This window comes from Actinacidiphila acidipaludis, from assembly GCF_019890725.1.
Lineage (GTDB): Bacteria > Actinomycetota > Actinomycetes > Streptomycetales > Streptomycetaceae > Actinacidiphila > Actinacidiphila acidipaludis.
Map to the genome: position 1 here is coordinate 230380 of NZ_JAINZZ010000003.1, position 56542 is coordinate 286921.

Annotated in this window: 52 protein-coding genes and 1 tRNA gene (2 of these 53 running past the window's edge); 38 read left to right on the forward strand and 15 right to left on the reverse strand. The window is 73.3% G+C overall.

The genetic code is table 11. The features are described 5' to 3' along the window. The 3 genes from K7862_RS04275 to K7862_RS04285 form a co-directional block, all read left to right on the forward strand. On the forward strand, window positions 1-93 hold the 3' portion of the coding sequence (locus K7862_RS04275) for an Imm1 family immunity protein (protein WP_222960723.1). Its footprint begins 375 nt before the window's first position; the window shows 93 of its 468 coding nt (coding positions 376-468); its start codon lies beyond the left edge, outside the window; its stop codon occupies window positions 91-93. A gap of 890 nt (window positions 94-983) precedes the next feature. Continuing rightward, the gene (locus K7862_RS04280; RefSeq protein ID WP_222960928.1) at window positions 984-1691 is read left to right on the forward strand and encodes a hypothetical protein; all 708 of its coding nucleotides are present in this window, start codon (window positions 984-986) and stop codon (window positions 1689-1691) included. A gap of 176 nt (window positions 1692-1867) precedes the next feature. After that, window positions 1868-2650 carry an HNH endonuclease family protein gene (locus K7862_RS04285; protein WP_262412626.1) on the forward strand — a complete coding sequence of 261 codons (783 nt, stop codon included), beginning with the start codon at window positions 1868-1870 and terminating at the stop codon, window positions 2648-2650. A gap of 66 nt (window positions 2651-2716) precedes the next feature. Here the strand turns inward: K7862_RS04285 and K7862_RS04290 are convergent, their stop codons facing one another. After that, window positions 2717-3478, reverse strand: coding sequence for a class I SAM-dependent methyltransferase (locus K7862_RS04290; protein ID WP_222960724.1), 762 nt, complete (start codon window positions 3476-3478; stop codon window positions 2717-2719). 194 nt (window positions 3479-3672) lie between these two features. On the opposite strand from K7862_RS04290, the gene K7862_RS04295 reads away from it, so the two are divergent. The 14 genes from K7862_RS04295 (at window position 3673) to K7862_RS04360 (ending at window position 19204) form a co-directional block, all read left to right on the forward strand. Further along, a complete protein-coding gene (locus K7862_RS04295) occupies window positions 3673-4752 on the forward strand; it encodes a glycoside hydrolase domain-containing protein (RefSeq protein WP_308011833.1) in 1080 nt (359 codons plus the stop codon). Between the two features lie 192 nt (window positions 4753-4944). After that, the gene (locus tag K7862_RS04300; RefSeq protein WP_222960726.1) at window positions 4945-5598 is read left to right on the forward strand and encodes a SurA N-terminal domain-containing protein; all 654 of its coding nucleotides are present in this window, start codon (window positions 4945-4947) and stop codon (window positions 5596-5598) included. Window positions 5599-5632: 34 nt separating this feature from the next. Next, complete coding sequence (locus K7862_RS04305) at window positions 5633-6805, forward strand: nucleoside triphosphate pyrophosphohydrolase (protein ID WP_222960728.1); 1173 nt, start codon at window positions 5633-5635, stop codon at window positions 6803-6805. Beyond that, window positions 6802-7539, forward strand: a complete 738-nt coding sequence (locus K7862_RS04310; RefSeq protein WP_262412665.1) for an endonuclease V — start codon at window positions 6802-6804, stop codon at window positions 7537-7539. The genes K7862_RS04305 and K7862_RS04310 overlap by 4 nt, the downstream gene beginning before the upstream one ends. Window positions 7540-7718: 179 nt before the next feature. Continuing rightward, window positions 7719-8984: a cytochrome P450 family protein gene (locus tag K7862_RS04315; RefSeq protein WP_222960907.1), complete on the forward strand. Its 1266-nt coding sequence runs from the start codon at window positions 7719-7721 to the stop codon at window positions 8982-8984. Window positions 8985-9177: 193 nt separating this feature from the next. Next, window positions 9178-10287 carry a LysM peptidoglycan-binding domain-containing protein gene (locus tag K7862_RS04320; protein WP_222960732.1) on the forward strand — a complete coding sequence of 370 codons (1110 nt, stop codon included), beginning with the start codon at window positions 9178-9180 and terminating at the stop codon, window positions 10285-10287. Between the two features lie 505 nt (window positions 10288-10792). Continuing rightward, window positions 10793-11488, forward strand: coding sequence for a transglycosylase family protein (locus K7862_RS04325; RefSeq protein WP_222960734.1), 696 nt, complete (start codon window positions 10793-10795; stop codon window positions 11486-11488). Between the two features lie 332 nt (window positions 11489-11820). Next, window positions 11821-13101: a phosphopyruvate hydratase gene (eno, locus tag K7862_RS04330; RefSeq protein ID WP_222960736.1), complete on the forward strand. Its 1281-nt coding sequence runs from the start codon at window positions 11821-11823 to the stop codon at window positions 13099-13101. A gap of 131 nt (window positions 13102-13232) precedes the next feature. Further along, a complete protein-coding gene (locus K7862_RS04335; protein WP_222960737.1) occupies window positions 13233-13730 on the forward strand; it encodes an FtsB family cell division protein in 498 nt (165 codons plus the stop codon). 158 nt (window positions 13731-13888) lie between these two features. After that, entirely contained in the window at window positions 13889-14491 is a 603-nt protein-coding gene (locus tag K7862_RS04340) for a DUF501 domain-containing protein (protein ID WP_222960909.1), read from the forward strand. After that, the gene (locus K7862_RS04345) at window positions 14488-15441 is read left to right on the forward strand and encodes a Ppx/GppA phosphatase family protein (RefSeq protein ID WP_222960739.1); all 954 of its coding nucleotides are present in this window, start codon (window positions 14488-14490) and stop codon (window positions 15439-15441) included. Before K7862_RS04340 ends, K7862_RS04345 begins: the two co-directional genes overlap by 4 nt. Window positions 15442-15802: 361 nt before the next feature. Then, window positions 15803-17191 carry an NAD(P)/FAD-dependent oxidoreductase gene (locus K7862_RS04350; protein ID WP_222960741.1) on the forward strand — a complete coding sequence of 463 codons (1389 nt, stop codon included), beginning with the start codon at window positions 15803-15805 and terminating at the stop codon, window positions 17189-17191. A gap of 284 nt (window positions 17192-17475) precedes the next feature. Further along, window positions 17476-18825: a class I SAM-dependent methyltransferase gene (locus K7862_RS04355; protein ID WP_222960742.1), complete on the forward strand. Its 1350-nt coding sequence runs from the start codon at window positions 17476-17478 to the stop codon at window positions 18823-18825. A 295-nt stretch (window positions 18826-19120) separates the two neighbouring features. Further along, window positions 19121-19204, forward strand: a tRNA-Leu gene (locus K7862_RS04360). 15 nt (window positions 19205-19219) lie between these two features. Here the strand turns inward: K7862_RS04360 and K7862_RS04365 are convergent. Further along, window positions 19220-20089 carry a bifunctional DNA primase/polymerase gene (locus K7862_RS04365; RefSeq protein WP_222960743.1) on the reverse strand — a complete coding sequence of 290 codons (870 nt, stop codon included), beginning with the start codon at window positions 20087-20089 and terminating at the stop codon, window positions 19220-19222. A gap of 254 nt (window positions 20090-20343) precedes the next feature. On the opposite strand from K7862_RS04365, the gene K7862_RS04370 reads away from it, so the two are divergent. Further along, window positions 20344-21231, forward strand: coding sequence for a Bax inhibitor-1/YccA family protein (locus K7862_RS04370; RefSeq protein WP_222960744.1), 888 nt, complete (start codon window positions 20344-20346; stop codon window positions 21229-21231). 143 nt (window positions 21232-21374) lie between these two features. Here the strand turns inward: K7862_RS04370 and K7862_RS04375 are convergent, their stop codons facing one another. After that, window positions 21375-21608 (reverse strand): DUF4287 domain-containing protein, encoded by a 234-nt coding sequence (locus K7862_RS04375; RefSeq protein ID WP_222960745.1) that lies wholly within the window; start codon window positions 21606-21608, stop codon window positions 21375-21377. A gap of 121 nt (window positions 21609-21729) precedes the next feature. Here K7862_RS04375 and K7862_RS04380 point away from each other — a divergent pair, with 121 nt between their 5' ends. Next, a complete protein-coding gene (locus K7862_RS04380; protein WP_222960746.1) occupies window positions 21730-22053 on the forward strand; it encodes a hypothetical protein in 324 nt (107 codons plus the stop codon). 64 nt (window positions 22054-22117) lie between these two features. Here the strand turns inward: K7862_RS04380 and K7862_RS04385 are convergent, their stop codons facing one another. The 3 genes from K7862_RS04385 to K7862_RS04395 form a co-directional block, all read right to left on the reverse strand. Beyond that, entirely contained in the window at window positions 22118-22939 is an 822-nt protein-coding gene (locus tag K7862_RS04385) for a hypothetical protein (protein ID WP_222960747.1), read from the reverse strand. Between the two features lie 672 nt (window positions 22940-23611). Beyond that, window positions 23612-24832, reverse strand: coding sequence for an acetyl-CoA C-acetyltransferase (locus K7862_RS04390; protein WP_222960750.1), 1221 nt, complete (start codon window positions 24830-24832; stop codon window positions 23612-23614). Window positions 24833-24965: 133 nt separating this feature from the next. After that, window positions 24966-26054 (reverse strand): SGNH/GDSL hydrolase family protein, encoded by a 1089-nt coding sequence (locus K7862_RS04395; protein WP_222960751.1) that lies wholly within the window; start codon window positions 26052-26054, stop codon window positions 24966-24968. A gap of 181 nt (window positions 26055-26235) precedes the next feature. On the opposite strand from K7862_RS04395, the gene K7862_RS04400 reads away from it, so the two are divergent. Then, on the forward strand, window positions 26236-27624 hold the full coding sequence (locus K7862_RS04400; RefSeq protein WP_222960753.1) for a cystathionine beta-synthase: 1389 nt from the start codon (window positions 26236-26238) through the stop codon (window positions 27622-27624). Window positions 27625-27957: 333 nt separating this feature from the next. On the opposite strand, the gene K7862_RS04405 is transcribed toward K7862_RS04400, so the two are convergent. Further along, complete coding sequence (locus tag K7862_RS04405) at window positions 27958-28389, reverse strand: hypothetical protein (protein ID WP_222960757.1); 432 nt, start codon at window positions 28387-28389, stop codon at window positions 27958-27960. Window positions 28390-28479: 90 nt separating this feature from the next. Between K7862_RS04405 and K7862_RS04410 the strand changes: the two genes are divergently transcribed. From K7862_RS04410 to K7862_RS04430, 5 genes are all read left to right on the forward strand, one after another. Continuing rightward, window positions 28480-29820 (forward strand): AMP-binding protein, encoded by a 1341-nt coding sequence (locus K7862_RS04410; protein ID WP_222960758.1) that lies wholly within the window; start codon window positions 28480-28482, stop codon window positions 29818-29820. A gap of 174 nt (window positions 29821-29994) precedes the next feature. Next, window positions 29995-32166 (forward strand): MMPL family transporter, encoded by a 2172-nt coding sequence (locus K7862_RS04415; protein WP_222960760.1) that lies wholly within the window; start codon window positions 29995-29997, stop codon window positions 32164-32166. A gap of 332 nt (window positions 32167-32498) precedes the next feature. After that, window positions 32499-33011: a hypothetical protein gene (locus K7862_RS04420; RefSeq protein WP_222960762.1), complete on the forward strand. Its 513-nt coding sequence runs from the start codon at window positions 32499-32501 to the stop codon at window positions 33009-33011. A 121-nt stretch (window positions 33012-33132) separates the two neighbouring features. After that, a complete protein-coding gene (locus tag K7862_RS04425) occupies window positions 33133-34014 on the forward strand; it encodes a MurR/RpiR family transcriptional regulator (protein ID WP_222960763.1) in 882 nt (293 codons plus the stop codon). Between the two features lie 154 nt (window positions 34015-34168). Next, window positions 34169-34678 carry a hypothetical protein gene (locus K7862_RS04430; RefSeq protein WP_308011835.1) on the forward strand — a complete coding sequence of 170 codons (510 nt, stop codon included), beginning with the start codon at window positions 34169-34171 and terminating at the stop codon, window positions 34676-34678. 16 nt (window positions 34679-34694) lie between these two features. Here the strand turns inward: K7862_RS04430 and K7862_RS04435 are convergent, their stop codons facing one another. Beyond that, on the reverse strand, window positions 34695-36023 hold the full coding sequence (locus tag K7862_RS04435) for a type III PLP-dependent enzyme domain-containing protein (RefSeq protein ID WP_262412628.1): 1329 nt from the start codon (window positions 36021-36023) through the stop codon (window positions 34695-34697). A 125-nt stretch (window positions 36024-36148) separates the two neighbouring features. Here K7862_RS04435 and hutU point away from each other — a divergent pair, with 125 nt between their 5' ends. The 4 genes from hutU (at window position 36149) to hutI (ending at window position 41757) form a co-directional block, all read left to right on the forward strand. Beyond that, a complete protein-coding gene (gene hutU / locus K7862_RS04440) occupies window positions 36149-37813 on the forward strand; it encodes a urocanate hydratase (protein WP_222960766.1) in 1665 nt (554 codons plus the stop codon). Between the two features lie 137 nt (window positions 37814-37950). After that, a complete protein-coding gene (locus K7862_RS04445; protein ID WP_222960911.1) occupies window positions 37951-39147 on the forward strand; it encodes an allantoate amidohydrolase in 1197 nt (398 codons plus the stop codon). Beyond that, a complete protein-coding gene (locus tag K7862_RS04450) occupies window positions 39138-40496 on the forward strand; it encodes a formimidoylglutamate deiminase (RefSeq protein WP_222960767.1) in 1359 nt (452 codons plus the stop codon). The genes K7862_RS04445 and K7862_RS04450 overlap by 10 nt, the downstream gene beginning before the upstream one ends. Before the next feature lie 52 nt (window positions 40497-40548). Further along, window positions 40549-41757 carry an imidazolonepropionase gene (gene hutI / locus K7862_RS04455; protein ID WP_222960768.1) on the forward strand — a complete coding sequence of 403 codons (1209 nt, stop codon included), beginning with the start codon at window positions 40549-40551 and terminating at the stop codon, window positions 41755-41757. Between the two features lie 76 nt (window positions 41758-41833). On the opposite strand, the gene K7862_RS04460 is transcribed toward hutI, so the two are convergent. Next, a complete protein-coding gene (locus tag K7862_RS04460; protein WP_222960769.1) occupies window positions 41834-42745 on the reverse strand; it encodes an RNA polymerase sigma factor SigF in 912 nt (303 codons plus the stop codon). Window positions 42746-42965: 220 nt separating this feature from the next. Here K7862_RS04460 and K7862_RS04465 point away from each other — a divergent pair, with 220 nt between their 5' ends. Beyond that, window positions 42966-43334, forward strand: a complete 369-nt coding sequence (locus K7862_RS04465) for an STAS domain-containing protein (protein ID WP_222960770.1) — start codon at window positions 42966-42968, stop codon at window positions 43332-43334. Window positions 43335-43479: 145 nt separating this feature from the next. Further along, window positions 43480-43986, forward strand: a complete 507-nt coding sequence (locus K7862_RS04470) for an ATP-binding protein (protein WP_222960771.1) — start codon at window positions 43480-43482, stop codon at window positions 43984-43986. A gap of 261 nt (window positions 43987-44247) precedes the next feature. Here the strand turns inward: K7862_RS04470 and pdxR are convergent, their stop codons facing one another. Then, on the reverse strand, window positions 44248-45645 hold the full coding sequence (gene pdxR, locus K7862_RS04475; RefSeq protein WP_222960772.1) for a MocR-like pyridoxine biosynthesis transcription factor PdxR: 1398 nt from the start codon (window positions 45643-45645) through the stop codon (window positions 44248-44250). A 47-nt stretch (window positions 45646-45692) separates the two neighbouring features. Here pdxR and K7862_RS04480 point away from each other — a divergent pair, with 47 nt between their 5' ends. Then, window positions 45693-46214, forward strand: a complete 522-nt coding sequence (locus K7862_RS04480) for a carboxymuconolactone decarboxylase family protein (RefSeq protein ID WP_222960773.1) — start codon at window positions 45693-45695, stop codon at window positions 46212-46214. A gap of 111 nt (window positions 46215-46325) precedes the next feature. On the opposite strand, the gene K7862_RS04485 is transcribed toward K7862_RS04480, so the two are convergent. Beyond that, window positions 46326-47855, reverse strand: coding sequence for a peptide MFS transporter (locus K7862_RS04485; RefSeq protein ID WP_222960774.1), 1530 nt, complete (start codon window positions 47853-47855; stop codon window positions 46326-46328). A gap of 422 nt (window positions 47856-48277) precedes the next feature. Between K7862_RS04485 and K7862_RS04490 the strand changes: the two genes are divergently transcribed. Both K7862_RS04490 and K7862_RS04495 read left to right on the forward strand, forming a co-directional pair. Continuing rightward, the gene (locus K7862_RS04490; RefSeq protein ID WP_222960775.1) at window positions 48278-48952 is read left to right on the forward strand and encodes a response regulator transcription factor; all 675 of its coding nucleotides are present in this window, start codon (window positions 48278-48280) and stop codon (window positions 48950-48952) included. A gap of 12 nt (window positions 48953-48964) precedes the next feature. Continuing rightward, window positions 48965-50233 carry a sensor histidine kinase gene (locus tag K7862_RS04495; RefSeq protein ID WP_222960776.1) on the forward strand — a complete coding sequence of 423 codons (1269 nt, stop codon included), beginning with the start codon at window positions 48965-48967 and terminating at the stop codon, window positions 50231-50233. 67 nt (window positions 50234-50300) lie between these two features. Here K7862_RS04495 and K7862_RS04500 read toward each other — a convergent pair whose 3' ends face one another. Continuing rightward, window positions 50301-50828, reverse strand: a complete 528-nt coding sequence (locus K7862_RS04500) for a GtrA family protein (RefSeq protein WP_222960778.1) — start codon at window positions 50826-50828, stop codon at window positions 50301-50303. A 285-nt stretch (window positions 50829-51113) separates the two neighbouring features. On the opposite strand from K7862_RS04500, the gene K7862_RS04505 reads away from it, so the two are divergent. The 3 genes from K7862_RS04505 to K7862_RS04515 are packed head-to-tail and all read left to right on the forward strand — an operon-like array spanning window position 51114 to window position 54013. Next, window positions 51114-52265: a 5-(carboxyamino)imidazole ribonucleotide synthase gene (locus K7862_RS04505; protein ID WP_222960780.1), complete on the forward strand. Its 1152-nt coding sequence runs from the start codon at window positions 51114-51116 to the stop codon at window positions 52263-52265. Further along, on the forward strand, window positions 52258-52809 hold the full coding sequence (purE, locus tag K7862_RS04510) for a 5-(carboxyamino)imidazole ribonucleotide mutase (RefSeq protein WP_222960783.1): 552 nt from the start codon (window positions 52258-52260) through the stop codon (window positions 52807-52809). The genes K7862_RS04505 and purE overlap by 8 nt, the downstream gene beginning before the upstream one ends. A gap of 10 nt (window positions 52810-52819) precedes the next feature. Next, window positions 52820-54013, forward strand: coding sequence for a dipeptidase (locus tag K7862_RS04515; RefSeq protein WP_222960793.1), 1194 nt, complete (start codon window positions 52820-52822; stop codon window positions 54011-54013). Between the two features lie 92 nt (window positions 54014-54105). Here K7862_RS04515 and K7862_RS04520 read toward each other — a convergent pair whose 3' ends face one another. Both K7862_RS04520 and K7862_RS04525 read right to left on the reverse strand, forming a co-directional pair. Further along, window positions 54106-55077 (reverse strand): lysylphosphatidylglycerol synthase transmembrane domain-containing protein, encoded by a 972-nt coding sequence (locus K7862_RS04520; RefSeq protein ID WP_308011836.1) that lies wholly within the window; start codon window positions 55075-55077, stop codon window positions 54106-54108. Window positions 55078-55238: 161 nt separating this feature from the next. Beyond that, window positions 55239-55610: a VOC family protein gene (locus K7862_RS04525; protein ID WP_222960796.1), complete on the reverse strand. Its 372-nt coding sequence runs from the start codon at window positions 55608-55610 to the stop codon at window positions 55239-55241. Between the two features lie 199 nt (window positions 55611-55809). Between K7862_RS04525 and K7862_RS04530 the strand changes: the two genes are divergently transcribed. Next, the gene (locus K7862_RS04530) at window positions 55810-56370 is read left to right on the forward strand and encodes a CGNR zinc finger domain-containing protein (protein ID WP_222960797.1); all 561 of its coding nucleotides are present in this window, start codon (window positions 55810-55812) and stop codon (window positions 56368-56370) included. A 33-nt stretch (window positions 56371-56403) separates the two neighbouring features. Here the strand turns inward: K7862_RS04530 and K7862_RS04535 are convergent, their stop codons facing one another. Further along, window positions 56404-56542: the 3' portion of a COG4705 family protein gene (locus tag K7862_RS04535; protein ID WP_222960798.1), read on the reverse strand. It continues 674 nt past the right edge of the window; only the last 139 of its 813 coding nucleotides appear in the window; its start codon lies off the right edge, out of view; the stop codon is at window positions 56404-56406.

Below are 56542 nucleotides of genomic sequence, written 5' to 3' on the forward strand. Positions count from 1 at the left end.
TCCATCGAACTGGTTCGCCAGGTCACGAAAGAGTTCGTTCTCTCCGGCGGTCTTCGACCCACGTGCATTGAGTGGCAGGAAGAGCCGTACTGAGATCAAGCAATGTCGCCGGGAGCATGCGGATGTGGCTGGTGCCGTCCACCGGCTGGCTCAGGTTCACCGTCGGCCACGTCGAACGGAGTTCCCCCGGGGAACTGCCTGCCGCGGTCGGCGAGGCCTCAGCGCTTCCGGCGTGAGCCGCGGGTGGAACGGAGAGCGGGACGTGGTGGTCGGCAGCGGGAATCCGGAAGAGTTCGTGCGTGGCGCGTCCCCCGCCCAGGCAGTCGCGTTCGCTGCGGCCTGCGCGGAACGGGCGGCCCCCATCCTGTTCTGGGTGGTATCCGCCGACGATCGTACGGGCGATCTGGAGGCCTACATCGGCGCGTTGGACGCGCTGTGGGCACCGGACGGCCGCACGGCCGGGCAGTTCCAGGAGACGCGGGACACGCTTGCCGTGGTGCAGGAGCTGGCCGTCGGCGATGACGTCGTCGGGGCTCGTGCGTTCGCTTGTGCGGCAGCCGTGGCCCTGCCCGGCTCTGGGTGTCCCCGCGGGGCTGGGGGCCGGCGCTCTGCGGGACTGCTCGTCGACGCTCCGCACCTTCGCCTTCCGGCTCGAACGGCGTCGCGCCACGCCCCTGCCGGCGGCAGAGGCAGAGCTCCAGCGGCGGGACATCGCCGACCTGTCAGCGAGGGGCGACGGCGGGGAGGTGCCGGTGACCGAACTGCGGCAGAGGTCGGCAGCGGCCGGGCGGAATCGGCTTGCCCTCGCGGTCGAGCGCCTCGGTCCGCCCCGCTGAGCCCGCCCACCGGATCTCGCCGCCTCGGCAGCGGCTAGGCCGCGCAGTGCCGACGGCCGGGCACCCTGCGAGAATCCCGCCCATGGAACCTTCGAGGCCGGTCCCGACGAGGATGCCGGGCAGGTTCGGCGGCACCGGCTCGAGGCGGTGAGCGCCGTGGGGGAGGGCCGGCCGGAGTGGCGTGACGACGAGGCGCTCTGGGCGCGGATCCGCGCGATGACCCCGGGGCAGCGTCGTCGGTCCGCGTACTTCGCTCTGCGACGCGTCCAGGGGCCGCTGGTCGACATCGCCGTCCCGGACGAGTGGGGCATCGACTCTGGGGCGCTCGCCTCCCTGCTGCGTGCGGGGGCCGGGCTGCCGGTCGCCCGGGCCGGCGCGGAGCTGAGGGCGGCGAGAGCCGCGCTGATGGCCGCGCCGCTGTTCACGGCGGAGGTCGAACCGGAGTTGGTCGAGAGCTTCCAGTTGGAGGCGCTCAACGGGTGGCTGATGTTCGTCGACGCACTGGGGGAGATGAGCGAGGCGGACACCGAGCGGATCGTGCGGCTGGCCCGTGAACTGGCCGTCTACCTCGACGACGTCCTGGAAGGCTCGCTCACGGTGGTCCCCGGGGAGGAGGCCCGCGCTCGCTGGGTGGCGGACGCCGACGAGGAACCGCGTGCCTACGGTCTGGGCTACTTCGGCACCAGGAACCTGGAGGTCGAGGCCGCCTGCCACGAGGCCCTCGGCGACCTTCCCGCCGACGCCGACCCGCTCGGATCCGCGGCGGACTTGAGCCTCGAGGCGGCCTGCGACGCGTACGGAACCGAACTGAGCGCGGTGCTGGCGACGTTCACGGACGCCGGTGCCGGGCACTGAGACGGACCCGGGCGCACCGCGACGCGTACCGGCACCCCCGCGCACTCCCGCGCACCCCTGCACCCCCCCGTCCCCCTCAGGCGGAGCCGTAAAATCTTCGGAGCCGGGCAGGTGAGCTGCAGGGCCCGGCGCTCAACGCCCGGGCAGGGCACGAGCGTTCGGGAAAGGACGCCCGCATGGACAGACGGATATCGGGGAGCCTCGCCTGTGCCATGGCGCTGACCGCGGCCCTCGGTGTGGCCGGGTGCAAGCCCACGGTCGGGGCGGCGGACCCCACGAGCAGTGGCCAGGCGGCGGACGGCAACGGGCCGGTGGTGAGCGACGGCCGGGCCGTCAGCCCGCTGGACAACCCGGACGGCACCAAGGACGGGCTGAAGGCCATCACCTCCGCCGCGGACGAGGCGAAGGCCCGGGCGCTGATCCAGAAGGTGGCGACCAAGGGCCGCGGCCCGAAGACGGGTTACTCGCGGGCCGAGTTCGGCCAGGCGTGGATGGACTCGGCGAACGGCGTCGCGTTCGCGCACAACGGCTGCGACACCCGCAACGACCTCCTCAAGCGGGACGGCCTGGACCTCCACTACCGGTCGGGCTCCAAGTGCGTCCTGATCTCGCTCACCCTGGACGACCCCTACACCGGCAAGGCGATCCACTGGACGAAGTCCAAGGCGACGACCATCCAGATCGACCATGTGATGCCGCTGTCGTACGACTGGCAGATGGGCGCGGCCCACTGGTCGAAGGACAAGCGCGAGCAGATCGCCAACGACCCGCTCAACCTCATCCCGGTGGACGGCCCGTCCAACGGCGCCAAGAGCGACTCGGGACCGGCGTCCTGGCTGCCGCCGAACAAGCAGATCCGCTGCTCGTACGCGGTCCGGATCGCCCAGGTCTCGCTGAAGTACGCGCTGCCCGTCACCACCGCCGACAAGCAGGCGATGCTCGCGCAGTGCGGCGGCTGAGGGACCCGCGTCCCGCGGGCCGGGCACCCGCCGGCCCGCGTGCCCGACGGGTGCCCGGGGGCCGTCTCACACCGGCAGCGCCCGCGCCCAGGTCCCGTCCTCGGTGAGGTAGGTGTCGAGGGCGAGCCCGGCGCCGGCCAGCGCGGCGGTGAACTCCGCGGCGTCCAGCGGCCGGGACAGGAACGTCTGCGTCCAGCGTGCGTCGGGGAAGACGTACTCCACGTGCACCGAGCGCACGCCGGGCGCGACGGGCTCGGAGGACAGGACCCGGGAGACGCCGTCGCCGAGGGACGCCTCACGCGGCAGCCCGGTGTGCCAGCCGTCGCCCTCGCGCTGGACGAGGACGCAGCCGCCGTCGGCGACATGGCGTCGGCAGGCGCGCAGCAGGGCCTGCCGCTTCTCAGGGTCCGGGGCGTGCACGAGGAAGGACGCCAGCAGCACCGCGTCGAAGCGCTCCTCGCCGAGGTCGAGGGTCTCGATCGGGGAGTGGACGGTGCGCACGCCCGGGACGCGGGCCTCGACGCGGTCCAGCATGGCGCGGGACTCGTCGACGGCCGTCACGGCGAAGCCGCGGGCGGCGAGCGGTCCGGTCACGCGGCCGGCGCCGGAGCCGAGTTCCAGGAGGGTGGCCCCGGCGGGCACGGCCTGCTGGACGACGTCGGGTTCGTTGCGCACGGGCAGCCGTACATAGAGGTCGACGGCGCACCCGTCCGGCGTGATCGCGCCCGGTCCCGTGCCCTGATGTCCTTCGCGCGGTGCCTCGGCAGGTAGTGACTCGGTGCGCGGTGACTCGGTGCGCCGTGATTCGCTACGCGGTGATTCGCTCATGCCCGCCATCCGAGCACGGCCGGCCTAAAACCCCGGTAACGGCCGCCCTCGGCGGCCCTCTTACCCCTCTCACCACCCTGATTGTCAACGCGTTCGGGTGACGGTCATACTTGCTGGGCTCCGTGAGGCGATCACCGGAGTCCGGGCCGTTCTGACACGGCCGGCGATGAGCCCACCGAACCTGATGAGGTCCCGTGTCGCACCGACGCCTGCCCAAGCCCCGCTGGCACCGCTACGCCGCCATTGCCGCCGGTGTCATCGTCATCGCCGGCGGTGCGGCCTGGGCGGAGGCCGCCTCCGGCGGGAACGGCGGAACGGCCACGGGCGCGGCGGCGTCGTCGTCGCCCGGCGCCACCGGCCCGTCGGACCAGGCGTCGTCCGGGGCGCTCAAGCCGCTGGACGGCACGGCGAGCCCGTCGGCGATCCCCAGCGGCAGCGCCTCCGCCTCGGCGTCGGCCACCGCGAGCGGCGGCACGGCCACCACCACGCCCGTGAAGGCCACCATGCCCGCCCGGGTCACCAGCCAGCCGTCGTTCTCGGGCCGGGTCTCGCAGCCGTCCACAGCGGCCAAGGTGTTCACCGGGCTCGCCTTCGACACCTGCACGGCGCCCTCGGCCACCACGATGAGCGCCTGGCGCGCCCACTCTCCGTACGGCGCCGCGGCCGTCTACGTCGGCGGCCGCAACCGCGGCTGCGCCCAGCCGCAGCTCACCTCGTCCTGGGTGCGGACGGTGACCACGGCCGGCTGGAAGCTCGTCCCGCTGTACGTCGGCGCGCAGCCGCCGTGCCAGACCAGCTCCAACCCGGAGCGGATCACCGCCACCAACGCGACCTCGCTCGGCACGACCGACGGGGCCGACGCGGTGGCGAAGGCGCAGGCGCTCGGGATGCGGGCGGGCAGCGCGATCTACCTGGACATGGAGGCGTTCGACTCCAGCGACACCTCGTGCGTGTCGTCCGTCCTCAGCTACATCCGGGCGTGGGACCGGGCGCTGCACGTCCACGACTACTGGGCCGGCTTCTACGGCTTCACCTCCTCCAGCGCCGCCGTCGTCGCCCAGGCGAAGAGCACGACCCCCGGCATGCCCGACGCGCTCTGGTACGCCAAGTACGACGGCAACGCGTCCACCACGACCGGCTTCCCGTTCTCCTCGGGCCTGTACACCGGGCACCGGCGCGGCCACCAGTACCTGGTGAACCAGAAGGAGTCGTACGGCGGGGCGAGCGTGACCGTGGACCGCGACGCGTGGGACGCGCCGGTCGCCGTCGTCTGACACCCCGCCGACACCCGGACGGACGGCGCGAACCGGGGCGCAACCGCCCGCTTCCGGCGCGGGATCCGCGCCCCGGGCGGCGTCCCGGGTGATCGGGTTCTGCGGAGTGCTGGATATCGGCGGGGCCGGGGAAATAGGCTCGGGGCGATCATTTTCGTCAGCGCGAGGTTCGTTCTCCTGCCGGGAGGCACCATGGTCCGCCGTCGCACCGCCGTCTCGTTGGCCGCCGCAGCGCTGCTGCTCGCATCCCCCGCGCTCACCGCGTGCGGATCGAGTCCGGCGCACGCGGGCGCCGCGGCCGTCGTGGGCGACCACCGGATCACCATGGCCACGCTGCAGTCGCAGGTCAACGACCTGCGCAGCGCAGCCGCCAAGTCGCCGCAGGGCCAGCAGCTGCTGGACTCGGCGGGCAATCTGCCGAGCCAGTTGCTGGGCCGGCTCGTCGAGGACGAGGTCCTCGACCGCACGCTGACCGACGCCGGGCTGTCCGTCACACCGGGCGAGGTGCAGCAGGAACACACCGCCGCGCTCCAGCAGTTCAACGGGAACGAGGCCGAACTCGACACCACGCTGCTGACGCAGTACGGCGTCGCGCCCGGCGACATCGACCACTTCTTCCGCCGCAACGTCGCCTTCTCCAAGATCATCCAGAACCTGGGCTACCAGCCGGGCAGCGACGGCGGCAACGCGGCGCTGCAGCAGGCGGTGGTGAAGACCTCCCAGCGCCTAGGCGTGCGGATCAACCCGCGCTACGGCACCTGGGACGCGAAGAAGGGCACCATCGGTACCGAGACCGACCCGTGGGTGGTGAGCAAGACCCAGGTCGCGGCGCCCACCGGCGCGTGATCCGGCTGTCCGCGCGGCGGGGTACGTTCGAGGGGTGAACGACGTGAACGCCCCCGCGGAGCCCGACGGCGCCGTGCCGCCCGGCCGCCTGGTCCTGCTCACCACCAGCCACCGGGTCGCGCCCGGACAGCTCTCCTGGCCCGCGTGGCAGGTGCTGCGGGAGGCCGACCTGGTGGTGTGCGCCGATCCGGGGCACCCGCAGCTGCCCTATCTGCGCGAGGCCGGCGTCCGCTGCGAGGTGGCGGACCCGAGCGGGCGCGAACTGGTCGACGCCACCGAGGGCGGCCGCACCGTGGTGTATCTGCCGCCGTCCGGCGGGGCGTCGCCGGCCGTCACCGACGAGCTCGCGCGGCTCGGCGGTTCGGGACGCGTGCAGATGCCCGACCTGGAACTGCTGCCCGGTTCCTGGGATCTGCCCGGCGCACGGCTGATCGACCTGGTGCAGGTGATGGACCGGATCCGGGCCGAGTGCCCGTGGAGCAGCCTGCGTACCCACGAGGACCTCGCCAAGTACGGCATCGAGGAGATGTACGAACTGGTCGAGGCGATCGAGGAGGGCGACCGGGAGGCGGTCAAGGAGGAGCTCGGCGACGTCCTGCTCCAGGTGGTCTTCCACGCCGCGATCGCCGAGGGCGACCCCGAGGAGCCGTTCGGCATCGACGACGTGGCCGCCGGGCTGGTCGCCAAGCTCGTCCACCGGCATCCGCACATCTACGGCGACGAGGTCGCGGAGACCCCCGAGCAGGTGCAGGCGAACTGGGTGCGGCTCAAGGGCGTGGAGAAGGCCCGCGACTCCGTCACCGACGGCGTGCCGCTGGCCTCGCCCGCGCTCGCGCTGGCCGCCAAGCTCGCCGGGCGTGCCCGTGGCGCGGATCTGCCGCTGCCGGTCACCCCGCCCGCGCCGCTGTACGACGACGAGACCGCGCTCGGCGACCACCTGCTCGCCGAGGCGGCGACCGCGCAGAGCGCCGGCGTCGACCCCGAGGCCGCCCTGCGCCACGCCGCCCGCCGCTACCGGGAGGCGCTGCGCCGGGCGGAGACCGAGGCACGCGAGGCGGTGTCCGGCCCGGACCCGGCCGACACCACGCCCTGGGGTGAGGCCGACCCGGGCGCGGAGCGGGACATGCGGCCGGGGGAAGAAGGGGAAGAAGGGGAAGAGGCGGAGGCCGGCGACGCGACCGAGCGCCGCGACGACGGGAACGGCTGACCGTGCACATCGACGTCCCCTCCGCCTGGCCGGCCGACGAGGCCGCCGCGCTCGCCCTGCAGGACCGGCTGCGGCCGCTGGCCGACCACCGCGGCCCGGGCCCGGCGCACCCGCGCCTGGTCGCCGGGCTGGACGTGGCCTACGCCGGCGACGGGCGCGCCACCGGCGATCTGGTCGCGGCCGCCGTCGTGGTGATCGACACCGCCACGCTGGAGGTGGTCGAGCGCGCCACCGCCACCGCGACGAGCACCTTCCCCTACATCCCCGGTCTCTTTGCCTATCGGGAACTCCCGGTGCTGGTCGAGGCGTTGCGCGCCCTGCGGACCACGCCCGAGCTGCTGCTGTGCGACGGGCACGGCCTGGCCCACCCGCGGCGCTTCGGACTGGCCTGCCACCTCGGGGTGCTCACCGGCCTGCCGACCGCGGGTGTCGCCAAGACGCCCTTCGTCGGCACCTTCGACCCGGCGGCGCTCGGCGGGTCCCGCGGTTCGTCCGCGGACCTGGTCGACGCGGGCGAGACCGTCGGGCGGGTCCTGCGGACGCAGGACGGCGTGAAACCGGTCTACGTCTCCACCGGCCACCTCGTCGATCTGCCGACGGCCTGCGCGCAGGTGCTCGCCCTCGCGCCCGCCTACCGGCTGCCGGAGACCACCCGGCAGGCCGACCGCCTGAGCAGGGACGCCCTGGCCGCGGCGGCCGGGCGGGTCACGGCGGCCGATACCGTCGAGGGGTGAACGACCCCCGCCCCGACGCCCGCCCCGCCCGCGACCCCCGCCCCGCCCGCGACCCCCGCCCCGTCCGCGACCCCGGATCCGCTCCCGAACCGGCGGCCCCCGAACCCGCCGCCCGTGACCCCCACCGCCCCGGCGCCGGCACCCCGGCCGCGCCCGTCGCCGTCCCCGGCCCCGAGGGGATGCCCGAACTCTTCTCGTGGGAGTTCGCCACCGACCCGTACCCCGCCTACGCGTGGCTGCGCGAGCACGCGCCGGTGCGCTGGACGCGGCTGCCGAGCGGCGTGGACGCCTGGCTGGTGACCCGGTACGCGGACGCGCGAGAGGCGCTGGCCGACGCGCGGCTGAGCAAGAACCCGGTGCACCACGCGGACGAGGCCGGCGCGCGGGGCAAGACCGGCATTCCGGGGGAGCGCGGCGCGGACCTGATGACGCATCTGCTGAACATCGACCCGCCGGACCACACCCGGCTGCGGCGGCTGGTGTCGAAGGCGTTCACCCCCCGCCGGGTCGCCGCGTTCGCCCCGCGCGTCGCCGAGCTGACGGACCGCTTCATCGACGGGTTCGCCGCCGAGGGGCACGCGGATCTCATCCACGCGTTCGCGTTCCCGCTGCCGATCTACGCGATCTGCGACCTGCTGGGCGTGCCGCCCGAGGACCAGGACGACTTCCGTGACTGGGCCGGGATGATGATCCGTCACGGCGGCGGCCCGCGCGGCGGCGTCGCGCGCTCGGTCAAGCGGATGCGGGCGTATCTGGTGGAGCTGATCCACCGCAAGCGCGGCGACCTCGGCGACGACCTGATCTCCGGGCTGATCCGGGCGAGCGACCACGGCGAGCACCTGACGGAGAACGAGGCCGCCGCGATGGCCTTCATCCTGCTGTTCGCCGGGTTCGAGACGACGGTCAACCTGATCGGCAACGGGATGCACACCCTGCTGCGCCACCCCGCGCAGCGCGCCGCCCTGCAGGAGTCGCTGGCGCGCGGCGAGGAGGGCCTGCTGGAGACGGCGGTCGAGGAACTGCTGCGTTTCGACGGTCCGGTGGAGCTCGCCACCTGGCGGTACGCCACCGAGCCGCTGACCATCGGCGGGCAGCCGGTGGCCGCGGGGGACCCGGTCCTGGTCGTGCTGGCGGCGGCGGACCGTGATCCCGGGCGGTTCGCCGGGCCCGACACCGTCGACCTGGCCCGCCGCGACAACCCCCATCTCGGGTACGGGCACGGCATCCACTACTGCCTGGGCGCGCCGCTGGCCCGGCTGGAGGCGAGGACCGCGCTCGCCACGCTGCTGACCCGGCTGCCCGATCTGCGGCTCGCCGCGGAACCGGAGGATCTGCGCTGGCGCGGGGGTCTGATCATGCGTGGACTGCGCACCCTGCCGGTGGCCTTCACGCCGGAGCCGGCGGCCGTGCGGGGCAGGCACGGTGACACACCGTCACCTCCGTGACCGCGACGTGATGACCGCTACATCGACTTGTGATCCGTTGGCCAACACCGCTACGTTCTGCGATCAGCGCGAGGCATCCACGGCTCGCGCCGCGCGCCGCCCCACAGGCTCGGGCTGCCGCCGGGTGGCCGCACCGCCGCCCCCACGGCGGACGCCCGCGCCGGCGCGTACGGCCAAACGAAAGGCGTACCGCATGCTCTCGTCCGGTAACGGCAGGCACCGGCGTCCCCGTCCCACCCCGGCCGCCGTCGTGACCGTCGCGACCGCGGCCGCGACCGGCGCCGGGATCGCGCTTCCGCTGCTGGGGGCGACCGTCGCCCAGGCCGCGGACAGCAGCACCTGGGACAGGGTCGCCGTCTGCGAGACCGGCGGCCTGTGGAGTGCGAACACCGGCAACGGCTTCTACGGCGGGCTGGCCATCACCCAGACGACCTGGGTCGAGTTCGGCGGCGGCGAGTACGCCGACCGTCCGGACCTGGCGTCCCGCGCCCAGCAGATCACCGTGGCCGAGCGGATCCTCGAGGGGCTCGGCCCGGACGCGTGGCCCGGCTGCGAGAAGAAGACCGGGCTGCAGAAGGACACGTCCAAGCCGGACGTGGACCCCGGCACCCCTTCGCCCAGGCCGACCCTGCCGGGCCTGCCGCTGCCCACACTGCCGGACGTCCCCGCGACGCCGACGGCCGGTTCGCCGAGCGGTGACAGCACCGCCGGCACGCCGTCCACGTCGCCGGCGACCGGCCCCGCCGCCTCCGGCGGCCAGAACGGCTCCGGCGACGCGAACGGCTCCGGCGGCTACGGCGATCAGGACGGCTCCGGCGACACGGGCGGCTCCAACACCGACCCGGAGTCCGCGCCGCCGACCACGGGGGCCACCACGTCCGGTGACGCCCAGGGGACCACGCCCGGCGTCCCCGGCACACCGCCGTCCACCACGACGCCGGCCGACGGCGCGACCACGCCCGCGGACCCCGGCCAGGGCGGCGGACGGCACGCCAAGCCGTACAGCCCGACCGACGAGGAGCTCGCGGCCGCCGACCGGGCCAGCCGCACCGAGCTGTACTCCACGACCGGTCAGGACGCGACCGGCTCGTCGTCGGCTACCCCGGGTAACGCCAACAAGGGCGACAACTCGGGCACTTCGGGAACGGGCGCCTACCGCATCGGCCTCGGCGACACGCTCTCCTCGATCGCGTCGGGCCATCACGTCCAGGGTGGGTGGCACGCGCTCTACGACACCAACCACCAAGTGATCGGCGACGACCCGAATCTCATCAAACCCGGACAGATCCTCAACCTCGGCTGAAATCAAGGGTCATGGCGGCCGGAAGACAAAACGGACGAACCGCTTTCCGTCGCCCCCTCCGGGATGTGACAAGGGTCTCCCCGGCCGCTGTGACCGTCCGCTCGCGGAGCGCTGAGATCGACCCCTCCGACCTGCGGTTTACCCCACCGGCCGAACATGCGGGCGCAGTTGGCGCCCGATATCGGATCGTTTGAACTCCTCGCGAGGGTGTGTTTAACGTCTTCTCGCTCGCCACAGCGAGCCCCGCCGGATCGGAACGCCGAGTCCTGCCGCCGGCCGACGGGAACAGTCGACGCGAGAGCGCCGTAGGCAGGAGCGGGGGACCCACAAGTCTTCCGCCGGACCGGCGGACGTACGCGCGCAGCACCGGACAGCAATCCGCTGCGGTACGTACGGAGCCGGGCCGGCTAGGGGTGAAGCCGATAGCGCCGCGACGCGGCCAGGCCGGGCAGCTCACGTCCGAACCCGACAGCTGACCTCGCAGGCGTCGGTGAGGACTAACACCATGGGTAAGCACCGTCGTCCCTCGAGCAAGACGCTCGTCCGTCTCGCTTCCGTCGCCGGCGTCGCCGGCACCGCGATCGCCGTTCCGCTGATCGGCGCCACCTCCTCCTCCGCCGCCTCGGTCGCCACCTGGGACGCCGTGGCGCAGTGCGAGTCCGGCGGCAACTGGCACATCAACACCGGCAACGGCTACTACGGCGGCCTGCAGTTCTCGCAGTCCAGCTGGGCCGCGGCCGGCGGCCTGCAGTACGCCTCGCGCGCCGACCTGGCCACCAAGGACCAGCAGATAGCCGTCGCCGAGAAGCTGCTCGCGATGCAGGGCCCGTCCGCCTGGACCTGCGCCCCGGCCGGCGGCCTGACCGCCGGTGGCCCGTCCCCCGACATCAACACCGGCGGTTCGTCGAGCTCCTCCAGCTCGTCCTCCTCCACCCAGGCCAGCTCCTCCAGCTCGTCGAGCACCAAGAGCTCCACCTCGTCCTCGACCTCCTCCCACAGCGCCACCTCGTGGAAGAAGAGCACCTGGACGCACCACGCCAAGGGCCACGGCAGCTACGTCGTCCACGCCGGCGACACCCTGTCCAAGATCGCCAAGGCGCAGCACGTCTCCGGCGGCTGGCACAAGCTGTTCGAGCTGAACAAGGACACGGTCAAGAACGCCGACCTGATCTACCCGGGCCAGCACCTGACCCTGGGCTGACCGCCGGCCGAAGACCGGCCGACCGCCCGCTGACGCCCGGCTGCTCACCGGCCGGCCACGCGACGATTGCGAACCGTCCCCCCGCGACCCCGCCCCCGCACGCACTCCCCCTGGATCCCCAGGCGTGCCGGGGGCGGGGTCGTCGTCACCCCGGCTCGTCGCCGCGGCTCGTCGCCCCGGCCCGTCACCGGGCTCGTGGCCCCGCCGCTGGGCCGTCCGGGCGCCCGACTTCCGTCTCAGGGGTCGGGCCGACAGCCGGTCCACGGGTCCCGGGCGGTTAGGCTCGTCCCGAAAAAGGCGAGAAGACATCTCAGCTCTCTGAAGGAGACAACGTGCCGTCCATCGACGTCGTCGTAGCCCGGGAAATCCTCGACTCGCGAGGCAACCCCACCGTCGAGGTCGAGGTCGGCCTCGACGACGGCAGCACCGGCCGTGCCGCCGTGCCGTCCGGCGCCTCCACCGGCGCCTTCGAGGCCCTCGAGCTCCGTGACGGCGACAAGAACCGTTACCAGGGCAAGGGCGTCGAGAAGGCCGTCCTCGCGGTGATCGAGCAGATCGGCCCGGAGCTCGTCGGCTACGACGCCACCGAGCAGCGGCTGATCGACCAGGCGATGTTCGACCTGGACGCGACCCCGGACAAGTCCTCGCTCGGCGCCAACGCCATCCTCGGCGTCTCGCTCGCCGTCGCGCACGCCGCCTCCGAGGCGTCCGACCTGCCGCTCTTCCGCTACCTCGGCGGACCGAACGCGCACATCCTGCCGGTGCCGATGATGAACATCCTCAACGGCGGCTCGCACGCGGACTCCAACGTCGACATCCAGGAGTTCATGATCGCCCCGATCGGCGCGGAGTCCTTCTCCGAGGCCGTCCGCTGGGGCGCCGAGGTCTACCACACGCTCAAGGGCGTGCTGAAGTCCCGCGGCCTGTCCACCGGCCTGGGCGACGAGGGCGGCTTCGCCCCGAACCTCGGCTCCAACCGCGAGGCCCTCGACCTCATCCTCGAGGCCATCAAGCTCGCCGGCTACACCCCCGGCCAGGACGTCGCGCTCGCGCTGGACGTGGCCGCCTCCGAGTTCTACAAGGACGGCGCCTACGCGTTCGAGGGCAAGTCCCGCTCGGCCGCCGAGATGACCGAGTACTACGCGGAGCTGGTCGACGCCTACCCGCTGGTCTCCATCGAGGACCCGCTGTTCGAGGACGACTGGGACGGCTGGAAGACCATCACCGACAAGCTCGGCGCCAAGGTGCAGCTCGTCGGCGACGACCTGTTCGTCACCAACCCCGAGCGCCTGCAGAAGGGCATCGACAACGGCACCGCCAACGCGCTGCTGGTGAAGGTGAACCAGATCGGTTCGCTCACCGAGACGCTGGACGCGGTCGAGCTGGCCCAGCGCAACGGCTACAAGTGCATGATGTCGCACCGCTCCGGCGAGACCGAGGACGTCACCATCGCCGACCTGGCCGTCGCGGTGAACTGCGGCCAGATCAAGACCGGTGCCCCGGCCCGCTCCGAGCGCGTCGCCAAGTACAACCAGCTCCTGCGCATCGAGGAGATCCTGGACGACGCCGCGGTCTACGCCGGCCGCAGCGCCTTCCCGCGCTTCAAGGGCTGATCACCCGGCAGCACAGCTCGGCACCGCACCGCACTGCGGCTCGTGCCGTCACCGCCGCTCCGTACGTCCCCGCACCCGGTCCCGTACCGTGGGCGGGGACGTGCGCGTGACGGCGACGAGGGGAGTGACTCGTGGGGGCGGACCGGTTCTCCACCGCGGCCCGGCTGAAGGCCATCGGGCAGGAGGCGCAGGCGCGGGTGTACCGGGCCGCGACCCGGCGCCCGGTGCGGCGCAACAAGCTGACCGGCCGCGCCGCCCTGCTCGCCCTCGTGCTGTGCGCCCTGGTGGTGGCCCTGGCCTATCCGATGCGGCAGTACGTCGCCCAGCGCTCCGATATCGCCGACCAGCGCCGCCAGGCGCGCGAGGCGGAGAACAAGGTGGAGCAGCTGCGCCAGGAGAAGGCCCGCTGGCAGGACCCGGACTACGTCCGCGCCCAGGCCCGGGAGCACCTGCACTACCTGATGCCGGGGGAGACCGGCTACCAGGTCGCGGGCGCGCCGGCCCCCGCCGGCGACCCGGCGGCCGAGCACCGCGCGACCAGCGAGGCTGCGGCCCACCGCCCGTGGTACGACAATCTTTGGAACGGCGTGGACCGGGCCGACGCGGCCGCCGCCCCCCGTTCGCACTGACCCGCACCGCACTGACCCCGCACCGCACTGACCCCGCATCGCGCGGGACCGCGGCCGGCGCGCCCAGCGCCCGGACCCGCGCCCGACCCGCGCACCCGACATGCCTCCCGCGGAGGCGGAAGGCTTCAGAACGGCTCATGAACAGCTCCGAGGACTCCATCCCGACTCCGCCGCCGGTCCCCACGCCGCCCAGCGCGGCCGACATCGCCGCCGTACGCGCCCAGTTGGGCCGCCCGCCGCGCGGTCTGCGGGCCGTCGCCCACCGCTGTCCCTGCGGCAACCCGGACGTGGTCGAGACCCAGCCGCGGCTGGAGGACGGCACGCCCTTCCCGACGCTGTACTACCTGACGTGCCCGCGCGCGGCCTCCGCGATCGGGACGCTGGAGGCGGACGGCGTGATGAAGCGGATGACGGCCCGGCTGGCCGGGGACGAGGAACTGGCCGCCGGCTACCGCGCCGCGCACGAGGACTACATCGCCCGCCGCGACGCCGTCGAGGTGCTGGAGGGCTTCCCCAGCGCCGGCGGCATGCCGGACCGGGTCAAGTGCCTGCACGTGCTGGCCGGCCACGCGCTGGCGGTCGGCCGCGGCGTCAACCCGCTCGGCGACGAGACGCTCGACCTGCTGCCCGACTGGTGGGCGAAGGGTCCCTGCGTGACGGTGACCGAGGACGGCACCGTCACGGCGCCCGACCCCGAGGCGGGCGGCTCCGCGACGGCGGCCGCGACGACCCCCGACGCCACCCCCGAGGAGTCCGCGTGAGCACGCGCGTCGCCGCTGTGGACTGCGGCACCAACTCCATCCGTCTGCTCGTCGCCGACCTCGACCCGGAGACCGGTGAACTGCGCGACCTCGACCGCAGGATGCGGATCGTGCGGCTCGGGCAGGGCGTGGACCGCACCGGGCGCCTCGCGCCGGAGGCGCTGGAGCGGACCTTCGCGGCGTGCCGGGAGTACGCCGAGGTGATCCGCGAGCACGGCGTGCCCACCGAGCGGATCCGCTTCGTGGCCACCTCCGCCTCGCGTGACGCGGAGAACCGTGACGACTTCGTGCGCGGCGTGGTCGCCATCCTGGGCGTCGAGCCCGAGGTGATCAGCGGCGACCAGGAGGCGGAGTTCTCCTTCACCGGCGCCACCCGCGAACTCACCGGCGAGCACGGCCTGCAGACGCCCTATCTGGTCGTCGACATCGGCGGCGGCTCCACCGAGTTCGTCCTCGGGGACGGTTCCGTGCGGGCCGCCCGCTCGGTGGACGTCGGCTGCGTGCGGATGACCGAGCGGCACCTGGTCCACGACGGCGCCGTCACCGACCCGCCCACGCCCGGGCAGGTCGCCGCGATGACCGCGGACATCGACGCCGCGCTGGACGAGGCGGCCCGTTCGGTGCCGCTCGACGAGGCGCGCACCCTGGTCGGGCTGGCCGGTTCGGTGACCACGGTCGCCGCGCTCGCGCTCGGCCTGGAGGTCTACGACTCCACCGTCATCCACCACTCGCGGGTGCCGCTGGAGCAGGTCCGGCGGATCAGCGCCCGCCTGCTGGCGGCCACCCACGCCGAGCGCGCCGCGCAGCCCGTCATCCACGAGGGCCGGGTCGACGTGATTGCCGCCGGGGCGCTCGTCCTGCTGCGCGTCATGGAGCGCGTCGGGGCCAAGGAGGTCGTGGTCAGCGAGCACGACATCCTCGACGGAATCGCCTGGAGCGTGCTCAGCTGAGGGTGCGCCGTTCCTGGTGAGCGGCCTGCCGGGTGTCCGGATCGTGGTCCGGCGACAACCTTTGTGAAACTCTTCACATGAAGTTCCCGGACGGAGGCCCGACTTTCCAAGGTCCACCGCCCCAATTCCCCTGGAATCCCTGGCGCGTCGGGGATTCCGGGGGCCCGCGCACCGCACCGTCCCAGCCGTCCGCCGGACGATCAACGCTGCTCAGCGCCATGTATAAACGGCGGGGGACCGCTGCGGCCCGCGCGGCGGACCGAGCCCCAGGTCATGAAGCCGCGCAGTGTAGCACAGGGTGTCCATCACCTTGTGAAGGGGCTCACGAGGACCCCCCTCGACCGTGCTCCATACTCAAAGCATGAGCACCACGGAGCGTCCACGGATCCTCGTAGTAGGCGGCGGTTACGTCGGCCTGTACGCGGCGCGTCGCATCATGAAGAAGATGCGGTACGGCGAGGCGACCGTCACGGTCGTCGACCCGCGCTCGTACATGACGTACCAGCCCTTCCTCCCCGAAACCGCAGCCGGCAGCATCTCCCCGCGGCATGTCGTCGTCCCGCTGCGACGCGTGCTTCCCGGGGCGGAGGTGCTCACCGGACGGGTCACCACCATCGACCAGGACCGCAAGGTCGCCTCGGTCGAGCCGCTCGTGGGTGAGTCCTACGAGCTGCCCTTCGACTACCTGGTGATCGCGCTCGGCGCGGTCTCCCGGACCTTCCCGATCCCCGGCCTGGCCGAGAACGGCATCGGTATGAAGGGTGTCGAGGAGGCCATCGGCCTGCGCAACCACGTCCTGGAGCAGCTGGACAAGGCCGACTCCACGACGGACGAGGACGTCCGCCGCAAGGCTCTGACCTTCGTCTTCGTCGGCGGCGGGTTCGCCGGCGCGGAGACCATCGGCGAGGTCGAGGACATGGCCCGCGACGCCGCCAAGTACTACCCGAACGTCAAGCGCGAGGACATGCGCTTCATCCTCGTCGACGCCGCGGACAAGATCCTCCCCGAGGTCGGCCCGCAGCTCGGCAAGTGGGGCCTGGAGCACCTCCAGGAGCGCGGCATCGAGGTCTACCTCAACACCTCGATGAAGTCCTGCGTCGACAAGCACGTGGTGCTCGCCAACGGGCTCGAGGTCGACGCCTCCACCATCGTGTGGACCGCCGGTGTGAAGCCGAACCCGGCGCTGGCCCGCTTCGGCCTGCCGCTCGGCCCCCGCGGTCACGTGGACACCGCGGCGACCCTCCAGGTCCAGGGCACGGACTACATCTGGGCCGCCGGCGACAACGCCCAGATCCCCGACCTCGCCGCCGGCGAGGGCGCCTGGTGCCCGCCGAACGCCCAGCACGCGCTGCGCCAGGCCAAGGTCCTCGGCGACAACGTGGTCTCGGGCATGCGGGGCTTCCCGCAGGGCGAGTACAAGCACGCCAACAAGGGCGCCGTCGCGGGCCTCGGCCTGCACAAGGGCGTCGCGATGATCGTCCTCGGCAAGACGAAGATCAAGCTCAAGGGCCGTCTGGCCTGGTACATGCACCGTGGCTACCACGGCCTTGCGGTGCCGACCTGGAACCGCAAGATCCGGGTCCTCGCCGACTGGACGCTGGGTATGTTCCTCAAGCGCGAGGTCGTCTCGCTCGGTGCGATCGAGCACCCGCGCGAGGAGTTCTACGAGGCCGCCCGTCCGATCCCGGCCCAGGCCGCCCCGGCTGTCCCGGCCCCGGCCGCGCCCGCCGAGAAGGCCGCCGCGTCCTGACGACCCGACGTCCGCCCGCCGCCGGCGCCTGAGCGCGCCGGCGACCGCGGCCGGCCGGCGGCTCAGTGACACGCGGCGACACAGCGCACAGCGCACGACGCCGAAGGGCGCCCGCCATCCGTGGTGCGGGCGCCCTTCGGCGTATCCGGGAACACCCGCGAACGGCCTCCCGGGCCGCCGCCGCGGGCCCCGGGACCGCCGGCCTGGGGCCTTCCGGGTCAACTACGTGTATCCGCAAGGTAGATATCCGGGTCAGGGTCGATTTCCGGTCGTAACCTCAGAGCATGGCTGACGCGGCTTCTCGCATCCTCGAACTCGCCGAGCACGCCCTCTCGACTGCGTTCCCGCTGCGCGTACGCGCCTGGGACGGCACCGAGGCCGGGCCCTCCGGCGCACCCGTACTGGTCCTCACCCGGCGCAAGGCCCTGCGCCGCCTGCTCTGGCGGCCCGGAGAACTGGGCCTGGCCCGCGCCTGGGTGGCCGGTGACCTGGACATCGAAGGCGACCTCTTCCAGGCACTGGACCTGCTCTCCGGACTCCTGTGGGAGCGGCCGGAAACCGGCCCCGCCCCCGGCCCCGTCCGCGGCACCGCCGAGGCGGTCCGCCGGGCCGCGACGGTGCTGCGCGACCCGGGGACGTACCGGCTGGCCCGCAGCGCGCTGGCCCTGTCCGGCCCAGGGCTGCCACCCGCCGCGCCACCGGAGGAGGTGCGCCGCCGGACCGGCATCGCGCACACCAAGCGCCGCGACAAGGCGGCCATCTCCCACCACTACGACGTCGGCAACGACTTCTACGAACTGGTCCTCGGGCCGACCATGGTCTACTCCTGCGCGGTATGGGGCCCGGAGGCCGCCGAGGCGGGCCCGGCCGGCCTGGACGACGCACAGCGGGCCAAGCTCGACCTGGTCTGCCGCAAGCTGGACCTGCGGCCCGGACAGCGACTGCTGGACGTCGGCTGCGGCTGGGGCTCGATGGTGCTGCACGCCGCCGAGCACTACGGGGTGCGCGCCACCGGCATCACCCTGTCCGTCGAACAGGCCGCGTACGCCCGCAAGCGCATCGCCGACGCCGGGCTCACCGCGCAGATCGAGATCCGCGTCCAGGACTACCGCGACGTCAGGGACGGCCCGTACGACGCGATCTCCTCGATCGGGATGGCCGAGCACGTCGGCAGCGAGCGCTACCTGGAGTACGCCCGCACCCTGTACGGGCTGGTGCGGCCGGGCGGACGGCTGCTCAACCACCAGATCGGCCGGCGGCCGCTGCGCGACGAGGAGGGCTACCACGTCGACGAGTTCATCGACCGCTACGTCTTCCCCGACGGGGAGCTGTCGCCCGTCGGCACCACCGTGGCCCGGCTGGAGGAGGCCGGCTTCGAGGTGCGCGACGTGGAGGCGCTGCGCGAGCACTACGCCCGCACCCTGCGTGCCTGGGTGGCCAATCTGGAGGCCGGGTGGCCGGCCGCCGTCGCCGCGACCTCCGAGGGCCGGGCGCGGGTGTGGCGGCTGTACATGGCGGCCTCGGCTGTCTCGTTCCAGCGCAACAGGATCGGCGTGAACCAGGTGCTGGCGGTGCGCACCCCCGAGGACGGCGATTCGGGGATGCCGGCGACCCGCACGGCGTGGCTGTCCTGACCGCCTGGGCCGCGGCGGCCCCCCGCGGCCCTCCAGCACCCCGCAGAATCGCGCCGCATCCCGCCGAACCAGGGAAAACGTTGCCCCCACGGTGGGTTCCCGCCCGGTCGCGGAGAGCGAAATCACGTCACTTGTGCGTAAGGGCTGTTGCTGCTGTGAAACTGCCCTGGGGTGCGGCGAGACCGCTCTGTTGCACCTGACGTCGCGTCAGTAACCCCTAAAATAAGACAACATGGCTACCGAGGCGTCCTGTTCACGACGCCTGAGACGGATACGCTTTCACTGCGCCCCGCCGGCCCGGATGGTGGAACGCAGACACGGCGAGCTTAAACCTCGCTGCCCCCACGTGGGCGTGCCGGTTCAAGTCCGGCTCCGGGCACTCGCAGGGCCCTTTTCAGGGCTCCGCGGACGCCCGGAGGCGGCCCGCGGACGCCACCGTCGCGGCCGCCTCCCGCTCACTGAGGCCGGTGTGCACCGCGGCCGTGACGAGGGCGGGAGCGAGCGCCGCACCGAAGCCGGAGTCGTACGCCCGGCAGGCCGCCCAGAACAGCCGGCCGTTGCGCTCTCCTTCGTGTGAATCGAGCACGAACCGCACGAGCGCGGCCGCGCGCTTCTCCATCGGATGACGCGGCCTTTCGTCCTCCGGCTCGCGGAGCGGCGGTGGAGGCGGCGCCGCCAACTGCAGCAAAGTCGGCGGCGCCTCGGCCAGCGGATGGGCCCCGGTCCCCGGCGCCAGCAGATACCGGCCGGCCACGGTCCGGGAGCCCGGCCCGACCACGTAACCGCCGGTTCCGCGGATGTCGATGCCCGGCGCCAGCCGGCCCGCGGAGTTGGGCACCGGGCCCGGCGCGGTGAACCACAGGTGCCGGCCGCCGCTCGGCGTCAGCACGGTAACCGTTTGCGGCACGGTGAAGCCGTGCGATTCGGCCAAGGTCCGCAAGGCGGTAACCCCGTCGGTGCCGTGCTTGACGTCCAGGTCGACCCCGACGAGATGCAGTGGCGCCCGGCCGCACGCTATCCCGTAACCCGTCGCCCAGGGCGCGACCGCGAACAGCGCGCGGACGGCGGCCGGATCGGTGGTCGCGTCGTGCACGCCGTGGCCGGGGCGGCCGCACTCGCCGCGGCAGGCGGTCGTCCGCGCCTCGTCGCGGTGCGGCGAGCGTACGGCGGGGAGTTTGCTGCGGGACAGGGGGATGACGGGCAGGCCGCGCGCCGCCGTGATCAGGGCCGCGTGCAGCGCACGGGTGTGGTCGGGGCGTGGCATGGCCTGCTCCCTGGTGTTCGAACGCGTGTTCGTCTGCACTCCTCAGTGATACCGCGCCGGCCGCCTCACGTCCACCGCGTATGGCCGCGACGCGCGGGGGGCAGGGAAGCGGTGGCGAGGGGGTGGCCGGCGGGGGGGGGGGGTGACTGGGGGCCGTGACCGGGGGGAAGATCCTCCTCCAGGCGTACGCACGGCTTTTTGCCAAGCCATTACTCTTGAGGAACTGTCGCAGCACGCGGCCATGGAGGAGTGAGATGAGGAGCAGCAACCCGGTCTTCTCCCGGCGGGGTTTCACCCGCGGGAACGAGTACGCCGGATTCGGCACGGGTGCCCCGCAGGGCGGCAACCCCCAGTACAGCGGCAACCCGTACGCCGCGCAGGGCGGCGGCCCCGCCCAGCCGCGCAACCCGTACGACCAGGCGCAGCCCCTGTCTCCCCAGCAGCTCGAGGAGATGTACACCGCTCCGGCGGCCGGCCCCGCGCAGACCGGCCGGATGACGATGGACGACGTCGTGGTGCGCACGGCGATGACGCTGGGCACGGTGGTGCTCGGTGTGGTCGTCGGCTGGTTCGCGCTCGGCGACCACGTCGGGATCGCCTTCGGCGCGGCCTTCGTGGCCTTCGTGCTGGCGATGGTCCAGTCGTTCAAGCGCGTGCCGTCGCCCGCGCTGATCCTCGGCTACGCCATTTTCGAGGGCGTCTTCCTCGGTGTGCTCAGCCGGGTCTACAACGACGCCTGGCAGGGCGCGCCCGTGCAGGCCGTGCTCGGCACGATGGCGGTCTTCGCCGGCATGCTCATCGCCTACAAGGCGCGGATCATCCGCGTCACCGCCCGCTACCAGCGGATCGGCATGGCGATGGCCATCGGCTTCATCCTGGCCATGTTCGTCAACCTGCTGTTCGCCGCGTTCGGCAGCGGTGACGGCCTGGGCCTGGCCACCGGCGGCCTCGGCATCGTCTTCGCGCTGCTGGGCATCGCCCTGGGCGCGTTCTTCCTGTCGCTGGACTTCAAGCAGGTCGAGGACGGCATCCGTTACGGCGCCCCGCGCAACGAGTCGTGGCTGGCCGCGTTCGGCCTGACGCTCTCGCTGGTGTGGATCTACCTCGAACTGCTGCGGCTGATCGCGATCCTGCGCGACTGACACGCCGGCCGCGGCCGGACACTGGACGGACGGCCGTGCTGTTCGAACGGCGAACGGGCCGCTGGGAAGCAGGTGCTTCCCGGCGGCCCGTCGGCGTCGGTGAGAGGGGTGTGTTCGGAGGAGGGGGCCCGGGGGGCCCGGTTCTACAGGAGGTTGCGGGCGGCCCGGCGCAGGTCGTACTCATGGACCAGAGCCTTGGCGTAGCCGTAGGAGAGGTCGTGCTCGCTGCGGAGCCAGCTCACCTTCTCGTCGAAGCGGAGGAACGACGGGCCGTCGGCGACGGCGCGCAGCCAGTCGCTGACCTCGCGGCCTGTGCATTGGGGAATGCGGTCGAGCAGGTTCCGGTGGGTTTCGTCGGAGAAGTGCGTTTGGGACATCGGCGCCTCCGGTATGTGGTCCGGTCACCCCACCGTGCCCGAATGGTCGGGTGTTGGCAACCATCCGACGCCACCGGAAAGGCGTGCGGGTCGCGTCCCGCGCGCCGGTAAGGTCACCGGTATGCCGGATCGCGCCACCTTGCACACCGCCGTCGAACGTCTCGCCGGCCGGCTGCGGTCGCTGCCGCAGCGCCGCCTGCAGGCGGGAGCGGCGGCCGAAGGACTCGAACTCGCCCGCTGGCTGGCGTCCCAGGCGCAGTCGCTGGAGTTCCCCGGGCGCGAGCCGTATGTCGTCCCGGACGACGGGATCTTCGTCGTCGGCGACCAGCTGGCCGTCGCCGGGCACGAGTTGAACGCGGCTCTGGAGGCGGGGCCGGAGGGCGGGGCCGCGGTGCTGACGGAGGCGCTGGAACGCGTCGCGCGCGCCGCGAAGGCCGTGGGCTGAGTCCGGCAGGAGGTCCTGCGACAGGTCCCGGGGGACGTCCGGCGGGGCCGGGTGCCGTCGCGCGTCAGAGCGAGGCGACGACCCGGTCGGCGAGGACGTACACGCTCTCCTCGCCCACGGCGAAGGTGAGCGCGTACGCGCCGGCTATCGCGGAGCCGCCGCGCAGCACCGGCACCTCCCCGCGGTCCAGTGCCTCGGAGAGCCGCAGGGCGGTCTCGCGGTGGCCGGGGGTCATGCACAGCGTGGTGCCGTCGGCGAACACGTACACGTCGAGGGTGCCGAGCGGGCCCGGCCGCACGTCGGCGAGCGGGATGCGCGCGTCGGCGAGATCCGAGAGCCGTTCCGCGGTCTGGTCGCGGGAGGCCACGACCGAGGACGGTACGAAGTCCGGTCCCGACGGGTGCGGGATCATGCCGGGCTTGGGCAGCGTGGCCTCGGTCGCCTCCGGCTCCGACGCCGCGTCGGCGGCCGCCTCGGCGCCGGAGTCGAGCCCGGCGAAGTCCGCCTGGCGCGGCAGGTAGGGGAGCACCGGCGGGATCTCGTAGTCAGGGGAGTCCGGCAGGTCGGCGGGGTCGGGGAGGCCGGCCGAGCCGTACAGGCCGCCGCGGAAGAATCCGGTGTCACCGGCCGCCTCGCGGGCCTCCTGCTCGGCCCAGAACGCGCGGGCCTCCGTGAGTTCCCGCTCCCGCTCGTCGGCAAGGGCGCCGGCCACGGCGGCACGGATGTCGGTGGTGGCGTCCCGCGGGGCCGGCACGCGGAGGGCGGCGAGTTCGCGGCGCAGTGCGGACAGCTCACGGCGTACACCGCGGGCGGAAAGCAGCGCGGCGGAACCCGCGGCCACGGCGAGACCCGCGGCCACCAGCAGGACGGTGAAGTTGACACTCACTGACGTACTCCCGACTGATGCGACCCGAGCACTGCCCACCGTTTGGGTGGGTGAAACATTCCCTCACGTCACTCTGCCGGTAAACCCCTGGCCCGCGCAGTGCGGAACGTCATGAATTGAACGGGTCTGCGCCGACGGCCATGTGCCGACGGGAGTTCCTGACCTGCACAAACGAGTCGCCCCCGGGAGAAATGACGTCCCGGGGGCGATTTCATTGCGACTTATGTCACACCGCATGCGGCTTGCATGCGCACCATAACGGTGCGTGCAAAGGTGCAGGTGAAAGAGGAGGTGAACAAGGCTGCTCGGATGCCCTGCCCGGCAGGTGGCGCCCTCGTTCCTCGGGCGACCCCTACCGTCCGCCGCGGCTCAGCTCAGCCGCTCCAGCTTTGTGGTCGCGTTGAGCTTCGCCTTCGCGTCCGGCAGGTGCCGCCCTCGTTCCTCGGGCGACCCCTACCGTGCGCCGCGGCTCAGCTCAGCCGCTCCAGCTTTGTGGTCGCGTTGAGCTTCGCCTTCGCGTCCGGCAGGTGCCGCCCTCGTTCCTCGGGCGACCCCTACCGTCCGCCGCGGCTCAGCTCAGCCGCTCCAGCTTTCTGGTCGCGTTGAGCTTCGCCTTCGCGTCCGGCAGGTGCCGCCCTCGTTCCTCGGGCGACCCCTACCGTCCGCCGCGGCTCAGCTCAGCCGCTCCAGCACCATCGCCATGCCCTGGCCGCCGCCCACGCACATCGTCTCGAGGCCGAACTGCTTGTCGTGGAACTGGAGGCTGTTGATGAGCGTGCCGGTGATGCGCGCGCCGGTCATGCCGAAGGGGTGGCCGACGGCGATCGCGCCGCCGTTGACGTTCAGCCGGTCGAGGTCGATGCCGAGGTCCCGGTAGGACGGGATGACCTGCGCGGCGAACGCCTCGTTGATCTCGACCAGGTCGATGTCGCCGATGGACATCCCCGCCCGCTTCAGGGCCTGCCGCGACGCCTCGACCGGGCCGTAGCCCATGATCTCCGGGGACAGCCCGGAGACGCCGGTGGAGACCACCCGGGCCAGCGGGGTGATGCCCAGCTCGCGGGCCTTGGTGTCGGACATGACGACCAGCGCGGCGGCGCCGTCGTTCAGCGGGCAGCAGTTGCCCGCGGTGACCGTGCCGTCGGGGCGGAACACCGGCTTCAGGCCCGCCACGCCCTCCAGGGTGACGCCCGCGCGGGGGCCGTCGTCCTTCGCCACCACCGTGCCGTCCGGCAGCGTCACCGGCGTGATCTCGCGCTCCCAGAAGCCGTTGGCGAGCGCCGCCTCGGCCAGGTTCTGCGAGCGGACGCCGAACTCGTCCTGATCCTGCCGGGTGATGCCCTTGAGTGCCGCGAGGTTCTCCGCGGTCTGGCCCATCGCGATGTAGGCGTCCGGCACGGCGCCGTCCTCGCGCGGGTCGTGCCACTCCCCGCCGCCCTGCTCGGCGCGCTTGGCGGTGCGCGCCTGGGCGTCGGCGAACAGCGGGTTCATCGTGTCGGGCAGGCTGTCGGAGTTGCCCTTCACGAACCGGGAGACCATCTCGACGCCGGCCGAGACGAACACGTCGCCCTCGCCCGCCCGGATCGCGTGCAGCGCCATCCGGGTCGTCTGCAGGGACGAGGAGCAGTAGCGGGTGACGGTGCAGCCCGGCAGGTGGTCCATGCCCATCCGCACGGCCACGATCCGGCCCAGGTTGAAGCCCTGCTCGCCGCCGGGCAGTCCGCAGCCCAGCATCAGGTCGTCGATCTCCCGCGGGTCCAGCTGCGGGACCTTGGCCAGCGCGGTCTGGATGATGGTGGCGGCCAGGTCGTCGGGGCGCAGCTCCTTGAGCGAGCCCTTGAAGGCGCGTCCGATGGGTGAACGGGCGGCTGAGACGATGACGGCTTCGGGCATCGCGGCACTCCTCGGCGGCTGCGGCGGGACTCGGTCGGCGGACTCCCCAGGAAGTTACCCGCAGGTATCGCGACGCGTCACCGGACGGTCGCTGTGATGCGGGCTACTTTCTGAGCGCTTGCTTACCCCGATGCTACGCCGACCGGTGCGCCGCACCCCCCGCCGCGTCCGACTCCGCCGTGTCCTGCCGCTCCGGCTCAGCGGCCGCCCCCGCGGCGTCCTGCTGCGGCTGCTCCTGGTCCAGCAGGCGGCGCCGCCGCCGCTTCAGCAGCGCCCAGCGGCCGCGCGGGCCGCTGCCGGCCGAGGCCGGGACGACCTCGGTGCCGCCCTCGGAGGCCGCCGCCGCGGCCGCCTGGGCGACCGGCAGGATGTCCTCGCCGCGCCGGGCGTCCAGCCGCTCGTCCGGCTCCGGCCAGAGCCCCAGCGAGGCGCACAGGGTCGGGAACACGGCCATGGCGGCCGTGGCGTAGCCCTCGGCCGAGGGGTGGTAGTTGTCCGGCCCGAACAGCTCGCGCGGCCGGGCCTCGAACTCGGGGCCCAGCAGATCCCCGAGCGACACCGTGCGCCCGCCCAGCCCGACCACCGCGATGGTCTGTGCGGCGGCGAGCTGGCGGCTCGCCCGGCGGGCCAGCCAGCGCAGCGGCTGGTAGACCGGCTCGACGGAGCCCAGATCAGGGCAGGTGCCGACCACCACCTCGGTGCCGGCCTCCCGCAGCCGCCCCACCGCGTCCGACAACAGCCGCACCGAGGTGGCCAGCCGCATCCGGTGGGTGACGTCGTTGGCGCCGATCATGATCACCGCGACGTCCGGCGGCGGGACCGAGGAGTCCAGCAGCAGGGCCACCTGGCGGGCCAGGTCGTCGGACTTCGCGCCCGGCAGCGCCACGTTCACCAGCTTCACCGGCCGCTCGGCGACCGCCGCGAGACCCGACGCCAGCAGCGCCCCCGGGGTCTCCCGGGCCCGGCGCACCCCCTGGCCCGCGGCCGTGGAGTCCCCCAGGAAACCCAGCCGCAGCGCGGGCTCGTCGGTGCGGTCGGCGAACGCCGAGCCGTACCGGCCGTCCGCACGCGGCGGCGTCGCGTCGAAGCCGCCGACGACCCGCTTGGCCAGCCGCGCCTCGGTCAGCAGCAGCCCGACGGCCGCTCCGCCGAGCAGGCTGATCCCGCCACCGCCGTACGCCGCCGCGGTCGCGATCCGCCGTGCCACCCTCGCCCTCGACATCGACCAGGCCACCTTCCTGTGCTCGGGCCGTACACCAACCTGGTGCCCCGCGGAGCTTCGTCACCAACGTCAACGCCCACCGGAGCGCGGACGTTTCGCGCGGCCCGCCGACTGCACCCATGCGGCCCGCCGACCGCACCAATAGGCTGGCCGCACCATCACGGAGAACCCGGAGACTACGGTGCAGTTTCACGACTCGATGATCAGCCTTGTCGGCAACACCCCGCTGGTGAGGCTCAACAGCGTGACCGAGGGCATCCAGGCGACGGTCCTGGCCAAGGTCGAGTACTTCAATCCCGGCGGTTCGGTGAAAGACCGCATCGCGCTGCGCATGATCGAGGCCGCGGAACGCAGCGGCGAGCTCAAGCCGGGCGGCACCATCGTCGAGCCCACCTCGGGCAACACCGGCGTGGGCCTGGCCATCGTCGCCCAGACGAAGGGGTACCACTGCATCTTCGTCTGCCCGGACAAGGTCTCCATGGACAAGATCAACGTCCTGCGGGCCTACGGCGCCGAGGTCGTGGTCTGCCCGACCGCCGTCGACCCCGAGCACCCGGACTCGTACTACAACGTCTCCGACCGGCTGGTCCGGGAGACGCCCAACGCCTGGAAGCCCGACCAGTACAGCAACCCCAACAACCCGCTGTCGCACTACCACTCCACCGGGCCCGAGCTGTGGGAGCAGACCGACGGCCGGATCACCCACTTCGTGGCGGGCGTCGGCACCGGCGGCACCATCTCCGGCACCGGCCGGTACCTCAAGGAGGTCAGCGACGGCCGGGTGCAGGTGGTCGGCGCGGACCCCGAGGGCTCGGTCTACAGCGGCGGCTCGGGCCGTCCCTACCTGGTCGAGGGCGTCGGCGAGGACTTCTGGCCCACCGCCTACGACCGCGAGGTGGCGGACGAGATCGTGGCGGTCTCGGACAAGGACTCCTTCCAGATGACCCGCCGGCTGGCCAAGGAGGAGGGCCTGCTGGTCGGCGGCTCCTGCGGCATGGCGGTCGTCGCCGCGCTCGAGGTCGCCGAGCGGCTCGGCCCGGACGACGTGGTCGTCGTGCTGCTGCCGGACAGCGGCCGCGGCTACCTGTCGAAGATCTTCAGCGACGAGTGGATGAGCTCGCACGGCTTCCTCGACGAGGGGGAGGGCGAGCCCCGGGTCGCCGACGTGCTGGCCAACAAGCAGGGCACCATCCCCAACCTGGTCCACATGCACCCCGACGAGACGGTCGGGCAGGCCATCGAGGTGCTGCGCGAGTACGGCGTGTCGCAGATGCCGGTGGTCAAGCCGGGCGCCGGGCACCCGGACGTGATGGCCGCCGAGGTGGTCGGCTCGGTCGTCGAGCGGGACCTGCTGCACGCGCTGTTCACCAAGCGCGCCACGCTGGAGGACCCGCTGGACAAGCACATGTGCCGTCCGCTGCCGCAGGTCGGCTCCGGCGAGCCGGTGGGCGACCTGATGAGCGTCCTGGAGAGCGCCGACGCGGCGATCGTGCTGGTCGAGGGCAAGCCGACGGGTGTGGTCAGCCGGCAGGACCTGCTGGCCTTCCTGGCCGGTCACGGCGCCGCCTGAGGCGCGGGGGAGGCGGGAGCCGCCGTCCGGGCCAGGGTTCGTGGAAGTGGTACACCCCCGACACGTCCGCGCAGCACGCGCTTAACAAGGCTCCGGCACATTGGGTGATGTCGCACCGGGCGGTGAACACCGGGGGGCCGTGGGGGACCCGCGGTGATCCGGCCGGCGCGGCGCACCGACGGCACCAGGGCATCCGGAGCGGCTCCCGGACCCCATGGTCGCCCGGGACGCGCCCGGCCCTGACCGGCCCGCGTCCCCGCGGGAACCGCCGTCGTCCCGTCCTCCGAGCGTGTCTCGGAGGTGCGGCGGTTCCCGCCTCCCTCCCTCCTGGTCCTACGACCAGTCGTCCCTGTCCTGCTTGGAGTCCTGCTTGGACCTCCGGCCGAACAGGCCGCCCACGCTCTGGGCGACGTTGACGCCGACGATGCCCGCCCAGGTGATGAACAGCCCGGCCGCTCCCGCCTGGACCGCGCTGATGGCCGACAGCGGGATGGCCAGGATCAGGGTGAAGCCGGCGAACCCGTAGCGCGCGAAACCCGCTCCGGCCCGCGGCGGCCCGATCGGGCGGCGGTCGGCGCGGGCGAACGAGGTCTGCTGCTGGGCGAGTTCGCGGCGCACCCGCTGCTCGACATGGCTGTCGACACGCTGGGCCACTTTCTCCATGAACGAGTCGACCAGTTCCGACTCGTACTCCTCCCCGAGGGCCTTGCGCGCCTGCAAGGTGGCGGAGAGTTCCTTGTTCAGTTCCGGGTCGCGGGCGTCCATGGCCCCACCGTAGGGACCGGGGGGTGTGGGCGACACTGGGGTTAGCCCCCGACTTCCTCGGGGGTCTGCCGTCCTTGAGGAGGATCCGCGATGCCCCACACGCCTGTGCTCACCGCGCTGCGGGCCGGCACGGACGGACGGGACCGGGAGGACGCCGTCACCGTCGACGGGCGCTCCTGCGGCTACGAGGAACTGCTGGGCGCGGCGGGCGCGGTCGCCCGGCGCGCCGCCGGCACCAAGGCGTTCGCGATCGAGGCCGGCCCGAGCCTGGAGACGGTGGCCGCCGCGGTCGGCGCGCTGCTCGCGGGCGTGCCGATGGTGCCGATCGCCCCCGACGCGGGCCCCGCCGAACGCGAGCACATCCTGCGCGACTCCGGCGCCGAGGTGCTGCCGGTGGACTTCCGCGAGCGCGCCGACTTCGCCGGGGAGCCGGCCGGACCGGCCGCGCTGGTGCTGTACACCTCCGGCACCACCGGTCCGCCCAAGGGCGTGGTCGTCGGGCGGGACGCCATCGCGGCCGACCTCGACGGCCTCGCCGCGGCCTGGGCGTGGACGGCGGAGGACACCCTGGTCCACGGACTGCCGCTGTTCCACGTGCACGGCCTGGTGCTGGGCGTGCTCGGCGCGCTGCGCACCGGCAGCCGCCTGGTGCACACCGGCCGGCCCACCCCCGCGGCCTACGCGGCCGCCGGCGGCAGCCTGTACTTCGGCGTGCCCACGGTCTGGCACCGGGTGGTCCGTGACGAGCCGGCGGCCCGGGCGCTGTCGGGCGCGCGCCTGCTGGTGTCGGGCAGCGCGGCCCTGCCGGCGCCGGTCTTCCACGGCCTGCGCGAACTCACCGGCCACGAGCCGGTGGAGCGGTACGGCATGACGGAGTCGCTGATCACGGTCAGCGCCCGCGCCGCCGGCCCCCGGCGGCCGGGCGCGGTCGGCACCCCGCTGCCGGGGATCACCACCCGGATCGCCGAGTCCGCGGACGGCATCGGCGAACTCCAGCTCCAGGGGCCCACCCTGTTCGACGGCTACCTGGGCCGCCCGGACGCCACCGCGGCCGCGTACACGCCCGACGGCTGGTTCCGCACCGGCGACATCGCGTCGATCGACGAGGACGGCACCCACCGGATCGTCGGCCGCGCCTCCACGGACCTGATCAAGTCCGGCGGTTACCGCATCGGCGCGGGCGAGGTGGAGAACGCCCTGCTGGCCCATCCCGCGGTCACCGAGGCCGCCGTCGTCGGCGCGCCGCACGCCGACCTCGGGCAGCAGATCGTGGCGTACGTGGTCGCCGAGGGTGTCGGGGAGCAGGAGCTGACGGACTTCGTGGCGTCCCGGCTGTCGGTGCACAAGCGGCCCCGCCAGGTGCGCTTCCTCGCCGCGCTGCCGCGCAACGCCATGGGCAAGCCACAAAAGAGGTTGCTGCCGCCGCTCTGACCGGATAGGCGTAGGGCAGGCCCCGGAGTTTCTCCTTGCCGGTCGGCAAGTAGGCTTTGTGGCTCACCAACCGAACACGTCAACACCGGACGGCGACCCCCGTCCGGGTCGCCGATACCCGGGAACCGCTCCGAAGGGTGGCGGTGATACGTCCTGCCATGGAGGCAGCACCGCATGTTCCACCGCATCGGACGCACTGTCGTCCGCCATCCCGTATGGACGATCGTGGCGTGGGTGATCGCCGCCGTCGCGATCGTCGCCACCGCGCCGAGCCTGCCGTCCAACAGTGACGAGAGCAGCTTCCTGCCGAGCAGCTACGAGTCGATCAAGGCGATGAACCTCCAGGAGAAGGCCTTTCCCCAAGCCTTCACCCCGGCCGCGATCGTGCTCTACCAGCGCACCGACGGCAAGCCGCTGACCACCGCCGACAAGTCCGACGTCGCGCGGATCACCAAGGGCCTGACCGACAAGAAGATCGACCAGGTCCAGAAGATCGTCGACGGCAGTCCCTCCAAGGACGGCAAGTACGACACCGCGCTGGTCCAGATGGACAAGAAGTCGGTGGGCCAGCCCAAGCAGGCCGACGCCGCCAAGGCGCTGCGCACCGACTCCACCCAACTGGCCAAGGGCACGGCCCTGAAGGTCCTCGTCGGCGGTCAGGCCGCACAGGGCCTGGACCAGCAGGACGCCGGCAAGACGTCGGACGCCGTCGCGCTGTTCGGCTCGCTGCTGATCATCATCGCGACCCTGTCGATCATCTTCAGGTCACCCTTGGTGGCGATCATGCCGCTTGTGCTGCTGATCGGCGTGGTCTTCACGGTCGCCAACGCGCTGATCGCCGACGCCACCAAGATCTTCGGACTCCAGGCGAACAGCTCGATCCAGGCCCTGCTGATCGTGGTGGTGCTGGGCGTCGGCACCGACTACTTCCTGTTCCTGATGTTCCGGTACCGCGAACGGCTGCGCGCCGGTGACGAACCCAAGCAGGCGATGATCAACTCCGTCGCCCGGGTCGGCGAGGCGATCGCCTCGGCGGCCGGCGCGGTCATCATCGCCTTCTGCGCGCTGGCCCTGTCCACGCTCGGGTTCCTCACCCAGCTCGGCCCGGCGCTGGCCATCCTGGTGGCCGTCACCCTGGTCGCGGGTCTGACGCTCTTCCCGGCGATCTGCTCGCTGATCCCGCCGCGGGTGCTGTTCTGGCCCGGCAAGAAGTGGCGCGAGGAGCCCTCCGGCACCCGGTACGCGTCCCTCGGCCGCCTGATGGCCCGCAAGCCGGCGATGGTCGCGATCGTCTCCGGCGCGGTGATGCTGGTGCTGGCGATCGGCACCTTCGGCTACAAGGCGTCCTACGACCTGGCCTCCGGCTCCATCCCCAAGACCAAGGAGTCGATGGTCGTCCAGGACACCCTGTCCACGGCGTACTCCGCCGGCGCGGCCGAGCCGACCAACGTCTACCTCACCAGCAAGGACGGCAAGGCGCTGTCCGGCGACCTGAACGCCTTCGCCGCGCAGCTGCGCGGTGTGAACGGCGTGGCGAGCGTCGCCTTCGACCAGGCCAAGGACGTCAACAAGGCCGGCACCACCGCGAACTACACGGTGACGCTGAAGTACGAGGCCTCCTCCGACCAGGCCATCGCCACGGTCGGCGACGTCCGCACGGTCGCGCACAAGGACGCGCCTCCCGGCACCGAGGCGCTGGTCGGCGGTTCGTCGTCGATCTTCAAGGACATCAACGCGGCGGTGAACCACGACTACCGCACGGTCTTCCCGGTGGCCGCGGTGCTCATCATGGTGATCCTCGGCCTGCTGCTGCGCAGCGTCGTCGCGCCCTGGTACCTCATCGCGTCCGTGGGTCTCGGCTTCGGCGCGACGCTCGGCACCACGGTGTGGATCTTCGGCCGCGGCGACGGGCTGATCTTCCTGCTGCCGATCATCATGTACCTGTTCGTGGTGGCGATCGGCACGGACTACAACATCCTGATGATCGCCCGGCTCAGGGAAGAGGCCCAGGAGGGCCGGCAGCCGCGTGAGGCGGCCAGCGAGGCACTCAAGCACGCGGGTCCGACGATCGGCGCGGCCGGCTTCATCCTCGCCGCGACCTTCGCCACCCTGATGCTCTCCGGCAACGACTTCCTGACGGAGATGGGCTTCACGGTCGCGTTCGGCATCCTGGTCGCCGCGTTCGTGATGGCCATGTTCTTCACGCCGAGCCTCACCGCCCTGATCGGGCACGCGGCGTGGTGGCCGGGCCACGCGGACCGGGCGAAGAGCGTGCCGCAGGCGGGTGCCGGGCACGGTCCGCAGGACCCGCGCGACCTGGAGCTGGACGAGTCCCAGCGCCGGTGATCCCGCCGCGCCCGGCGGCGGTCCCCTGAACTCCCCCGGGAGGCGGGGCCGCTGCCGGTTCTGCGATCGAGTTTGTGGCCGGGTCTGCGGCCGGGTCTGCGGCCGGGACGGGTTGTCCACAGGGGCCGGGCAGGTGTCGATCACCTGCCCGGCCCTTTCGGCTACTCTGACGGGACATCGGCGGTTGCACAGAGTGACGGCGGGTGCGCGGGGGCGAGCGTGAGGGTGAGCCCTCGCGCGGGGTCACGGACGCGGGCGCTCGGGCGCGGGTGTCCAGGGGATCCCGGGGGCTGGCGGTCACGGGGGAGCCGGGGAGAACGGGGGAGGGCGTGATGGGGGATGTGACGCGGCGGGCGGAGAGCCGGGCCGGGCGCGGCCGGGCGGCGGAGCCCGCACAGGTGGCCGTGGCTGTCCCGGTGCCGGTGCCGGTGCCGGTGCCGGGGCCGCGCTGGCGGCGCTGGGTGCTGGTGGCGCCGGGGCTCGCCCTGGTGGGGGTGGTTCTGCTCCTCGCCACGGCGCTGGTGGACGACCGGCACGGCGAACGGGCCTCGGCGCTGTGCCACCACCTGCCGGTGCCATGGACGCTGTTCGCGACGGCGTGGATGTCGCTGGTGTGCGGCGTGGCGGCGGTCGTGGTGTGCGTGCTCTTCTTCAGGGCGGCGCGGCGGGCGGGTCAGCAGGGAGCGGAGTGCTGGCAGGGGACCCTGGCGGTCTGCATATGCGCGGGCGACGCGCTGGCCCTGCTCTTCGAGGCCGTCGCGGTCTACGGGGTGCACGCCGAGGCCGGGGAGCCGTACTGGAGTTGCGCGGGGGCGCGGGTGCTGGGCGCGGTGCTCGGGGGCTGAGCCCGGCGGGGTGCCGGGCGGGGTCGGCGGGCTTGCCGGACTGCATATCTTCATGCAGAGTCAAGGGCGACTGAATAGCAACCGGTGGCGGCCGGACGGACAAGGCCAGGGACGGACGACGATGGGCAGCGGGGACGACGCCACGGGCGGTACGGACACCGGCGGTGGGACGGGCCAGGCATCGGGCCGCCTGCTGCGGCTGTTCGAGGCGCACCGGCTCACCCCGACCCAGCGGCGCATCGCGCACTGCCTGGTGCGCAAGGCGGACGAGGCGCCGTTCCTGTCCAGCGTCGAGGTGGCCGAACTCGCGGGCGTCAGCCAGCCGTCCGTGACGCGGTTCGCCGTCGCCCTCGGCTTCGACGGCTATCCCGCGCTGCGCCGGCACCTGCGGGAGGTCGCCCCGGTCGCGGCGGCGCCCGAGGCCGCCGGTTTCAACGAGTACCAGCAGGCCGTGCACGCCGAGATCGAGAACCTGCGGCTGCTCGCGACGCTGCTCGCGGACCCCGAGCCGGTCGCCCGGGCCGGGGCGCTGCTGGCCGCGTCCCGCCCGCTGCCGGTCGTGGGGCTGCGGGCGGCGGGCGCCCAGGCCCGCGGGTTCGCCTACTTCGCGGCCAAGGTCCATCCGGACGTGCGGCTGCTCGACGAGGGCGGCACGATGCTCGCCGACCGCCTCGACGCGGCGGTGCGGGCCGGGGCCAGCGCGCTGCTGTGCTTCGCCCTGCCGCGGCACCCGCGGGAGACCGTGGACGCGCTCGCCTACGCGCGGGAGTCCGGGCTGACCGTGGTCACGGTGGCCGACAGCGCCTTCGCGCCGGTGGCCGCGCACAGCGACCTGCTGCTGCCCGCGGCCGTCGGCACCGGACTGGCCTTCGACACCGCGTGCGCGCCGATGCTGCTGGGCCGGGTCCTGCTGGAGTCGATGTGCGACGACCTGCCGGACGCCCAATCCCGGCTGGAGGAGTTCGACGCGCACGCCGCCGCCCGCGGCGTGTTCGTGGACTGAGGTCCCGGCGCGCCGCGGCCCGCCGCCCGCCGCGGGCGGCGGTACTCCGTTTCCTCACGAGAATCTGAGAAACGCCCCGTACTCTCCCCAGCACACATGACGGTGACGAAGGAGGGAGCGCGGCGTGGTGCGCGGGGCCTACACATTGGCACGGGTGGCCGTGACGGTACGCGCGGCCGGGAGCTGGCTGTGGTGGCTGGGCGTGGTCGCGGCGGTGCCGGGCACGGCGGTGACGTTCAGCCCGGCCGGGCGGCGGATCGGGGTGATGGCGGGCGCGGCCCTGTTCATCGTGGCCGCGGCGGCGGCCTACCTGATACGCGGCGGGCGGTACGAGGCGCGGGCCCGGGCGGCGTCCCGGGCCGCCAAGTCGGTGTACCTGCAGGACCGCAGGGTCACCGTCCGCACCTGGGTGCGGCGCCGCCGGTGGTGGCTGCTGCTGGTGTTCCTGGTGGCCCTGGGCTCCAGCGCGCTGCTGCCCTGCGCGGGCGGCATGCTGCTGGGCGGCGTCGGGGCGGGCCTGTGGGCCAGGTCGCTGCGCCTGGCCCGGCTGGAGCGGGCCCAGGACGCGCTGCTGTGGGTGCGCCCCGACGGCGACCGGACGGCCTACCAGCTCACCGGCATCGCCGCCGGTGACGCGGGCCCCGGCGGCGGCCGCCGCCGCTGAGACCCCGCGCGGGCGCTCAGTTGCCGCGGCGCAGCGGCGGCAGCGCGCCGCCGCTCTCCGCGATCAGCTCGGCCTCGGACTGCGCGGTGCGCACCGGCGCGAACTCCACGGTGCCGTCCGCACGGACGGCGTAGCCGTGGACGGCGGGGCGGGGCAGCGAGTTGTAGGCGAAGTGGTTGGAGAAGTAGTAGGCGCCGGTGTCCAGCAGGGCCACGTGGTCGCCGGCCTCCAGCAGCGGCAGCGGGCGCCCGGTGGCGACCAGGTCGCCGGCGAAGCAGCAGGGGCCGGCGACGTCCTGGACCACCGGGTCGCCGGATTTCTCCTGGCCCTTGGCGTCCAGCGCCAGCACCCGCAGCGGCCAGGCGTCGGGCACGAACACCGTGCGGGTGGCGACCTGGGCGCCGGCGTGTGTGACCGCGATCGGCCGCCCGCCCGCGGACTTGGCGTACTCCACGCGCGCCAGCACGGTGCCGTTCTTGGCCAGCAGGGAGCGGCCGAACTCGGTGACCAGGCCGTAGCGCCCGTCGAAGAGCCCGGGCACCTCGGCCCGCAGCAGGTCCGCGTAGTCCGCGAAGGACGGCGTCGTGTCGTCCGAGCCGAAGTTGACGGGCAGGCCGCCGCCGATGTCCAGGACGGTGACCTGCTGCCGGCGGGCCGCGGCGTTGATCCGCTCGGCCAGCTCGTACGCGGCCTTCACCCCGGCGGCCATCAGCTCCAGCGGCACGCCCTGCGAACCGGTGTGGGTGTGCAGGCGGTTGAGCCACGGGCGCTCGGCGTAGGCGCGCAGCACCCACTCCTCGGCGCCCGGGTCGCGCAGTGCCACGCCGAACTTCGAGGTGGCCGTCGCGGTGCTCATCGCGCCGATGCTGCCCGCGCCGATCTGCGGGTTGACCCGCAGCCCGACCGGGGAGCCGGAGCCTTCGGCTCCGGCGCGCAGGGCGTCGATGCGGGCGAGCTCCTCGGGGTTGTCGGCGTTGAGGGCGATGCCCAGGGCGAGGGCCTCGCGCAGTTCGGCGACGGTCTTGGCGGGGGAGTCCAGCACGATGCGGTCGGCCGGGATGCCCGCGGCGCGGGCCAGCGCCAGTTCGCCGGGGCTGGCGACCTCGGCGCCCAGCCCGCACTCGCCGAGCAGGGCGAGCACCGGCACCAGGGACGCGGCCTTGACGGCGAAGGTGTGGGTGATCATCACGCCGGGCGTGGCGAACGCGGCGTGCAGGGACGTCGCCGACTCCTCGATGCCCGTGATGTCCAGCAGGCCCACCACCGGTTCCCGCTCGCCGACCAGCCCGTGCTCCACCGCGGCACGCAGCGCGTGCTCCCGCCGTATCCCCAGCTCACCGTTCATGACCGCCATCCCATCACCTCGTCTCGCGGAGCCGCCACCCGGTCCACTGGGCGGACCTTGTTGACTAAAGCTATTCACCGAACCAGGATGTGAATGGACAACATCACGACGAGGAGGCCGGACCGATGACGGGACCGAGGCCGGTGCGCGCACCGCGCGGCACGGAACTCAGCGCACAGGGATGGCAGCAGGAAGCCGCGCTGCGGATGCTGCAGAACAACCTCGACCCCGAGGTCGCCGAGCACCCGGACAAGCTGGTCGTCTACGGCGGCTCCGGCAAGGCCGCCCGCGACTGGAACTCCTTCGACGCGATGGTCCGCACCCTGCGCGGCCTGAAGCAGGACGAGACGATGCTCGTCCAGTCCGGCCGCCCGGTCGGCGTCATGCAGACCCACGAGTGGGCGCCTCGCGTGCTCATCGCGAACTCCAACCTGGTCGGCGACTGGGCGAACTGGGAGGAGTTCCGCCGCCTGGAGGCGCTCGGCCTGACGATGTACGGGCAGATGACCGCGGGCTCGTGGATCTACATCGGCACCCAGGGCATCCTGCAGGGCACCTACGAGACGTTCGCCGCCGTCGCCGAGAAGAAGTTCGGCGGCAGCCTGGCCGGGACCATCACCCTGACCGCCGGACTCGGCGGCATGGGCGGCGCCCAGCCGCTGGCCGTCACCATGAACGGCGGCGTGGTGCTGTGCATCGACTGCGACCCGCGGGCCATCACCCGCCGCATCGAGCACCGCTACCTCGACGTGCGGGCCGACTCCCTCGACCACGCGCTGACCCTGGCCACCCAGGCCCGCGACGAGCGCCGGCCGCTGTCGATCGGCGTCCTGGGCAACGCCGCCGAACTGGTGCCGCAGCTCCTGGCGATGGGCGCCCCGATCGACATCGTCACCGACCAGACCTCGGCCCACGATCCGCTGGCGTACCTTCCGCTGGGCGTCGACTTCGACGACATGGCCGCCCTGGCCGCCGAGAAGCCCGCCGAGTTCACCCAGCGCGCCCGGGAGTCGATGGCCCGGCACGTGGAGGCCATGGTCGGCTTCCAGGACGCGGGCGCCGAGGTCTTCGACTACGGCAACTCCATCCGCGGCGAGGCCCAGCTCGCGGGCTACGAGCGGGCGTTCGCCTTCCCCGGCTTCGTCCCCGCCTACATCCGGCCGCTGTTCTGCGAGGGCAGGGGCCCGTTCCGCTGGGCCGCGCTGTCCGGCGACCCCGCGGACATCGCGGCCACCGACCGGGCGATCCTCGACCTGTTCCCGGAGAACGAGTCGTTGGCCCGCTGGATCCGCATGGCCGGCGAGCGGGTCCACTTCCAGGGCCTGCCCGCCCGCATCTGCTGGCTGGGCTACGGCGAGCGCGACCGGGCCGGCGAGCGCTTCAACGAGATGGTCGCCGACGGCACCCTGAAGGCGCCGATCGTCATCGGCCGCGACCACCTGGACTGCGGCTCGGTGGCCTCCCCCTACCGGGAGACCGAGGCGATGCTCGACGGCTCCGACGCGATCGCGGACTGGCCGCTGCTCAACGCGATGGTCAACGTCGCCTCCGGCGCCTCGTGGGTGTCCATCCACCACGGCGGCGGCGTCGGCATCGGCCGCTCGATCCACGCCGGGCAGGTCACCGTCGCCGACGGCACCGCGCTGGCCGGCGAGAAGATCCGCCGGGTGCTCACCAACGACCCCGGCATGGGCGTCATCCGCCACGTCGACGCCGGTTATGACCGGGCCGACGAGGTCGCCGCCGACCGCGGGGTGCGCGTGCCCATGCGGGAGGGCGGCGGCCAGTGACGGGCGGCACGCACGACGCGGCGGGCAGCGGCGCGGGGGCCTCCTCCGCGCCGGAGCCCGCGGGCACCAGGGCCGCCGACGGCACCGGCACCGCCCACGGCACGGCGCCGGGCACGGGCGGCAGCGGCTTCCACCAGATGTGGCGGGACCTGCGCGCCATCGGCCGGCACGCCGGGTCCGGCGGCTACCGCCGCTACGCCTGGACCGCGGCCGACACCGACTGCCGGGCCTGGTTCCGCCAGGAGGCCGCCGCCCGCGGCCTCGCCCACGAGGTCGACCGCAACGGCAACCAGTGGGCGTGGCTCGGCGACCCCGCCCAGGGCGACGCCGTCGTCACCGGCTCGCACCTGGACTCGGTGCCGGACGGCGGTGCCTTCGACGGGCCGCTGGGCGTCGTCTCGGCGTTCGCCGCCGTCGACGAGCTGCGCGCCCGCGGAGCCCGCCCGGCCAGGCCGCTCGCCGTGGTGAACTTCGGCGACGAGGAGGGGGCCCGCTTCGGGCTCGCCTGCGTCGGCTCCCGCCTGACGGCCGGTCAGCTCACCCCGGAGCAGGCACGGGAGCTGCGCGACGCCGACGGCGTCAGCCTGCCGCAGGCGATGGAGGCCGCGGGCCACGACCCGGACGCGATCGGCGCGGACCCCGAACGCCTCGCCCGCGTCGGCGCGTTCGTCGAGCTGCACATCGAGCAGGGCCGCGCGCTCGACCTCGGCGACAGCCCGGTCGGCGTGGCCTCCGCGATCTGGCCGCACGGCCGCTGGCGGTTCGACTTCCACGGCCAGGCCAACCACGCCGGCACCACCCGGCTCGAGGACCGCCACGACCCGATGCTGACGTACGCCACCACCGTGCTCGCCGCCCGCAAGAAGGCGCGGCTGGCCGGGGCGCTGGCGACCTTCGGCAAGGTCGCCGTCGAGCCCAACGGCGTCAACGCCATCGCCTCCCTCGTCCGCGGCTGGCTCGACTCGCGGGCCGCCGACGAGGACACGCTGGCCGCCGTGGTCGGCGCCATCGAGCAGGCGGCACGCGAACGCGGCGCCCGCGACGGCGTCGACGTGCAGGTCACCCGGGAGTCCTTCACCCCGGTGGTGGAGTTCACACACGAACTGCGTGACCGAATCGCCTGCCTGGTCAGCGGGGACGCCCCGGCACCCGTCCTGCCCACCGGCGCGGGACACGACGCCGGAATCCTCTCCGCGGCCGTGCCGACCGCCATGCTGTTCGTACGCAACCCCACCGGCATCTCGCACTCCCCGGCGGAATCGGCGGCCGAGGACGACTGCGTCGCGGGGGTGACGGCACTGGCCGACGTACTGGAGGGTCTCGCGTGCAGGTGACGTACTGGCTGGAACACGCCTGGCTCGGCACTCATGTCGAACCGGGAGTGGCCCTGACCGCGGACGACGGACGGATCACCGAGGTGCGCACCCAGGTGCCCGCCCCGCCGCCCGGGGCGACCGCGCTGCGCGGCCTGACCGTGCCGGGCCTGGCCAACGCCCACAGCCACGCCTTCCACCGCGCCCTGCGCGGCACCGTGCAGGTCGGCTCCGGGACCTTCTGGACCTGGCGCGAGATCATGTACTCGGTCGCGTTCCACCTCACCCCCGAGTCCTACTTCGAGCTGGCCCGGGCGGTGTACGGGGAGATGGCGCTGGCCGGCATCACCTGCGTCGGGGAGTTCCACTACCTGCACCACCAGCCCGACGGCACGCCCTACGGCGACCCCAACGCCATGGGCGAGGCGCTGATCGCCGCCGCCGCGGAGGCGGGCATCCGGATCACCCTGCTGGACACCGCCTACCTGCACGGCGGGCTGATCCGCGGCGGCTACCGCCCGCTGGAGGGCGCCCAGCAGCGGTTCGGCGACGGCACCGCCGACCGCTGGTACGAGCGCTGGTCCCAGCTCAAGGGCGCCGACCACGCCAGGATCGGCGCGGCCCTGCACTCGGTGCGGGCGTTCTCCGACCGCGACGGCTACCGGAAGTTCGCGCAGTGGACCCGCGAGGTGCCCACCCACATCCACCTGTCCGAACAGCCGGCCGAGAACGAGGCGTGCGTCGCCGTCCACGGCCGCACGCCCGCCCGCCTGCTCGCCGACTCCGGCTTCTGGGGCCCGCACACCACCGCCGTCCACGCCACCCACCTCACCGGCGAGGACATCTCGCTGCTCGGGCGCGCCAACAGCACCGTGTGCATGTGCCCCACGACCGAACGGGACCTCGCCGACGGCATCGGCCCGGCGCCGCAACTGCGGCGGGCCGGCGCCCGGCTGAGCCTGGGCAGCGACAGCCACGCGGTGATCGACATCCTGGAGGAGGCGCGGGCGCTGGAGCTCGACGAGCGGCTGCGCAGCCGCACCCGCGGCCACTGGACCTCCGCCCAGCTCCTGCGCGCCGCCACCGAGGACGGCCACGCGTGCCTGGGCTGGCCCGAGGCCGGGCGGCTGGAGACCGGCGCGCTCGCCGACTTCACCACCGTCGCGTTGGACTCGGTGCGCACCGCGGGCCCGCGGCCCCGGCTCGCCGCCGAGGCCGTGGTGTTCGCCGCGAGCGCCGCCGACGTGCGGCACACCGTCGTCGGCGGCCGCCAGATCGTGCGCGACGGCGTCCACCAGCTCATCGACGACGTGCCGGCCGCGCTGGCCACGGCGATCGCCGCCGCCACCGGCGGCGCCCCGACCCGCTGACCCCACCCCGGGCGGGCCCCGCGGCCCGCCCGCGAAACGGAGAACGACGGCCATGACGGCCAGCACGCTCATCACCCACATCGGCAGCCTGGTCACCAACGACCCGAACCTGCCCGGCGCCGATCCCGCCTCCGGTCCGCTCGGACTGCTGCGGGACGCCGCGGTCGTCGTCGACGGCGACCGCGTCGCCTGGGTCGGGCCGGCCGCCGGCGCGCCCGCGGCCGACGGCGTCGACGACGTCTTCGACGCGGAGGGCCGGGCGATGCTCCCGGGCTTCGTCGACTCCCACTCCCATCTGGTCTTCGCGGGCGACCGCACCGCGGAGTTCGCCGCGCGGATGTCCGGCCGCCCCTACACCGCGGGCGGCATCCGCACCACGGTCGCCGCGACCCGCGCCGCCTCGGACGCCGAACTCTCCGCCACCGTCGGCCGGTTCCTGGCCGAGGCGCTGCGGCAGGGCACCACCACCGTGGAGACCAAGTCCGGCTACGGCCTCACCACCCACGACGAGGCCCGCGCCCTGCGCGTCGCCCGCGAGCACACCGACGAGACGACGTACCTGGGCGCGCACATCGTCGCCCCGGAGTTCGCCGACGACCCGGCGGGCTACGTGGCCCTGGTCACCGGCGAGATGCTGGACGCCTGCGCCCCGCACGCCCGCTGGGTCGACGTCTTCTGCGAGCGGGGGGCCTTCGACGGCGACCAGGCCCGGGCGATCCTCACGGCCGGCCAGGCCCGCGGGCTGACCCCCCGGGTGCATGCCAACCAGCTCACCCACGGCCCCGGCGTCCAGCTCGCGGTGGAGCTCGGCGCCGCGTCCGCCGACCACTGCACGCACCTGACCGGCCAGGACGTCGACGCGCTCGCCGGCAGCGACGGCGCCACGGTGGCGACGCTGCTGCCCGGCGCGGAGTTCTCCACCCGCGCCGTCTACCCCGACGCCCGCCGGCTGCTCGACGCCGGCGTGACGGTCGCGCTGTCCACCGACTGCAACCCCGGCTCGTCCTTCACCAGCTCGATGCCGTTCTGCGTGGCCGTCGCCGTCCGCGACATGGGCATGACTCCGGACGAGGCGGTGCACGCCGCCACGTACGGCGGCGCGCGGGCGCTGCGGCGCACCGACGTCGGCGTGGTGAGTCCCGGCGCCCGGGCCGACCTGCTGCTGCTCGACGCGCCCAGCCACGTCCACCTCGCCTATCGCCCGGGGGTGCCCCTCACGAGCGCCGTGTGGCGGGCCGGGCAACTCGCCCACCGCGCCTGAGCGGCCCCGCGGACGCCGCGTGGGCCGGACCCCGAAGGGCCGGCCCACGCGGCTGGTGACGTGCTGGTGGCGCGCTCTACTCCTCGACCATCAGGCCGCGCCGCAGCCGCAGCAGCGTGCGGCTCAGCAGGCGCGAGACGTGCATCTGCGAGATGCCGAGCTCCTCGCCGATCTCGGACTGGGTGAGATTGCCCACGAACCGCAGGCTGAGGATCGTCCGGTCGCGCTGGGGAAGCTGCGCGATCAGCGGCCGGAGGGACTCGACGTACTCGACGCCCTCCAGGTCGTGGTCCACATAGCCGATCCGGTCGGCGAGCGCCCCCTCGGGGTCGTCCTCGGTGGGCTGGGCGTCCAGCGAGCTCGCCGTGTAGGCGTTGCTCGCGGACATGCCCTCGATGATCTCGTGCTCCGGCAGGCCGAGGCGCTCGGCCAGCTCCTGCACGGTCGGGGTGCGGTCGAGCTGCTGGGCCAGTTCGTCCCCGGCCTTCGCCAGGTCCAGCCGCAGCTCCTGCAGCCGCCGCGGAACGCGGACCGACCAGCTGGTGTCGCGGAAGAAGCGCTTGATCTCACCGACGATCGTCGGCATCGCGAAGGTGGGGAACTCCACCTCGCGGCTCAGCTCGAACCGGTCGATCGCCTTGATCAGCCCGATCGTGCCGACCTGGATGATGTCCTCCATCGGCTCGCTGCGGGTGCGGAACCGGGACGCGGCGAACTTCACCAGCGCGAGGTTCAGTTCGACCAGCGTGTTGCGGACGTAGGAGTACTCGTGCGTGCCCTCTTCGAGGGACTGGAGACGGGCGAAGAGCGTCTTGGACAGAGCACGGGCGTCGACCGGCCCGATCTCCTCGTACGGCGGGATCTCCGGCAGGTCCTCCAGACCCGCGGGCAGACCCGTGGGCGTCACCGTCGTCGTCGCGACGTCGCTGCGGACGGCCGCGTCCCCTTGCTGTTCCTGCTCGTGATCCAGGCCGAGCCGGGGTGTCATGTGCTCATCCCTCTCTTGCCGCGGGCGGATGGCTGTGCCGTGGCTTTCGGCCTCCGTAAGCCGTACTCAACCCCTACCCCGTTTCCTCCGCGTGGCGCAAGTTCCAGGGAGATCCGGGGAGAGACAGTGCAAGTTCGGCGGAGACAAGGTGCCGACTACCGTCCGGTGCGGTAAACGCGTATGGTCAAAGCGCTTCACCGGGATCACGAAGGAGCGCAACATGGACCGCGAGGCCGTTGGCACGGCCGATCTCGGCAGGCTGCATGTCGAAGTGGGGCAGCACGGCCGGTCGGCGGTCTTCACGCCGTCGGGCGAGCTGGACCACCACACCGCAGAACTGCTCTCCGGGCCGCTGACCGCTGCCCTGGACGCCGGCACCTCCCGGCTGGTGGTCGACTGCAGCAACCTCGTGTTCTGCGACTCCACCGGGCTCAACGTGCTGCTCGCCGCGCGCCTGCGCGCCGAGCAGATGGACGGCGGGGTCCACCTCGCCGGAATGCAGCCGACGGTCGCCCGAGTGTTCGAGATCACCGGCGCGGACGCCGTCTTCACCGTGCACGACACGCTTGACCAGGCACTTCAGGAATAGGCCGCCATACGGGGGTGGGGGCGTTGCGCAGGCTTGAGGTGATCCGCGCGGTACGGGCTTTTCTGCCGACGCGGACGTGTTCCCGGAGATCGACCGGGCAGGAGACAGACGGACCCACACCGGACATCCGTGAGGTGAGGCTGAGATGAGCACCACCCGGCCCTACGCCGCGGACGACCGCGGTCCGGACACGGGCGACTCCGGTGAGGGACCCGGTATGGACGGACCAGGATCATCCGCACAGCGTCAGATGCTGCGACTGGCGCTCTCGGGTGAGAGCGGCATCGTCCCGCGAGCCCGGGACTTCACGCGCCAGGCGCTCCAGGAATGGGGCTGGCTGCCGGCCTCCACGGCCGACCGCCGGGCCGCCGCCGAGGACGTGCTGCTGGTCGTCTCCGAACTGGTCACCAATGCGTGCCTGCACGCCGGCGGCCCGGAGGAACTGAGACTCTGGCGCCACCCGAAGGCGCTGCGCCTCGAGGTCGTGGACGGCGGCAGCGGCGATCCGGCCCCGCGCACCCCGCACCGCTCGGGCCGCCCCGGCGGTCACGGCATGTTCATCGTGCAGCGCCTGTGCCTCGACTGGGGTGTGGTGCGCAACGCCGAGGGACCGGGCAAGACCGTGTGGGCCGAACTGGCCGCGCCCGCCTAGACCGGTTCTTCACCGAACGCAGGCGCGCGGGTCCCTGACGGCCCGCGCGGAGCCCGGGGGCCCGTGGGACGCCCCGCGGGCCTCAGCGCTGTTCCGAGGCCCGCCGGGCCCTCCAGAGTCGCCGAACCCCTTAAATGTGCCGCGCCGGCCTGACCGGGCTCGTGCGGCCTCTGGGACCCCCTGGGACCCCCTGGGACCCCCTGGGACCCGCACAGCGGCCCGGGACCCCGCTGCGGCCCCGGGGATGCCCCGGAACCCCCGCTACGGCCCCAGCACCCCCACCAGCGCGTTCACGGCCGCGGGATAACCGCCCTCGCCCGGGGTGCCGTAGCCGACGATCAGGCCCTGCGGGCGGCCGGGCCCGGGTTCGTGCCAGTGGTCGCCGAGGGTGCCGACGGCCAGGCCCGCCCGTGCCGCCCGGGCCCGCACCTCCGCCTCGTCCGGGCCGCCCGGGCCCAGCCGCACCAGCGCCTGCAGGCCCGCCGCGATGCCGCTCGGCGCGTACCGGCCGGCCAGGCGGGACGCCAGCAGGTCGCGCCGGCGGCGATAGCGCAGCCGCCCCGCCCGCACATGCCGGTCGTAGCCGTGGTCGCGGATCAGCTCCGCCAGGGCGAGCTGCCCGATCGCGCCGGTGTGGATGTCGCTGTAGAGCTTCGCCTCCGTGACCGGTCCCACCAGCCGGGGCGGCAGCACCATCCAGCCCAGCCGCAGCGCGGGCCCCAGGGTCTTGGAAGCGGTGCCCAGGTAGACGACGTGGTCGGGGGCCATGCCCTGCAGCGCGCCCACCGGCTGCCGGTCGTAGCGGAACTCCCCGTCGTAGTCGTCCTCGATCACCAGGCCGCCCCCGCCGCGGGCCCAGGCGGCCAGGGCGTGCCGCCGCGCCGGATGCAGGGTGACGCCCGTCGGGTACTGGTGGGCGGGGGTGACCACGACCGCGTCGGCGGTCACCTGCGTGCCCAGCAGGTCGGTGCGGGCGCCCAGCCCGTCGGTGGGCAGCGCCACCACGCGCCCGCCGTTCCTGCGTACCACCTCCCGGTGGAAGGGCAGCCCCGGGTCCTCCATCGCCACCACCGGTCCGGCGACGGCGACCAGCAGCGCGAGACCCTGCACGTACCCGGAGGTCACGACGATCCGCCCGGGCTCGGCGACCACCCCGCGGGCCCGGCCGAGGTACTCCGCGAGCGCGGTGCGCAGCCGGACGCTGCCGCGCGGGTCGCCGTAGTCGAACGCGGCGGAGGGCGCCGCGGCCAGGGCGCGCCGGGTGGCGCGCAGCCACGCCGAGGCCGGGAACGAGGTGACGTCCGGGCTGCCCGGCCGCAGATCGTGCCGAGGGGCCTCGGCGGCCGTCGAGGACGGCGGGGGCGCGGGCGAGGAGGCGCCGGGGCGCTCGGCGACGACCGTGCCGGACCCCTGGCGCGCGGTGAGATAGCCCTCGGCGATCAGCTGGTCGTAGGCGGCCTTGACCGTGCCGCGGGACAGGCCGAGCTGCTCGGCGAGCCGCCGCGTGGAGGGCAGGCGGGCGGCCGGGGCCAGGCGCCCGGTGCGCACCGCGTCGCGCAGCGCCCGCTCCAGCGCGGCCCGGCGCCCCCCGGTGCCGGGCGGGGCGGAGACGTCCAGATGAAGGTCCACCCCGGGCGAAGTGGGCCAGGAATCAGCCATGGAACTGGATCTTATCGGCGGTCCACCCGGCCCGTAGCGTCGAGGCCATGAGCACACAGAGCATCGAGAACCCGCCCGCGGACGCCGCGGCCACCACCACCATGGGTACGGCTGCGGCGGCCGTCGTCCCGCCCGTCCGCCTCGCCGTCGACTCCCTCGCCCCGCACATCAACCGGGCCATGAACGCGCTGGACGCCGCCTCCCGCGAGGTCGGTCTGGAGGCGTCCCTGCTGGAACTGGTCCGCGCCCGGGCCTCGCAGCTCAACGGCTGCGCCTACTGCGTCGACATGCACTCCCGGGACGCGCGGGAGGCGGGGGAGAGCGAGCGGCGGCTGTACGCGCTGGCGGTGTGGCGGGAGACGCCCTTCTTCACCGCGCGGGAACGGGCCGCCCTGGAACTGACCGAGGCGGCCACCCGGCTGTCCGAGGGGCCGGTGAGCGACGAGGTGTTCGCCCGCGCCGCCGCGCGGTTCGGCGAGACCGAGCTGGCCGAGCTGATCTGGACGATCACGGTGATCAACGCCTGGAACCGGCTCGGCGCCACCGCGCGGCCCTGGCCGCTGGGCTGAGCCCCGCCGCGCGCGGCCGGGCTGAGCCCCGCCGCGCGCGGCCGCGGCGGACGGCGCACGACGGGCGGGCACCGGTGACCGGTGCCCGCCCGTCCGTCGCGCGCGCCGGGGTCAGCGCACGTTGCCCATCAGGGCGGTGACGCGCTTGCGGTACATCCACACCGCGAAGCCCGCGACGCAGGCCAGCGCCGCCTCCATCGCCACGATGCCGCTGCCGTTGAGGTCCACACCGGCCAGGGACAGCAGGCTGGTGGTGCAGTCGCCCGCGGTGACCGCGAGGAACCACACGCCCATCATCTGGCTGCCGTACTTCGCCGGCGCCATCTTCGTCGTCACCGACAGGCCCACCGGCGACAGGCAGAGCTCGCCGACGGTCTGGATCAGGTAGATCGACACCAGCCACAGCGGCGTGACCTTGGTGCCGCCCGAGGCGAGTGCCATCGGGATGACGAAGACGAAGAACGAGGCGCCGATCAGGATCAGGCCCATCGCGAACTTCACGGTGGTGCTCGGCTCCTGGTTGCGCCGGGCCAGCCAGGTCCAGCCCCACGCCATGACCGGGGCCAGCGCCATGATCCACAGCGGGTTCACCGACTGGTACCAGGACGACGGGAAGCCGAAGCCGAACAGCTCGCCGGAGGCCTTGGTGTCGCCGAAGATCGACATCGTCGATCCGCCCTGGTCGTAGATCATCCAGAACACGGCGGCGGCGACGAAGAACCAGATGTAGCCGCTCATCTTCGACTGGTCGCCGGCCGACAGGTCGCGGTCGCGCTTGATCCGCACCAGGACGGCGACCGGGATGAGCAGACCGATGACCGTGATCGGCACCAGCGCCCAGTTCAGGGTGTAGCTGCCGCTGAGCACCACGACCGAGTAGAACGCGACCGCGGCGACCAGCCAGGCCAGGCCCTTGCGCAGCGTGGTGCGGCGCTCCTCGGCGGTCAGCGGCTTGGGCACCACGCTGCTGCGCGGGTTCAGGTGCCGCGTGCCGATCAGGAACTGCAGCAGGCCCAGGCCCATGCCGACCGCGGCCAGCGCGAAGCCGAGGTGCCAGCTGTAGTTCTGGCCGACCGTGCCGATGACCAGCGGCGCGGCGAAGGCGCCGATGTTGATGCCCATGTAGAAGACGGTGAAGCCGCCGTCCCTGCGCGGGTCGTCCGGCCCGTCGTAGAGGTGGCCCACCATCGTCGAGATGTTGGCCTTCAGCAGGCCGGAGCCGAGCGCGACCAGCGCCAGACCGGCGAAGAAGGGGCCCTCACCGGGCAGCGCCAGGGTGAGGTGGCCGGCCATGATGACCGCGGCCGAGACGGTGACGGTCTTGCGCGGCCCCCACACGCGGTCGCCGAACCAGCCGCCGGGCATGGCGAGCAGGTAGACCATCGCCATGTAGATGGAGTAGATCGCGGTGGCGGTCGCGGCGTTCATCGCCAGGCCGCCGGCCTGCGAACCCTTGTCGGCCGCCGGTCCGCCGGCGATCAGGTAGAGCGGGAGCAGCGCGCGCATGCCGTAGAAGCTGAAACGCTCCCACATCTCGGTCATGAAGAGGGTGGCCAGTCCGCGGGGGTGGCCGAAGAAGGTGGCGCCGGACGGAGCGCCGGTTGCGCGCTCGGGGGCGTCCTTCGTCAGGCTGGTCGCCATATGGTGAGTCCTCGTGGGGAAGGTCCCGTGGGCCGGGAGGCCGGGAAGCCCCGGCGCCGGACGGCACGGCATCATCGCCAGGCCCGGCTCCGCGGCAGGACTGCGCCGCATCCGGTCCAGTGCATGACTATCCGGAGACGGGCGTTTAAATACTGTATGGCATCCATACATGTGGTATGAGCGCCTATGCGATCTGCATCACAGTGCGCGGCATGCGTCCCAAAGTACGCGGAAAGTCACGGTCATCAGCTTTGATAGGGGAAGTTCCCGGAACGTCGTCCGAGATCGCGTCATGATCGGGGAACCCCCCGGCGGGCAATTCCGTCAGGGTCCGGCGACCCGCGCGGCCGCCGTCCGTCCCCGCCCGTCCGCTGTCGCGACCTCCGGGTCGCGGCTGCTCCGTGCGGACTACCATCAAGCCCATGACCCGCGTACTTCTGGCCGAGGACGACGCATCCATCTCGGAACCACTCGCACGCGCACTGCGCCGTGAGGGCTACGAGGTCGAGGTGCGCGAGGACGGACCCACCGCTCTCGAGACGGCGCTGCTGGGCGCCGTCGACCTGGTGGTGCTCGATCTGGGCCTGCCCGGCATGGACGGTCTCGACGTCTGCCGGCGCATCCGCACCGAGGGCCACTCCTTCCCGGTCCTGGTGCTCACCGCCCGCGCCGACGAGGTCGACACGGTCGTCGGCCTGGACGCCGGCGCCGACGACTACGTCACCAAGCCGTTCCGCCTGGCCGAACTCCTCGCGCGGGTCCGGGCGCTGCTGCGCCGCGGCACCACCGAGCCGGCCCAGCCCTCCACCCACGGCGTCCGCATCGACGTCGAGTCCCACCGCGCCTGGATGGGGGACGACGAACTGCAGCTCACCGCCAAGGAGTTCGACCTCCTGCGGGTCCTGGTCCGGGACGCCGGCCGGGTCGTCACCCGCGAACAGCTCATGCGCGAGGTCTGGGACACCACCTGGTGGTCGTCCACCAAGACCCTCGACATGCACATCTCCTGGCTGCGCAAGAAGCTCGGTGACGACGCGGGCAACCCGCGTTTCATCTCCACCGTCCGCGGTGTGGGCTTCCGCTTCGAGAAGAACTGAGCCCGCTCCTCCATGAGACGCCGACTGATCGCCTCCACGCTGGCCGTGGTGCTCGTCGTCATCGGCGTCTTCGGCCTGTCCCTCGTCCTGGTGGAGAGCCGGACGATCCAGAGCAGCGCCAAGGACGGTGTGGAGTCCGAGGCGGTCCGGCTGACCGGGGTGGTGGAGAACCGCATCGCGGCCGGCGAGTCCGTCAACGCCCAGGGCCTCGACCGGCAGATCGCCGACAACCGGTACGCCATCGTGCGCGTCCCCGGCCACCCCGAGGTACGGCTGGGGGAGCGGCCCAAGGGGGCCGTGCTGTCCTCCACCGAGAAGGGCGACCACGGTGAGTCGGTCACCGTCGAGGAGTCCCGCTCCACGGTCAGCCAGGAGGTCGGGCGCACCCTGCTGGTGATCCTGGCCGTGGCGCTGCTGGCGGTCCTGGCCGCCATCGCCCTGGCCGTGCTCCAGGCCCGGCGGCTGACCAGCCCGCTCACCGACCTCGCCGAGACCGCCGAGCGCCTCGGCTCCGGCGACCCGCGGCCGCGGCACCGCCGCTACGGCGTACCGGAACTCGACCGGATCGCCGACGTGCTCGACGCCAGCGCCGAGCGCATCGGCCGCATGCTCACCGCCGAGCGCCGGCTCGCCGCCGACGCCTCGCATCAGCTCCGCACCCCGCTGACCGCGCTGTCGATGCGGCTGGAGGAGATCGTCGCCACCGCCAACGACCAGGAGACGGTCAAGGAGGAGGCGACGATCGCCCTCGGCCAGGTCGAGCGGCTCACCGACGTCGTCCAGCGGCTGCTCACCAACTCCCGCGACCCGCGCAGCGGCTCCGCCGTCGACTTCGACCTGGACGAGGTGATCCGGCAGCAGGTCGAGGAGTGGCGGCCGGCCTACCAGGGCGAGGGCCGCTCCATGGTGCTCACCGGAGCCCGCCGGCTGCGGGCGGTCGGCACACCGGGCGCGGTCGCCCAGGTGCTGGCCACCCTGATCGAGAACTCGCTGATGCACGGCTCGGGCACCGTCACCCTGCACACCCGCGTGACCGGCACCCAGGCCGTGGTGGAGGTCAGCGACGACGGCCCCGGCGTGCCGCTGGACCTGGGCACCCGGGTCTTCGAGCGCTCGGTCAGCGGCCGCAACTCCACCGGGCTCGGCCTGGCGGTCGCCCGCGACCTCGCCGAGGCGGACGGCGGGCGGCTGGAACTGCTCCAGCACCGGCCGCCGGTCTTCGCGCTCTTCCTGGCGCAGGAGATCACCCCGCATCCGCGGGGGGACGACCTCATCGGCTGAGCCCAGCGGCCCAGCGGCCCAGAGGCTCAGCGGCTCGAAGACCCCCAGCGGCCCAGCGGCCCAGAGGTCAGAGGTGCTTCTTCGTCGGCGCGCTCGGGTCGGGCCGGTCCTGCGGCAGGGCCTCGGCCAGTATCGCCTCGGCCTGCCCCACCGCCCCCGCGCCGGGCAGCGCGCGGAACACCCAGGAGCGGTACGACCAGAAGCGGAAGAGGGTCGCGACCCCGATGCCGACGAACTTGAAGATGTTGCTCTGCAGCCCGCTGTCCCAGCCGAAGCCGTAGGTCGTCAGGTACAGGATGCCGTTCTCGATCACCAGGCCGATCGCGCTGAACAGCAGGAACAGCCCCATCTCACGGGTGCGTCCGGCCTTGTCGCGGTCACGGTAGGTGAAGTACCGGAAACCCACATAGTTGAAGACGATGGACACGACCGTGGCGATGATGGACGCCCGGACGGTCTGCAGGCCGGTGTTGTTCCGGATCAGGTTGAAGACACCGATGTTGACCAGCACCCCGGCGCCGCCGACCGCGCCGAACTTGGCGATCTCCCGGCGGATCAGCATCACCCTCGAACGCAGCGTAAGCGGTCCGCTCATGGTGATCGTTCGGCCCTGTCTGTTGGGGATCTGGCGGGTTCTGCCGGGGTCTGCCGTGCGTCTGTCGTCCGTCTGGCGGGGTCCGTCGGCGGTCGCGCGCCGGGCCCGGCCCGGGTGCGCGGAAGAGTGCAGCCCCCACATGCTAACCGTCTCGTGCGATCGTACGGCGATCGCGACTCGTTGTTCGTCGGGTCGTACGGCAGATACCCTGGTAAAAGCCATCCGGCGGGGCCGGGGCACGCACTGGTCCCCTCGTGCCACCCGCGTACCTTGGCAGGAAGAACCGTGACATTCCCCGTAGTCGGCATGGTCGGCGGCGGCCAGCTGGCCCGCATGACCCACGAGGCGGGCATCCCCCTCGGCATCCGCTTCCGCATCCTCAGCGACACCCCCCAGGACTCGGCGGCGCAGGTCGTCTCCGACGTCACCGTCGGTGACTACCGTGACCTGGAGACCCTGCGGGCGTTCGCCGCCGGCTGCGACGTCCTCACCTTCGACCACGAGCACGTGCCCACCGAGCACCTGCGCGCCCTGGAGGCCGACGGCATCGTGGTCCGGCCCGGTCCCGACGCCCTGGTGCACGCCCAGGACAAGGGCGTCATGCGGGCCCGGCTCGACGCGCTCGGCATCCCCTGCCCGCGGCACCGGCTCGTCGCCGACCCGGCGGACGTCTCCCGGTTCGCCGCCGAGGGCGCCGGCTACCCGGTCGTGCTGAAGACCGTGCGCGGCGGCTACGACGGCAAGGGCGTGTGGATCGCCCGCTCCGAGGCCGACGCGGCCGAGCCCTTCCGGGCCGGCGTGCCGGTGCTCGCCGAGGAGAAGGTCGACTTCGTCCGGGAACTGGCCGCCAACGTCGTCCGCTCGCCGCACGGCCAGGCCGTGGCCTACCCGGTCGTGGAGTCCATCCAGGTCGACGGCGTCTGCGACACCGTGATCGCCCCGGCGCCCGGACTGCCCGACGACGTGTCCGCGCACGCCCAGCACATCGCCCTGACCGTCGCCCGCGAGCTCGGCGTCGTCGGGCACCTGGCCGTCGAGCTGTTCGAGGTGCGGCGGCCGGACGGCACCACCGCGGTGCTGGTCAACGAACTGGCGATGCGCCCGCACAACAGCGGCCACTGGTCGATGGACGGCGCCGTCACCTCGCAGTTCGCCAACCACCTGCGGGCGGTGCTCGACCTGCCGCTCGGCGACCCGCGCCCGCGGGCCCGCTGGACCGTGATGGCCAACGTGCTCGGCGGCGACTTCCCCGACATGTACCCGGCCTACCTGCACTGCATGGCCCGCGACCCGGGGCTGAAGATCCACATGTACGGCAAGGACGTGAAGCCCGGCCGCAAGGTCGGCCACGTCAACACCTACGGCGACGACCTGGCGGACGTGCGCGAGCGCGCCGCCCACGCGGCCGGATACCTGCGAGGAACGATCGATGAGTGAAGCGTCCCAGGCGTCTCCTGCGGGCCGGCCGCTGGTCGGCATCGCGATGGGCTCCGACTCCGACTGGCCGGTGATGGAGGCCGCGGCGCAGGCACTCGACGAGTTCGGCGTCGCCTACGAGGTCAACGTCCTGTCCGCGCACCGCATGGTGCACGCGATGGTCGAGTACGGCGAGCAGGCCGCCGACCGCGGGCTGAAGGCCGTCATCGCGGGCGCCGGCGGTGCCGCGCACCTGCCGGGCATGCTCGCCTCGGTGACGCCGCTGCCGGTCATCGGCGTCCCGGTGCCGCTGAAGTACCTCGACGGCATGGACTCGCTGCTGTCCATCGTGCAGATGCCGGCCGGCGTGCCCGTGGCCACCGTCTCCATCGGCGGCGCCCGCAACGCCGGGCTGCTCGCGGTGCGCATCGTCGCCGCCCACGACCCCGAACTGCTCGCCCGCATGAAGGAGTTCCAGGCGTCGCTGACCGAGCAGGCCACCGAGAAGGGCCGGCGGCTGCGGGCGAAGGTGTCGGGCGCCGCCGGGTTCGGCTTCGCCCAATAGGCTCTCGGGCATGGACCTTCACGCCCGTGCCCGTGACCTGCTCGCCGCCCACCCCGTCGTGGACGGGCACAACGACCTGCCCTGGGCCCTGCGCGTCCAGGTCGGGTACGACCTCGACCGGCTGGACATCGCCGCCGACCAGAGCGCGCGCACCCACACCGACATCCCGCGGCTGCGGGCCGGCGGGGTGGGCGCGCAGTTCTGGTCGGTGTACGTCAGCACCGAGCTGACCGGGGCCGACGCGGTCACCGCGACCCTCGAACAGATCGACGTGGTCCGCCGGATGACCGCACGCCACGACGGGGACCTGCGGCTCGCCCTCACCGCCGACGACATGGAGGCGGCTCGCGCCGCCGGCCGGATCGCCTCGCTGATGGGCGCCGAGGGCGGCCACAGCATCGACAACTCGCTGGGCGTGCTGCGGAGTCTGTACGACCTGGGCGTGCGCTACATGACGCTCACCCACAACGACAACACCGCCTGGGCCGGTTCCGCCACGGACGAGCCGGTGCCCGGCGGCCTCACCGCGTTCGGCGAGGAGGTCGTGCGGGAGATGAACCGCCTGGGCATGCTGGTCGACCTCTCCCACGTCTCGCCCGACACGATGCGGGCGGCGCTGCGGGTGGCCGAGGCGCCGGTGCTCTTCTCGCACTCCTCGTCCCGCGCGGTCTGCGACCACGTCCGCAACATCCCCGACGACGTGCTGGCCGCGCTGCCCGCCAACGGCGGCGTCGCGATGGCCACGTTCGTCTCGAAGTTCGTGCTGCCCGCGGCGGTCGAGTGGTCGGAGGGCGCCGACGCCCACATGCGGGCCAACGGCCTGCACCCGCTGGACATGTCCCCCGAGGGCATGGCGGTGTTCGGCGCGTACGAGGAGGCCCACCCGCGCCCGAAGGCGACCGCCGAGACGGTCGCCGACCACCTGGACCACATGCGCGAGGTCGCGGGCGTCGACCACATCGGCCTCGGCGGCGACTACGACGGCACCACCCTCACCCCCGCCGACCTGCCGGACGTCGCCTCCTATCCGCACCTGATCGCCGAACTCCTGCGCCGCGGCTGGTCCGACGACGACATCGCCCGGCTCACCTGGCGGAACGCCGTGCGCGTGCTGCGGGACGCCGAGACCGCCGCGGCCGGGCTGCGCGCCAAGCGCGGCCCGTCGGTGGCGACGATCGCGGCGCTGGACGGCACCGGCGCGTAACCGCGGCGCGCACCACGGCGGTCGCGGAAGCGTGGTCCGGCCGGCTCCACGGAGACCCCCCACCCCGGGCCGCCCGGGCCGGGCGGCCGCCGTCAGAGCACCTTGCGCCGGATCAGCGCGGACAGCGCGACCACGGCCGGGACCAGCGGCAGCCACACGGTCACGATGCGGAAGCCGAGGACCGCGGAGGCCGCGGTCGCGGTCGGCGAACCGGCGGCGACCAGGGCCAGGCCCAGGGCGGCGTCCACGGACCCGATGCCGCCGGGGCTGGGCACCGCGGCGGCCACGCAGGTCGCGGCCAGGTAGGCGATCGCCACGTGCACGGCCGGCACCGGCATGTCCAGGGCCAGCGCCACCGCCGCCATCGACGCCGCCTGCAGCACGGGGAAGGCCAGTGACCCGCCCCACAACGCCAGCACCCGCGAGGGGCGCGTGTGCAGCGAGCGCAGGTCGGCCAGCGCGGCGGTCAGGAAGCCGCGCACCGCCCGCCGTACCCGCTCCATCGCCGCGAGCACCACCACCGCGGCCGTCAGCCCGGCCACCGCGATCGCGGCGAGCAGCACCAGGCCCGAACGGGCGGGCAGCACACCGGGAGTGTGCAGCGCGTGCGGGAACGCGGCCAGCAGCACCAGCAGCAGGCCGACCCGGCTCGCCGACTCCGCGAGCGAGTACAGCGCGAGCGCCGCCGAAGCCCGGATCAGCGGCACGCCGTGCGCCCGCAGGAACCGCAGGTTGACCGCGCTGGCGCCGATCCCGGCCGGGGCGAGCTGGCCCGCCGCCGTGGCCGCGAACTGGGTCGCCACCAGGCGTGCCGGCGGCAGCGGTTCGAGCACGGTGCCCTGCCGGGCGCAGGCGTTGGCGACCCAGCCCAGCCCGGTGGCGGCCAGCGCGGCGAGCAGCCAGCCGGGGTGCGCGCCGAGCAGGTCGCGGCCGCCGTCGGCCACCACCGCCCAGTGCCCGGCCGTCCAGGCGCCGACCAGCAGGGCCGGCACCAGCCCGGCCAGGGCCCGCCACGGCACCCGGCGTCGCGTCCGCCGCGCGGGCGGGGTTGTCAGTACGGCCACCGCTGTCGGAGGTCCCCTCATCGGCTGCTCTGGAGGCAGCAGCAGCTTCCCTCCGCCGGGCTACGGTACGGCGTCCGGTGACCGACGGGCGGTGGAGGGGGCGGTGACCGGGCGGGGACGGACCCCGCCCGGTCGGCGGACCGAGCCGACGCGGGACGGGCTCAGTGGGCGCAGAGACAGAAGGGGTGGCCCTCCGGGTCCGCGTACACGCGCCAGTTGCGGGAGCCGTCGTCGTCTCCTTCCAGCAGCGTCGCCCCGAGGTCGAGGACGCGCTTCTCCGCCGCTTCGAGCTGGGCGCGCTCCACGCCGATGTCCAGGTGGAACTGCTGCGGGCGTTCGGGGTCCGGCCAGGCCGGCGGCTTCAGGCCGGGGGCGAGCTGGAAGGAGAGACGCTGTCCTCCCTCGCGCTCCAGGTCCACCCAACTGCCGTCCTCCTCGACCGAGATGGTCCCGCCCACCAGCTCGGCGTAGAAGGCGGCCAGTGCCGTCGGGTTGTGGCAGTCCAGGACGACCGAGCCCAGTGTGCCGATCACGGTGCACTCCTCTCGCTGAAGGTGTCGCCGGCCGGTCGCCGCCGACGGGGTGCCGTCGGCCGGGTGTCCCCGCGCACCGGAACGAGGGTGCCGGTGCGTGGCACCAGCGCCCGTTGCCCCCGTCACCCCGTTACCAGTGCAGGGCCACCAGCCGGTAACCGTTACTCCATGATGGCGGTACAGCGGTAACGTGACAAGGATGGAGCAGCCTGGAGTCCGCGATCCCGCGCCGGCCCCCCTCGATGTGGTGCAGGACCTCGTCAACACGGTCGACCTGGAGGGCGGGGACGAGGGGTGGCGGACGCCCGCCGACCTGGCGGCCTGGCTCCGGGCGCGCGGGATCGTCCCCGGTGAACCGGACGCCGGCACGCTGGCCGCGGCCGTGGTGCTGCGGGAGGCGCTGCGGGACGTGTGCTCGGCGCACACCGGGGTGGACGTGCCGGCCGACGCGCTGCGGGACCTGAACGCCCTGCTGGCGGCGGCCCCGCTGCGACTGGTGGCCGACGCGGAGGGCGGCGCGCGGGTGCGGCCGGCGGCGGGGCTCACCGGCCTGCCGGCCCTCACCGCGGAGGTGGCCGCGGCGGTGTCGGCGGCCGTCGCCGAGGGCACCTGGCAGCGCCTCAAGGCGTGCGCCGCCGACACCTGCCGCTGGGTCTACTACGACCGCAGCCCGGCGGGCCGCAGTCGCTGGTGCACGATGGCGATCTGCGGGAGCCGGGCGAAGATGCGGACGTATCGCCGGCGCCGGTCCACCGCCTGACGGCTGGGATCTGAACGGCGCCGGCGAAGGGTGTCAGGCGGCGGGCGCGGTCCTGCGGTGCTCGACCGCCAGGTAGCCCACCGCTATCACGATCAGGGCGGCCAGCGCGAGGCTGACCGGGCCGGTGCCCCATCCCAGGCCGCCGCGGTGGACGGGCACGCCCATCCAGTCG

Excerpts from the sequence above, each read along its gene's own strand:
- K7862_RS04380 (WP_222960746.1), top strand. The coding sequence starts at position 21,730 with ATGCCGGATCGCGCCACCTTGCACACCGCCGTCGAACGTCTCGCCGGC.
- K7862_RS04320 (WP_222960732.1), top strand. The coding sequence starts at position 9,178 with ATGCTCTCGTCCGGTAACGGCAGGCACCGGCGTCCCCGTCCCACCCCG.
- K7862_RS04445 (WP_222960911.1), top strand. The coding sequence starts at position 37,951 with ATGTGGCGGGACCTGCGCGCCATCGGCCGGCACGCCGGGTCCGGCGGC.
- K7862_RS04370 (WP_222960744.1), top strand. The coding sequence starts at position 20,344 with ATGAGGAGCAGCAACCCGGTCTTCTCCCGGCGGGGTTTCACCCGCGGG.
- K7862_RS04325 (WP_222960734.1), top strand. The coding sequence starts at position 10,793 with ATGGGTAAGCACCGTCGTCCCTCGAGCAAGACGCTCGTCCGTCTCGCT.
- K7862_RS04530 (WP_222960797.1), top strand. The coding sequence starts at position 55,810 with ATGGAGCAGCCTGGAGTCCGCGATCCCGCGCCGGCCCCCCTCGATGTG.
- K7862_RS04425 (WP_222960763.1), top strand. The coding sequence starts at position 33,133 with ATGGGCAGCGGGGACGACGCCACGGGCGGTACGGACACCGGCGGTGGG.
- K7862_RS04420 (WP_222960762.1), top strand. The coding sequence starts at position 32,499 with ATGGGGGATGTGACGCGGCGGGCGGAGAGCCGGGCCGGGCGCGGCCGG.
- K7862_RS04495 (WP_222960776.1), top strand. The coding sequence starts at position 48,965 with ATGAGACGCCGACTGATCGCCTCCACGCTGGCCGTGGTGCTCGTCGTC.
- K7862_RS04390 (WP_222960750.1), bottom strand. The coding sequence starts at position 24,832 with ATGCCCGAAGCCGTCATCGTCTCAGCCGCCCGTTCACCCATCGGACGC.
- K7862_RS04290 (WP_222960724.1), bottom strand. The coding sequence starts at position 3,478 with ATGAGCGAATCACCGCGTAGCGAATCACGGCGCACCGAGTCACCGCGC.
- K7862_RS04410 (WP_222960758.1), top strand. The coding sequence starts at position 28,480 with ATGCCCCACACGCCTGTGCTCACCGCGCTGCGGGCCGGCACGGACGGA.
- K7862_RS04365 (WP_222960743.1), bottom strand. The coding sequence starts at position 20,089 with ATGCCACGCCCCGACCACACCCGTGCGCTGCACGCGGCCCTGATCACG.
- K7862_RS04515 (WP_222960793.1), top strand. The coding sequence starts at position 52,820 with ATGGACCTTCACGCCCGTGCCCGTGACCTGCTCGCCGCCCACCCCGTC.
- pdxR (WP_222960772.1), bottom strand. The coding sequence starts at position 45,645 with ATGGCTGATTCCTGGCCCACTTCGCCCGGGGTGGACCTTCATCTGGAC.
- hutU (WP_222960766.1), top strand. The coding sequence starts at position 36,149 with ATGACGGGACCGAGGCCGGTGCGCGCACCGCGCGGCACGGAACTCAGC.
- K7862_RS04375 (WP_222960745.1), bottom strand. The coding sequence starts at position 21,608 with ATGTCCCAAACGCACTTCTCCGACGAAACCCACCGGAACCTGCTCGAC.
- K7862_RS04500 (WP_222960778.1), bottom strand. The coding sequence starts at position 50,828 with ATGAGCGGACCGCTTACGCTGCGTTCGAGGGTGATGCTGATCCGCCGG.
- K7862_RS04435 (WP_262412628.1), bottom strand. The coding sequence starts at position 36,023 with ATGAACGGTGAGCTGGGGATACGGCGGGAGCACGCGCTGCGTGCCGCG.
- K7862_RS04315 (WP_222960907.1), top strand. The coding sequence starts at position 7,719 with ATGCCCGAACTCTTCTCGTGGGAGTTCGCCACCGACCCGTACCCCGCC.
- K7862_RS04490 (WP_222960775.1), top strand. The coding sequence starts at position 48,278 with ATGACCCGCGTACTTCTGGCCGAGGACGACGCATCCATCTCGGAACCA.
- K7862_RS04300 (WP_222960726.1), top strand. The coding sequence starts at position 4,945 with ATGGTCCGCCGTCGCACCGCCGTCTCGTTGGCCGCCGCAGCGCTGCTG.
- hutI (WP_222960768.1), top strand. The coding sequence starts at position 40,549 with ATGACGGCCAGCACGCTCATCACCCACATCGGCAGCCTGGTCACCAAC.
- K7862_RS04465 (WP_222960770.1), top strand. The coding sequence starts at position 42,966 with ATGGACCGCGAGGCCGTTGGCACGGCCGATCTCGGCAGGCTGCATGTC.
- K7862_RS04405 (WP_222960757.1), bottom strand. The coding sequence starts at position 28,389 with ATGGACGCCCGCGACCCGGAACTGAACAAGGAACTCTCCGCCACCTTG.
- K7862_RS04350 (WP_222960741.1), top strand. The coding sequence starts at position 15,803 with ATGAGCACCACGGAGCGTCCACGGATCCTCGTAGTAGGCGGCGGTTAC.
- K7862_RS04415 (WP_222960760.1), top strand. The coding sequence starts at position 29,995 with ATGTTCCACCGCATCGGACGCACTGTCGTCCGCCATCCCGTATGGACG.
- K7862_RS04485 (WP_222960774.1), bottom strand. The coding sequence starts at position 47,855 with ATGGCGACCAGCCTGACGAAGGACGCCCCCGAGCGCGCAACCGGCGCT.
- K7862_RS04460 (WP_222960769.1), bottom strand. The coding sequence starts at position 42,745 with ATGACACCCCGGCTCGGCCTGGATCACGAGCAGGAACAGCAAGGGGAC.
- K7862_RS04395 (WP_222960751.1), bottom strand. The coding sequence starts at position 26,054 with ATGTCGAGGGCGAGGGTGGCACGGCGGATCGCGACCGCGGCGGCGTAC.
- K7862_RS04355 (WP_222960742.1), top strand. The coding sequence starts at position 17,476 with ATGGCTGACGCGGCTTCTCGCATCCTCGAACTCGCCGAGCACGCCCTC.
- purE (WP_222960783.1), top strand. The coding sequence starts at position 52,258 with ATGAGTGAAGCGTCCCAGGCGTCTCCTGCGGGCCGGCCGCTGGTCGGC.
- K7862_RS04470 (WP_222960771.1), top strand. The coding sequence starts at position 43,480 with ATGAGCACCACCCGGCCCTACGCCGCGGACGACCGCGGTCCGGACACG.
- K7862_RS04480 (WP_222960773.1), top strand. The coding sequence starts at position 45,693 with ATGAGCACACAGAGCATCGAGAACCCGCCCGCGGACGCCGCGGCCACC.
- K7862_RS04285 (WP_262412626.1), top strand. The coding sequence starts at position 1,868 with ATGGACAGACGGATATCGGGGAGCCTCGCCTGTGCCATGGCGCTGACC.